Here is a 49,954-nt window from a genome sequence, read left to right as displayed (position 1 = left end):
GGCGTTAACCACTCAAGAATCCCACGGCTTTAGCCGTGTGGAGTGTCAAGTCGTGCTTTTCACTTCGATGGCCTATGGGATCTTCACCCGTCAAGACCGATTTCTATAGGGGGATGGATTCGTGAAAGATTTGATGGTATCCGAGATGGAACGCATTTGGAGCAGGAAAAAATCGTTGGTATCGTTTGTGATTCTTGGTTTGTTGCTGGTATTCATGACGTTTTGGTTGCACCGCGGCGGGATCGGATTTTATGATCCACTTCATACGACTCGGCTCAATTCCGTCAATTTTCCTGTGTTTTTGCTTAAAGAAATGTCGTTTATCTTGTCCTTGATTCTCATCCCGATGATGGTGGTGGACAACTTCAACGGAGAATGTACATCCGGCGCTTACCGGTTGGTGATGATCTGCCCGTTTTCGCGTTGGCAGTTGTTGACGGCCAAATGGGTCAGTCAGGCGATCGTGATCGGAGCGATGCTGGTCATGATTCTCCTGTATGGAGTAGTGGCGGGAGCGGTGTTGTTTCCCCATGAGCAAACCGTTACGTTTTTCCACCGCCCGGAGGCGGAAGGGTACGGATATGTACTGTTATTTTACGGCTGGCATTCGCTCATATTTCTGGCGTTGCTGGGGATCGTTGGATTGTTGAGCTCCGTTCTCCCCAATACGATTGTTGCTTTTTTCGGATCGATTGCATTTTTGGTCGGTACTGTGTACGCTTCCCGTCAGATGTTTTTTTCTGTAGACCGGGGAGTCGGTGTTCAAGCTGATGGGCGGCATGGGGACATCTTCGGTTTTGGCATTGCTGGCAACCTGTCTGATCTTCTCATACAGTATGACGTACGTACCGTGGGGGAGAAGGGATTGGGTGTATTGAGTTTGGTCTGTGCGATTTGGTTGAAATCCACCGACAAAAAGCCCTGTACTCCCTCATGCATTTCAGGCGGAGGGCCTGTACGACTGGGATAACGCTCATAACGATAAATAAAGCAACGCTGCACTATATCAGTTACCGCAATATTAATATTTTTGTATATAATAAGACGCAAACAGGGTGAAAGAAGGCAAAGCCATGTTCATCAAACAACCATTTGATGAATTCTTAGGTTTACAATACAAAAGAGTAAATGAGGATCAAATAAACGTTTACTTACCTTTACAACCTTTGTTTTTGAACAGTTTAGGTGTTGTTCATGGTGGGATCATCTCTTCACTTGCCGATGTTGCGATGTGTAATGTTCCAGAAGTAGATGCTCGCGGTGTTCAGACAGTAGTGACAGTCGATCTGAAAGTCTCTTTTTTGCGTCCTGCCAAAGGAGAATTTTTGCTGGCTGATGCGCGTGTAATCAAAAAAGGAAAGAGTCTGATCCATTCTGAGTGCCTGATTTATGATGACCAAAATACATTAGTTGCAAAAGCTGACGGGATTTTATATGTGATATAAGAACAAATTCAAGACATCGGTGAGAACACTGCAAATATCACGACTCTCGTTGATCACTTCCAAAGGGGGATGCCGAACAATGTCGCCTGCAAGCCCACGATTGCCCCAAGGGTACTCCCTTTGGGCCAGCTTTCAGGCGGCTTCATCTGTAAAGAAGAGCACAACGGATGTAGTGCTTCGAACAAACCATCACTTTACAGAGATCGTAATGCCTCTGCAATCGGCGTCTCCCCGGTCTGCAAATCAAAAGACCGCCGGTAAGTATGCTCGTTCTCCAGTGCTTCCACAATCGTTCGAGCTACGTCGCCCCGGGGAATTTCTCCACTTTCTTCGATGTGTTCGGCGATCCGGACCGTTCCTTTGGGCGGATCATTTGTCAAGTACCCCGGCCTAATGATGGTATAGTTCAGCTTGCTGGCACGCAGGCGGTCGTCCGACACACCTTTGGCGATGAAATAGTGCCGGATTCGCTCCGGTCCGAACTCAGGCCGGTCCGCATATATGCTGCTCACCATGATGAACCGTTCCACACCGAACGCTTCTGCTTTTTCAATCGTTTTGATCGCTCCCAGCTTGTCGACCAATTCCGTCTTGTCCGGTCCGGTATGCGAACCGGAACCGGCCGTGAACACGACGACGGAACACCCCTCTATTGCATGGTCAATTTCCTTCTCCAAGTCGGCCACCACGATTTCGTCAGCGCCCAATCGTTTCAACTCGGACGCTTGTTCCTCTTTTCGAATCATGGCCCGCACTTGGTGCTCTGTCCCGGCAAACAGTTGCACCAACTGCCTGCCGATTTTACCGTTCGCACCTACGATCACGATTTTCATGCCTATCCATCCCCTTGTATACCTGTGAGATTCGAATACTAAACTGAGGCGGCCACCGCAGCGGCAACCTCGGCTTCGATGAAGCTCCCAGAGGCTAGTTCATCTTGAGTCATCTCGCACCTACCCAATGATGAATAGTGTGCAAATGCTTTCCCAGCTCGCTTCACCTGCGCCCTGCAAGGAAGCGGGTTATGGCCGCTTCGACCCGGAGCGCAGGCCGCGGGTAAAGTACGCTTCGCTTAGAGGAAGTTGCCGGCGATTTCATTCCTGCGATTTCCGGATCTTCGCTCAGTCAGGGCTTGGTAAGTCGCTCACCTGGGAAAGCATTTGCTCCCTCACGGATTATCAGACACGCACTAGTCGCCATCTGTTAAAGCAGGAAACAACGGCAGAACCTCTTCACCTAACTCCTCTATCACTTCTGATGCGGGACGTTGTCCGTATTTTAAATTGAGCATCACATGGTTCACACCGGCGTTTCTCAAGCTTTCAAGAAATTGGATAAGAAACTTTCTTCCTGTCCGAAATCCCAAATGGATCGGTGTCGGATCCTCATCCGGATCCTCGGTTAAATCAATATATAGAGACTGACTAAACGGTTTGAAACCATCGGTGTGCGAACGCCAATTTCGGATCAGTTCCGTTTGAAAAGTCAAGTTGCGGGGGTAGTACATCCATCCATCGGCGTTTTTTGCGATCCACTCAATAGACTGCCCGCTATGGCCGGTCACTAACACTGGAATATCATATAAATCGGGTTTTGGTATAAGATCGCCATCTGACATATGAACCCTCAATGTATCGATTACAGGAAAGTTCTCTTTCCAAACGGTTTTGATGACCGAAAGAGCTTCCCGAAACAATTCCCCTCTTTGGTCAAAATCAACGGCAAAACTCGGGAATTCAATTGGCCGATCCCCCGTTGCCACACCAAGAACCAACCGGCCACCGGATATTTTGTCGACGGAAGCCGCAGCTTTTGCCACATGCAACGGGTGACGCAAGGTTAAAATAATGCTTCCGGTGACAAGCGCAATCTTTTGTGTATTTGCCGCAATATATCCGAGAAAAACCCATGGATCGTATATTTGACCTACATCCCCAAAGTTGGGATCATGAAGTGGAACATCTCGGACCACTAATGAAGCGAAATTCAATTGTTCCGCTCTCTTTGCAAGCTTTACTTGCTCTTCCATATTCACCAAAGGAATACTTCCGGTATAGGCTTCTATTGGGAAAAACAATCCCAGTGTCAAATGATTTTCTTTAAACATTCGCCTGTAACCAGGGTGTCGGCTGAAGTGATACAAGGTTTTGGGCATTGTTGTCATTCCTTCACTTTATTTAAATGTAGCTGTTACCGTATAGTCTCCACGATACTCTCGAGGATGCCCGCATTTCATTAATAAAATGCCACCTTCAATCAGAGACACGATGGCTTGCCGTTGCGGAGGTGTGGAATCAGGTAACCTCCCTTGTTGTTTTTAATTATTCTAGCGTCTATTTTAGGTTGTCAATCCAACGCTAAAACCACTTGTTGACTTTTCTGTGGAATTCTTCGTCATGTTCACTCATTTCTGAGTCGAGGTTTCCGAACGGACAACCACGCATTTCAGGCGTATCTCGGTGAAAACAGACTAACCAGTCTAACATGTCGTTCAAACGATCCGTTGGATCCTTGTCGCTTTGTAAAATTCCTTGAATCAGTTGTTGGTCCCAGGCTTCTAGCAGGTGATCCACCACCGCTCCCCAAGGTACGCTTGGAGGGGTAGTAGTGGTAAAACTGGCCTTTTCCGACCTGAGCCGCTTCCCAAAAATCGCTGAGTGTGGAGTATAATCCGACCACAGAATGCGGATCTTGATAGGAATCGAAATGTTAACAGAAAGCTGAATCCGCAAGGGGGGATGAAAAGTGAAAGTCACGAGTTATCGCGGTCGTAGCGGCAAACTGGGAGTAAACCCGGAAGGTGGGCCATACATTGAAGTATATCCCGAAACGAAACAAGAAGCCCTGATATTAGGAATACCGGTAGGAGAAAAGATAAGGATTTATGAAAGGATCAGCCAAGGCGTATCCTCCCATGGCGGACTCAATTATGAGTTTTTGCGTTTCAAAGAAATTGTGGAAGAGAATTTTGGAGAAGACGTTTGGGAATGGGCAAAAAAGGTTCATACCAACGCAACTCCAAATTAAAGTCGGGAGCAAAGTTGTCTTACTCTATCCCACCAACTCGTGGGCATTTTCCAAGGAACATGGGAAGGGCATCTCACCCTCTGCCTGTGTTCCTTTTCTAATCCGACGCAGAATGGAAAATACCACGAGACGTTGATCTGGTGGTGGAAGGAGAAGAGATCCGGGTATGAATCAGAGGAATGGTTCAAACAACCAGATTTTAGTATCCGGTATTTGTTTCTACATCAATGTTCACCCAGACCGGAAGCAGGTTATGACCGCTACGACCCGGGGCGCAGGACACGGACCGCTCAGACGAAGTTTCCTGCGATTTCATTCCTGCGCTTTCCGGGTCTTCACTCGGCAAGGCTTAGGTCTTTGCCCACCCTGGGAAAGATTGGCTCCCTCACGGATTTACCAGGAATGCCTTAAGAGCATCACATGTGACATTTGCTTGACACTCGAAAAAAACATGGACTTTTATCGGTAAGTATGTATAATAATACACTAAGATGAATTTTTATAAGGGAGAGGGACGAACGTGGCAAAGGAAAAGGTGATCCTGGCATATTCCGGGGGTTTAGATACATCGGTTGCCATCAAATGGTTGCAGGAGCATTATGGCTATGATGTCGTGGCTGTCGCTCTGGATGTGGGCGAGGGTAAGGATTTGGACTTTGTCAAAGCCAAAGCGCTGAAAGTGGGAGCGGTAAAGTCGCTGGTCGTCGATGCGCGGCAGTGGTTTGCCGAGAAATATCTGGCACCGGCGCTGAAGGCCAATGCAATGTATGAAGGCAAATATCCGTTGGTGTCCGCACTGTCCCGTCCGCTGATCTCGGAAGTGCTGGTGCAAGTGGCGGAAAAGGAAGGGGCCGTCGCCGTGGCGCACGGTTGCACTGGGAAAGGGAATGATCAAGTACGGTTCGAGGTGTCCGTCGCTGCATTGAATCCCCAGTTGAAAGTGATCGCACCGGTACGGGAATGGGCGATGTCCCGGAACGAAGAGATCGCATATGCAAAAAAACACGGTATTCCAATCCCGGTCGATTTGGATAATCCCTACAGCATCGACCAGAACTTGTGGGGAAGAAGCTGTGAGTGTGGCATTTTGGAAAATCCGTGGGCGGAGCCGCCGGAGGAAGCGTACGAATGGACGGCATCGCTGGCTGATACCCCTGATCAGCCTGATGAAGTGGAGATCAGTTTTGAAAAAGGGCTCCCTGTCGCATTGAACGGGAAAGCGATGCCGCTTCATGAGCTGATCACCGCTTTGAACCAGATCGCTGGGAAACACGGTGTCGGCCGGGTCGATCATGTGGAAAACCGGCTGGTCGGCATCAAATCGCGTGAGGTGTACGAGTGTCCGGGCGCGATTACGCTGATTACGGCCCACCGTGAGCTGGAGTTTCTGACGCAGCCCCGGGAGATTGCCCAGTTCAAGCCGATCGTGGAACAGCAGTGGGGCAAATTGACCTATGAAGGCTTGTGGTTCTCCCCGCTCAAAAAAGCGCTGGATGCCTTTATCGACGTGACGCAGGAAACCGTCAGTGGTACGGTACGCGTCAAGCTGTTCAAAGGGCATGCTGTGGTCACTGGCCGGAAGTCGGAACAGTCGCTGTACAATGAAAAGCTGGCCACCTACACGCCGGAGGACACCTTCGATCATCAAGCGGCCGTCGGTTTCATTCGTCTGTGGGGATTGCCGACGCAAGTATTCGCCACCGTCAACCCGAAGAAGGAGGATCACCATGAAGCTCTGGGGCGGGCGATTTACCAAGCCGACCAACCAGTTGGTTGAGGAATACACTGCATCCATCGGGTTTGATCAACGGCTTGCTGAAGAAGATATCCGAGGGAGCATGGCCCATGTACGCATGTTGGGTGCATGCGGCATTTTGACGGAGGAGGAGACGAAGACCATCCTCTCCGGTCTTGAAACGATCCGGGAGCGCATCCACCGCGGGGAAGTATCGTTTTCGGTCGAGAACGAAGACATACACATGAACATCGAGAAGTTGCTGATCGAGGAAATCGGTCCCGTTGGCGGCAAACTGCATACGGGTCGCAGCCGCAATGACCAGGTCGCGTTGGATATGCACCTGTACGTTCGTCATCAAACCGTTGAACTGGTCCGTTTGCTTGTCGGTGTACAGGAGGCGCTCATTGCCCAGGCGGAAGCGCACGTGGACACCATCTTGCCGGGATACACCCACCTGCAACGTGCCCAGCCGGTACGGCTGGCCCATCACCTGTTAGCATATGTTTCCATGTTTCAACGCGACATCGAGAGGCTAATAGACAGTTACAAACGGGTCAACATTTCGCCGTTGGGTGCCGGTGCGATCGCGGGGACAACCTTTCCGATCGACCGACACATGGTAGCCGAGGAGCTGGGCTTCGACGAGATCTACGACAACAGCATGGATGCTGTAAGCGATCGGGACTTTCTGGTGGAGTTTCTCTCCATCGCTTCTCTGATCATGGTCCACCTGTCCCGACTGTCCGAAGAGTTGATCCTGTGGTCCAGCGAAGAGTTCGGCTACATCGAGTTGGATGATGCCTTCTGTACGGGCAGCAGCATGATGCCGCAAAAGAAAAATCCGGATGTCCCCGAGCTGATCAGGGGGAAAACAGGGCGCGTGATCGGCCATCTGGTGGCGTTGCTCACTGCTTTGAAGGCCTTGCCGCTCACCTACAACAAGGATATGCAGGAGGACAAGGAAGGCGTGTTCGATACGGTGGACACGCTGACCGGGGCGCTCGCGCTGACAGCGCCAATGCTTTCCAGTATGAAAGTGAATGTGGAGAAAATGCGGGAAAATGCGCAAAGCGGGTTTGCCAACGCCACCGATCTGGCTGATTACCTAGTGAAGAAAGGATTGCCGTTCCGCGAAGCGCATGAAGTTGTCGGGCGTTTGGTACTGCATTGTCTGGAACAGGGTAAGACGTTGACGGATTGTGAATTGGCGGAATTCAAGGCTGCTTCTCCGCTGATTGAGGCGGACGTGTATGAAGCAATTCAACTGGAACGGGTGGTTGACGCTCGAAATATCTCCGGCGGTACGGGGCGTCAAGCCATTTTGGCCGCCATCGAAGATAAAAAATCGAAAATCGATGAAACCCATACGTGGTTAGATCACGTTATTAGTTAATGGGTTTCTATCAATTTAAAATAGAAACCCCTGCCTGTCGGCAGTCAGGTTGTTGACAAGATACGGACGACAGTTGTCCGAGAGAGGGAGCGAAGGTCGAAGATGGACCCGTTTCCCATTGTCAGCAGTCCACTGCGGGAAGGTAGTCGGGTTTCTTTCGTTTTGCTTTTGTCGATTTAGCGAACGACCAAGAAAGGCGGCTGGGATTGCAGGACAAAGATGCTATACTATAATAGATAAGAGATTGGATTAAGAGATTGGATGCGAGTGAAAGAGGGGAAATTCGTTACATAGTTTTATAGAATACCAGGTACACGAGGCTTGAGGTGATACTGTGATCGAAATGCATGATGTTTGGAAAAGATACCCGAACGGTGTTGAGGCATTGCGGGGAATTGACGTCAAGATCGAGCAGGGAGAATTCGTCTACGTCGTGGGACCGAGTGGTGCGGGTAAGAGCACCTTTATCAAGCTCATGTACCGGGAAGAGAAGCCGTCTAGCGGTGTCATCCTGATCAACGGTGTCAATGTCAAACGCGTTCGAGATTGGAAAATTCCGTATTTGCGTCGCAATATCGGTGTGGTATTCCAAGACTACAAATTGTTGCCCAACATGACGGCGTATGAGAACGTCGCTTTCGCTATGGAAGCGATCGAAGCGCCGAGGCGGCAGATTCGCCGGCGTGTGGAGGAAGTCTTGGAGCTGGTCGGTTTAGAGGATCGGATGCACGCCCTACCGTCCCAATTGTCCGGTGGAGAACAGCAACGTGTCTCCATCGCACGGGCGATCGTAAACAACCCCAGTTTCTTGATTGCGGACGAGCCTACTGGGAACCTGGATCCGGAAACCTCCTGGGATATTATGTATTTGCTGCAGGAGATCAACAACCGCGGAACGACCATCGTGATGGCGACGCACAACAAAGAGATTGTGAACACGATGCGCCAGCGCGTCATCGCCATCGAACAAGGCGTAATTGTGAGGGACGAGTTGCAGGGGGAATACGGTTATGAAGATTAGTACGATGTTCCGCCATATGCGAGAGGCGGTCAAAAGTTTACGCAGAAACTCGTGGATGACGTTCGCCGCGGTCAGTGCGGTGGCCGTCACCTTGCTCATTTTCGGATTCTTTCTCGTGTTTGCCTTCAACGTCAGCTATTGGGCCAGCGAGCTGGACAAGCAGATGGGTGTAACAGCGTTCGTCTCGCAGACGGCCACTACGTATGACGTGGATGCGTTGAAAAAACAGATTTCGCAGATGCCGGAAGTGAAAAGCGTAGAATTTGTCCCTAAATCCGCGGGACTGGAACAGATGAAAAAGCAATGGGGAAAAGATTCCTCATTCTTGGAAGGCTTGGAAGGGAACCAAAACCCGTTGCCGGACATGTTCCGCATCGTGCCCAAAGACCCTCAAAAAATCAAGGATTTAGAGGCCAAGGTCAAACAGCTCAACCAAATTGATGATGCTGACTCTGGTGACGGTGTCTCTGACAGACTGCTCAATCTTTCCTATTACGTCCGCATCGTCGTGTTTGTCTTCGGAACCGGTTTGGCTGTTCTGGCTGCGTTCCTGATCTCCAACACCATCAAGCTGACCATCTTCGCCCGCCGTCGTGAAATTGAGATTATGCGGTTGGTGGGGGCGAGTAACTGGTTTATTCGTTGGCCGTTTTTCATCGAAGGAGCCCTGATCGGGATTTTGGGATCGATTGTACCGGTGGCGATCGTGTTGGTGGTGTATAACGCGTTCCTCCACATTATGGATGCCGGTCAGGGGTACAACTTCTTCAAAGCATTGGATATGTGGCCCCTGTCCTTGTATGTTGCGCTGTTGACCATGGTGTTGGGTGTCGTGATCGGAGTCTGGGGAAGTATCATGTCGATTCGTCGCTTCCTGAAAGTCTGATCATGTAAAAACGAGTTGGAGGGGAATGGTGTGAAGCGCTTCTTTTTGTTGGCGGTAAGCCTTTGTCTGGCCTTTGGAGCCGTCTTGCCGCCTGCCGGCGCTTCGGCCCAATCAGGGCAGAGCGACATCGATCGGAAAAAGGAAGCCATCAAAGAACGGCACAAGCAGATTCAGCAAATCGAAAAAGAGAAAAAGGCAAAAGCTCAGGATTTGCAGTCGCTGGTGAAGCAAATCGACGAGATGAAGCAACGGCTGGCGGTGTTGAATGATCAGGTGTACCAAACCGAACAGCAATTGCAGCAATCGAAGACACGTCTGTCACAACTGGAAAAGCAACTGGAAAAGCGGCAGGTACTGTTTCGGAATCGGGTACGCCAGTTGTATATGCAGGGCAACCTTTTCTACTTCGAGGCGCTGATCAAATCCGACTCGTTCGCACAATTCCTCTCCCGTCTTTATTGGGTACGCGAAGTGGTCAAGGCCGACCGGCAATTGATTACGGGATTTCAGAAAGACCGGCAAGAAGTCGCGCGTCAAAAATCCCTCATCGAGCAGCAGTTGCAACAGAAGAGACAGCAGATGGCCGAAGCGGAGGGTTTGCATAAACAACTGATCGCCGAATACCGTCGGAACGAGGCGCAATTGGCCCAGTTGGAGCAACAACAGTCCCAGTTGGAAGACCTGAATGAGCAGGACACCCGGCAGGTTCAGCAGTGGATCGCGCAAAGGGAACGCGAATTGGAGAAGCGCGCGTCCCACGGTGAAAAAGGCGTTCAGGCATTACCTACCTATCGAGGCGGGAAATTTTACTGGCCTGTGGACGGAGGCCGCTTGACATCCAAATTCGGCCTTCGTTACCATCCGATCAAGCATCGGTGGCGTCTTCACGCGGGCATCGACATCGCCGCTCCTCTGGGAACACCCATCCACGCCGCGGCTGACGGTGTGGTGATGGAGTCACGTCCCGCCAGAGGTTACGGCTGGATCGTGGTCATCTATCACGGCAACAACTTGGCCACGTTGTACGCACATGTATATCCGCAGGATGTGCGGGTCAGCGTGGGACAGCACGTATCGCGCGGGCAAGTGATCGCGGCTGTTGGCAATAATGGGGTGTCCACGGGACCTCACGTCCATGTTGAAGTTCACAAAAACGGGGAACCCGTCGATCCCCTGCCTTTTTTCCGATGATCCGTCGACAACTGGAAGAACACAACATGGGGAGAGGGTTGGATGAAACGCAAGTTACTTGTGATGGCGCTGGCTGTCAGTTTGGTTTTTAGCGGACTGACGGTCAGTGGTGTGCACGCGGAGAGCAAATTGGACCAAACCAAAAAGGCATTGCAGGATATCAGGAGCCAGAAGTCGCGGGAACAAGCCAATCTGGAACAGGTGAAGAAACAGCTGGATGACAGAAAACAAAAAATGAATGAGCTGGAGAAACAGTTGGATGAACAAAACAAAAAAGTGGAGAAAGCGAAAAAAGATCTCCAGCAAGCGGAAAAAGACCTCAACCTGCATGCGGCTATTTTCAAACAACGAGTCCGTGAGATTTACATTAAAGGCGACATGGGATACATGAAGGCACTGTTTTCAGCCGACTCATTCAACGAATTCCTGGCCCGTTTTGAGACGATCCGCCTGATTGTCAAACAAGATCGAACGCTGCTGAATCATTATTTTGAGGCCAGGGAGCAAAAAGAGAAAGATCAGCAAACGTTGTTGGCAGAGCAAAACAAATTGAAAGAGGAAAAAGCCAAGGCGGATGAAGAATATCAAAAGATTGCCGACTTGGTGAAACAGCACGAAGCGGCTTTGAGCAAGTTGGATGACCAAGAAGAAGCCACGCAGGAAGAACTGGACAAGATCAAATCGGAGTTGGCTTTCAGCAGCGGGGTGTGGCAGGGTGGATATTTGAAATGGCCGTGCAATGGGCCGGTTACGTCCCCATTCGGTGTGCGGGTCAATCCGGTGACGGGGGAAACCAAAATGCATGAAGGTATAGACATCGGTTGTTCGATGGGAGCCCCCATTCGTGCCGCGGCCAGCGGAAGAGTGATCGAAAACCGTCCGTCCAACGGGTACGGCTGGATCGTCGTAATTGACCACGGTGGATTGGTCACCCTCTATGCCCACATGTACGGCAACACGGTGACGGTCAATGTGGGCGACCGTGTGTATGCGGGGCAAAAGATCGCGGAAGTGGGCAACAACGGACGTTCCACCGGCCCGCACCTCCACTTCGAAGTACACAAAAACGGCCAGCCAGTAAATCCGGAGAAGTATTTACCGCCAAGGTAATCCATCATCTCAACCATGCAACAAGTCGACCCACCCAATTGGCCCAATCAATCGCCGGGATGGATGCAGGAGAAAACGAACGGACCATCCGTCCTGATCCGGGAATGGGTCGACTTTTTTTATATAGAAATTGGTGAGAACAGGTGATCAAGCGAGATGCCGGGCAAGGCCGCCGTGGTTTCCGTTGACACCTGGAAGAACACAACATGGAGAGAGGGTTATATGAAGCGCACGTTGCTTGTAAAGGCACTGGCTGTTAGCTTGGTTTTCAGCGGACTGACGGTCAGCGATGTGTACGCGGAGGGCAAAGCGGATGAAACCAAGCAGCAATTGCAGAACATTCGCAACCAGAAGTCGCGGGAAGAAGCCAATCTGGATCAGGTAAAGAAACAGCTGAATGCCAGCAAACAAAAACTGAATGAGCTGGAGAAAAAATTGGACGAACAGAACAAAAAAGTGGAGAAAACGAAAAAAGATCTCCAGCAAGCGGAAAAAGACCTCAACCTGCATGCGGCCATCTTCAAACAACGAGTCCGCGAGATTTACGTTAAAGGCGACATGGGATACATGAAGGCCCTGTTTTCAGCCGACTCATTCAGCGAATTCCTGGTCCGCTTTGAGACCATCCGACTGATCGTCAAACAAGATCGCACGCTGCTGAATCATTATTTCGAGGCTAGGGAGAAAAAAGAGAAAGATCAGCAAACGTTGTTGGCAGAGCAAAACAAATTGAAAGAGGAAAAAGCCAAGGCGGATGAGGAATATCAAAAACTTGTCGCCTTGGTGAAACAGCACGAAGAAACTTTAAGCAAGCTGGAGAACGAAGAAGAAATCAAGCAGGAAGAGATGGACAAGATCAACGAAGAGCTGGCTTACAGCAGTGGGGTATGGAGTGGCGGAAAATTGTCATGGCCGTGCAATGGGCCGATCACGTCCCCCTTCGGTTATCGGCGCCACCCAGTGACTGGAGAACTCAAGCACCATGATGGCGTGGACATTGGTTGCCCGATGGGAGCGCCCATTCGTGCCGCTGCCAGCGGAGAAGTGGTCAAAAGCCGTCCGTCCAACGGGTACGGTTGGATTGTCGTAATTAACCACGGCGGATTAACCACCCTGTATGTCCATATGTACGGCAACACGGTCACGGTCAATGTAGGCGATCGCGTAGCTCGCGGTGACAAAATTGCGGAAGTGGGCAACAACGGTACTGGTACTGGCCCTCACTGTCACTTCGAAGTACGGAAAAACGGAGTGTTGCAGAATCCGAAGTATTATTTATCAAGATGAAATCGAACGTCGAACGCGGGAGGGCCTCATCCCTCTCGCAAGTCCACATTGTTCCAATGTCCTTCATGAAAAGAATATACCCATCGTTGATCATGCCGATATGTGTCAGACAGAGATGTGAAGGAATCCAAACTCACGAATGAGTCAGCGCCCCTAGAGGTCGTTTCCTTTTTGCCGGCAAATACCATTTAATGGGTTACTTCAGAAATAACGGTGATAAAGACAAAAGGATCACGCGCGGGGAGATGATGGTATGGAGCGGAGAGGGTGGATAGGGGTGATGGTGGTCAGCCTGGCGTTGGCGGGATGGCCGGCGGATGGTGTCGTGCACGGGGAGGCCAAGGCAGATCAGAAGAAAAAAGAGCTCGAACAAATCCAACGGCAAAAAAATGAGACCCAGATCGACATTCAAAATTTGAAGCCCCGATTGGCGGCTCATAAACAGAAGTTGACCGAATTGGACAAGCAGATGTATGAACTGGGCTTACAAGAGAAGCAAGCCAAAGCGGAATGGTCCCGCGCGGAGAAAGAGTGGCAGACACGTTCCGCCATTTTTAAACAGCGGGTACGTATGATCTACCAAAGCGGCAACATGGGATATATGAGCGCTTTGTTGCAGGCGGACTCTGTGGAAGAATTTCTTGTCCGTTTCGAAACATTGCGATTGATTGTCAAACAGGATCGGGATATCCTGAACCGTTATTTTGCCGCGAAGGCGCGGAAAGAGCAGGTGCACCAAAAACTGATCGCCGTCCAGCAACAGTTGACGAAAACGCGTGTGGAAGCCAAAACGGTATACGACCGACTGGCGGAACAGGTCAACAAGAACCAGACGAAGCTGGCCCATTTGGAAGATGAAGAGGAAATCAAGAAAGAAGAATTGCAGCAAATCGAAAAATGGGCATACAGTGACGGCGATTGGCAGGGTGGATTGTTGATGCGGCCGGTCAACGGGCTGATTACTTCGCCTTACGGTTGGCGTGTTCATCCCGTCACCGGAAGGAAAAGGTTTCATGCGGGAATCGATTTCGGCGGACCCATCGGCACACCGATCCATGCGGCTGCGGATGGTGTGGTGAAGGAAAGTCGTCCCGCAAGCGGCTACGGCTGGATTATCATTCTGGACCATGGCGGTTTAACCACATTGTATGGACATATGTACGGCAGTACGGTACGCGTGAGCGTGGGCGAGCGGATTCGCCGCGGCCAGGTGATCGCGGAAATCGGCAATGCTGGAACGTCTACCGGTCCTCACCTACATTTTGAGGTCAGTAAAAACGGGATCCTGCAAAATCCAATCCAATACCTACGATGACCCGCTCAATGATCAGAGTGGCCTTTTTCCGGCACGCGACCTTTGGCGGAGTGAGCGGGAAAAAGGCCATTCGCAGACGCGTCAATCAGCACAGCCGGGAGAGATGGAGGCTAAGAGAAAGATGCGGAAAGGAATCACATTGGCGGCCGCGGTTTGCTTGGGACTGTTCAATCCACGGAAACTACAACAATCCAGTGTATGCGGCAGCCAGTGGTGTGGTGGTGAGAAGCGGGACGTCACTCGGTTACGGTTGGATTGTCGTCATCTACCACGGGAAAAAAGAGGGACAAGACCTGTTTACCTGGTACGGTCACAGTTACGAAAATCAGATTATGTGCATGAAGGCGATGAAGTGAAACGAGGACAGCGTATCGCCGGGATTGGCAGCAACGGTTTTTCCACGGGCCCACATCTCCATTTCGAGGTACGGTTGGGAGAGAAAGCGGTCAACCCCATTGTATACCTTCCCCATTGAGGACGCACGGGGATGATTCCGGCGACACGTTGCGTTATAATAAATGGATGAGCGAACCAAATCGAAAAAAAAGCTGCACAGACCCACGGGCTGGACAGCCTTTCTTTTTTCGAGATGCCTGTTGGATTCCGGACTATTCCCGGCCTGTCTATCATATATTCTCTTCGACCTGGATCGGGGATGAATGGAGAATGCACAGGCTGACAAAGGTGGTGTCGACATGCAATTTCGCGCACGGACGGTGGCCTTGATAGTGGTTGTTTCCATCGTCCTCAGCAGTGTCACGACAGCCGCGGTGGTCAAAGACGGCGGCATTTGGGACCGGTTGACAGGAGCACCGGCCTTGTGGTTGGACGGTGATTTGGCTGCCGCAGTACAAGGGGATGAAGACGGATTTGAAAAATTAAAAGCGGCATATGCCGTGATCAAATCCCAATATGTACGGGGAGCAAACGACAAAAAACTGATCGACGGTGCCATCCAAGGGATGGTGGATTCGCTCGGAGATCCCTATTCCGTCTATATGGACCCGTCCACGGCCAAACAGTTTGAGACCAGTCTGGAATCGTCATTCCAGGGGATCGGGGCAGAGGTCACCATGAAAAATGGCAAGGTGACGATCGTCTCCCCGTTTAAGGATTCACCGGCGGAAAAAGCGGGATTACGCCCCAATGACCAAGTGATCAAGGTGAACGGCGTCAGCTTGGAAGGAATGTCCCTGAATGAAGCGGTGATGAAAATCCGCGGCCCCAAGGGGACCATCGCCAAGTTGGAAGTGATCCGTCCCGGTTACAGCGGCGTATTGCACATCAACGTCAAGCGGGACAACATTCCCATCAAGACGGTTGAATCCAAAATGATGCCGCAACAAATCGGCTACATCCAGATTACGCAGTTTTCCAATGACACGGCGAATGATTTCAGTAATCAGTTGAAACAGTTGGAAAACAAGGGGATGAAAGGGCTGGTTATCGACGTACGTGGCAATCCGGGCGGATTGTTGCCATCGGTACTCGATATTGCCGATCAGCTGGTACCTGGCGGGAAAAATGTGCTGATCACGCAGGACAAAGCCGGAAACAAAGTCGTTTACAAATCGAAGTTGCAAGGAAAAAAACCGTACCCGATCACCGTCCTGATCGATAAGGGCAGTGCCAGCGCATCGGAGATTCTGGCCGCCGCATTGAAGGAATCCGCCGGAGCGCAAGTGGTGGGCGAAAAGTCGTTCGGCAAGGGAACGGTACAGACAGTGAAGGAATTTGGCGACGGTAGTAACCTGAAGCTGACCGTTGCCAAATGGCTGACACCCAGCGGCACCTGGATTGACCAGCACGGCGGCACCGCGGGAATCCAACCGACGCTCCCGGTGAAGTCTCCGGAATATGAACAGGCAACTCCTCCGTCGCCTGGACAGGTGTTGAAGCGGGACATGAATTCACCGGCGGTACGCAATCTGCAGATGGTGTTGGACGGCCTGGGATTCAATCCAGGACGGAAAGACGGTTATTTTGATGAGAAAACGGAACTGGCCGTCAAATCCTTCCAAAAAACCAAAGGCTTGCCGATGACCGGAGTGGTGGATGACAAAACCGCTGCCAAGATGCAGGATGCGTTTATTGCGATGTTGCGCGATCCGGCCAATGACGTTCAATTGCAAGTGGCCATCGAAGCGACCAAGAAAAAGATCCGTTAAATAAAAAAAAGGAAAATCAAACCCGTTGTCGAAAATCAACCCCACGACGAGTTCGCCGTGGGGTTTTGATTGCAATTAGCCCAGGAGGGATCGGCTTGACTTCATGGTTGGCTTTTCCATTGTCGTCACCGAACACATGGAAAGCCTTGTTGGTTCATCCGTTGTGGTGGACGGCTTTGGTCTGCATGCTGATGCAATTTGTGTTCAAAGGCTTGCGGGAATGGCGAAAATACGGTCGGCGTTTGGATCCACCCACACCATTGTTGTTGCGCACGTTTTTTTGGGGAGCCGTGGGCGGTGGAGTGTGTTCAGTTCTCGTTTCATTTTGGCAGTGGGAAGTCCGTCCCATGGAGTTGTGGTGGATCTGGGGATGGACAGTGGTGCTTGGTTTGTTTCGACTACGTTGGGCATGTGTCGCTTTTGGAGGCGGATTGTTGGTCTTATTCGCACTGGTTGCGTCACATGTGTCGGCTGAGCAAGTGCCGCCGGAATGGCTGGATGTATGGCGGAGATTGTCCTTGGTCTCCGTGACGGACTGGCTATATTTAATTGGTTTGCTACATGTGCTGGAATGGTTGTTGATCCGGGTGGACGGGCTGGCCGGGTTTATTCCGGAAACGGTCCGACACCGGGACGGATACATAGTCGGCGGATTCCGACTGCAAAAGCTGTGGGCGGTTCCGCTCATAGTACCGACTGCGAGCGGATGGTTGCCGCTGCCTTTGTTGCTGGGCTTCTCTCGACTCAACTTGTCGATGATCCATCAGCAACAAAAACGACGAGCATCTACCTTTGCCCTGCTGTATGCGCTGATATTGGCCGGGTTGACTTGGGCTTCCACATGGTGGACCCCATTGATATGGGCGGCCGCTGTTTTTGCCGTGGTCGGTCATGAGGCAATCTATCTGGTTGGTAAATGGCGGGAAAAAAGGAGAGAACCGCGATTTGCCTCCCATTTTCGCGGGATGTCGGTGTTGGCCGTGTTGCCGGAAACGCCGGCGTCCCAGATGGGCATTCGTCCCGGTGAACGGATTACCCGCATGAACGGCGTTCACATTCGTACGATGGATGACATACGGTTGGCGATGCAAAAGTCGCCCGCTTATTGCAAGCTGGAAGTGGTGGATGAATTGGGGGAAACGAGAATGGTGCAGCGTGCGATATACGAGGGAGACCCTTCGGATCTCGGTGTGATCCCCTCACCAGGCCCAATCAATCGGATCTCCTCACCTGTTTCGGAGGTGGTTTCTCCCTAGGAATGAGGTATATCTCCCGCTCCACTAGAGAGAATAGAACGGGAAAACCTGAGATGGAGCGTGGAACCATGTCACATCGTCGGATCACACAACCTCATGTGGAACATCAAAAACAACTGGCCACTAGACAAGCCCGGAAAGGGATCAGCTCCGGGCAGTTATTGTTTATCGGAGTCGCTTCCATCATGGGAGCGGGCTTTTTTTTAGCAACGGCCACCGTCATGCGGGAAACGGGGCCTGCTATCCTGTGGGGATATCTCCTGGGCGGTGGGGTGGTCGGCACCGTCTTTGCCGCACTGGGGGAAATGTTGGCGAGTGATCCCGGGAAGGGCGGCTCGTTCAAGGTGTATGCCGAAGAATATATCGGTCGTGGTGTCGGATTTGTCGGCGGTTGGATGTATTTGTTCGCTGGCGTGTTGATCATGTCGAGCGAAGTGACGGCGTTGGGGATCTTTACCCAGCGTTGGTTGCCGCACCTGCCGCTGTGGATGTTGTCTGCGGTGTACGCCGTATTGGCATTGGGGATCAATTGGCTGGGTGTGCGCAATTTTGGGCGGATTGAATCTTTGTTTGCCGCCATTAAACTGGGAGCGGTGGTCGGATTCATCGTATTGGCGGTCATTTTCGGTTGGCGTCTGATCTTTTCTCCTCATCCGTGGGCGATGACGGTGACAGGTTGGGAGTCTGCCGGCTTGAAGGGCTTTTGGACCAGCTTGATCATGATTTTCTTCACTTACGGAGGCGTGGCGGCTACCGGATTGGCGTCCGCGGAACTGGAGGACCAGCGTTTGATCCCGTGGGCGTTTCGAAGGTTGGTCCACCTGCTCGTACTGTTGTATGTCGGATCGTTGGCATTGGTCGTCTGGCTTGTCCCTCAGCAACAGATCTCCCCTCAGCAGAGTCCGTTCGTGACGGTGTTGACCCTTTTGCACGTTCCGTTTGCGGATGAGGTGCTCAATGGTGTGATAATCACGGCGGCCTTTTCCACGATGGTCGCGGCGATGTTTTCCGTGACACGGATTTTGCTGTCGCTGGCGGAAGACGGAGAGGCACCTCAAAAACTGCTGAAGGTCAATCGACGCGGGGTCCCCACACGGGCGCTGTTGCTCAGCTCTGCCGGATTGTTGGCGGCGATCATAATGTCGTATGTGTTGCCCAAAACTGTGTACGAGCTGCTCACCACATCCGCTGGTATTATCCTCATCCTCAAATGGGGCGTCGTCTTGTGGACGCACCATCATTTCAGGAAAACCGTGCATGCCGGATTTGGCCGAATGCGGGGGTATCCCGTCCGCAGCGGGTTGACTGCGACGGTCATCGGTTTGGTGTTGCTGGGGTGCTGGTGGGACCCCAACCACCGCATCAGTCTGTACATCAGCTTGGGCATCGTCGCATGCATCGCGATTGTGTATGGGTGGGCGAGGAGACGTCTGACCCCGCGGTGGGATGCACCGGAATCGTCGTGATACCGCTGAGATGGTTTGAAAACGGTCTGATTGCGGCAACGATAAGGAAGAAGACCGGTTTGTATGCAGAACTTTATCAGTCGGATGAAAGTGTGTCTGGTCATTCCATCAGGGGGCATGTTTCCCAGATGAGCGACGCTCTAAGCTCGAACGAGTATGGTCTGGAAAGCTAAGGAAAGAATCGATGGCAATCTCGGCTAATGAGGCGTGCGATAAGATAATTACCAGACACGTCCTAGAACGGATGTTCCCTTGTCTGGTTTTTATTATGATATAATGAAAAAGATGATGAAGCGGAGCCGAGGTGATGGGCCTTGGAACAACTGTTTCAATTGGTGTCCGAATACGAACCGCGTGGCGATCAGCCGAAAGCGATCGAACAGCTGACGCAAGGCGTTCTTTCGGGGAAAAAGTTTCAGACCTTGCTGGGAGCTACCGGAACGGGAAAAACGTTTACGATCGCTCAAACGATTGCCCGTGTGAACAAACCGACGCTGGTGATTGCACCCAACAAAACGCTGGCCGCCCAGCTGTGCGGGGAGCTGAAGGAGTTTTTCCCTCACAATGCGGTGGAGTATTTCGTCAGTTATTACGATTATTATCAACCAGAAGCCTATGTGCCGCAAACGGACACATATATCGAGAAAGACGCGTCCATCAACGACGAGATCGACAAACTGCGCCACTCGGCCACAAGTGCATTGTTGGAGCGGCGGGATGTCATTATCGTGGCCAGTGTCTCCTGCATCTACGGTTTGGGTTCGCCGGATGAGTACCGCGACCAAGTGCTGTCCCTACGTGTCGGGATGGAGCGGGATCGGAATGAGGTCCTGCGCAAGCTGGTGGATATCCAATATCAGCGCAATGATCTCAATTTCATCCGTGGTACCTTCCGTGTACGGGGCGACGTGTTGGAGATCTTCCCCGTCTCACGGAGCGAGCAGGCGATACGGGTCGAATTTTTCGGTGACGAGATCGATCGGATTCGTGAGATCGACGTCATCACGGGCGAAATTATCGGGGATCGCGAACATGTAGCCATCTTCCCCGCATCCCACTATGTGACGCGGGAAGAAGTCATGCGCCGTGCTCTCCGCGATATCGAACAGGAGCTGCAGGAGCGGTTGGCGGAATTGCGTGATCAGGGCAAACTGCTGGAAGCCCAGCGGCTCGAACAGCGTACCCGCTACGACATGGAGATGATGCGGGAAATGGGATTCTGCTCAGGCATCGAAAACTACTCCCGCCACTTGGTGGGCAAAAAAGCGGGTGAACCGCCGTATACGCTGTTGGATTATTTCCCCGATGACTATCTGATGGTCATCGACGAATCGCATGTCACCGTGCCCCAGATCCGTGGGATGTACAACGGGGACATGTCACGCAAAGAGGTATTGGTGGAGCACGGTTTCCGCCTGCCCTCGGCCAAGGACAATCGGCCCCTTAAATTTGAGGAATTTGAGGAGCGGATCAATCAGGTCATCTTCGTTTCGGCGACACCGGGCCCATACGAACTGGAAAAAGCGCCCAACGTCGTGGAGCAGATTATCCGTCCCACCGGTCTGGTCGACCCCAAAGTGCATGTGCGGCCGATTGAGGGGCAGATCGACGATCTGATCGGTGAAATCCACAAGCGGATCGAACGGGACGAGCGGGTTCTGGTCACCACACTGACCAAAAAGATGGCCGAAGATTTGACGGACTATCTAAAAGATGTCGGTATCAAGGTGCGCTATTTGCATTCGGACATCAAAACGATTGAGCGGATGCAGATCCTGCGCGACTTGCGGTTGGGCGAATTTGACGTCTTGGTGGGGATCAACTTGCTCCGGGAAGGATTGGACCTGCCCGAGGTGTCGTTGGTGGCCATCTTGGATGCGGACAAGGAAGGTTTCCTGCGTGCGGAGCGTTCCCTGATCCAGACGATCGGCCGTGCGGCACGAAATGCCAACGGCGAAGTCATCATGTACGCCGACACGATCACCGAATCCATGCGAAAGGCGATCGACGAGACGGAACGTCGTCGCCGAATCCAGATCGCATACAACGAGCAGCATGGCATCACACCGCAGACGGTGCGCAAAAAAGTGCGTGATGTGATTGAAGCGACCAAGGTGGCCGAAGATGGGCCCACATACGAAACGGCCAACCGGGCTGGGAAGATGACCAAAAAAGAGCGTCAACGGTTGATCGCCCAACTGGAGAAAGAAATGAAAGCGGCGGCCAAGGAGTTGGAGTTCGAGCGGGCGGCGGAACTTCGGGACATGATCATCGAACTGAAAGCGGAGGGAGCATGAACACATGGCACAGGAACACATCGTGGTTCGCGGCGCGCGTGTGCACAACCTAAAAAATATCGACGTCACCATTCCGCGGGACAAGTTCGTCGTGTTGACGGGATTGAGCGGATCGGGCAAATCTTCGCTCGCCTTCGACACCATCTATGCGGAAGGACAACGCCGTTACGTGGAGTCTCTTTCTGCCTATGCCCGCCAGTTCCTCGGGCAGATGGACAAACCCGACGTCGATTCCATCGACGGCTTGTCTCCGGCCATTTCCATCGATCAGAAAACGACCAGCCGCAACCCGCGTTCAACGGTGGGGACTGTGACGGAGATTTACGATTACCTCCGCCTGTTGTTCGCCCGCATCGGTCGGCCCACCTGTCCCGAACACGGAATCGAGATCTCTTCGCAGACGGTGCAGCAAATGGTGGACCGGATCATGGAGCTGCCTGAGCGGACGCGGATTCAGGTCCTCGCCCCGATGGTGAAGGGGCGTAAAGGGGAACATGTCAAACTGTTGCAGGACATCAGCAAACAGGGGTTTGTCCGGGTGCGGATCGACGGGGAGATCCGGGACTTGTCCGAAGAGATCAAACTGGAAAAGAACAAAAAACACACCATCGAAGTCGTAGTAGACCGTCTCGTCGTCAAACCGGGCATCGAAACTCGGTTGACTGACTCGATCGAAACAGCGCTGGGGCTGACGGATGGCCAGGTATTGATTGATGTCGTGGATGGGGAGGAACTGTTGTTCAGCCAAAACCTGGCTTGTCCGGAATGCGGATTCAGCATTGACGAGCTTTCGCCCCGGATGTTCTCATTCAACAGCCCGTTCGGTGCGTGTCCGACCTGCGATGGTTTGGGCAGCCGGATGGAAATCGATCCCGATCTGGTGGTGCCGGACCCGGAGAAAACGATTCGGGAAGGGGCCTTGGAGCCGTGGGCCCACTCGTCCAGCAATTATTATGAACAACTGTTGGAAGCGGTCTGTGACCATTTCGGAATCGACATGGATCGCCCATTTGCCGAACTGTCGCAGGAAGAGCGGGATCTCTTGTTGTACGGCACGAAAGAGCGGATTCCGTTCCGTTACACCAACGATCTTGGGCATCGGCGCGAAACCCAGGTGCGATTCGAAGGCGTGGTCAACAACCTGCAACGGCGTTACCATGAGACCAGTTCCGATTCGGTTCGCGAAATGATCGAAAACTATATGAGCACCAAGGCGTGTCCGACCTGCAACGGGGCCCGTCTGCGCAAAGAAAGCCTGCATGTCTTTGTTGGCGGGAAAAACATCGACTATGTGACGCGATTGTCCATCCGCGACGCACTTGCATTCTTTGATAACCTTAAACTGGATGAAAAAGAGAAACAGATCGCCCGTCAAGTGCTGAAGGAAATCCGGGAACGGCTCGGTTTTCTGGTCAATGTGGGGCTGGATTACCTCACCCTGCACCGCTCGGCGGGCACGCTTTCCGGCGGGGAAGCCCAGCGCATCCGTTTGGCCACCCAGATCGGTTCTTCGTTGATGGGGGTCCTCTACATTTTGGACGAGCCGAGCATCGGATTGCACCAACGGGACAACAACCGTCTGATCGAGACGTTGGAGCGGATGCGCGATCTGGGCAACACGCTGATCGTTGTGGAGCACGATGAAGACACGATGCTGGCCGCTGATTATATCATTGACATCGGGCCAGGTGCAGGTGCGCACGGGGGGCGTGTCGTGGCGGCGGGCACACCGGAAGAAGTGATGCGCCATCCTGATTCTCTCACCGGGCAATATTTGAGCGGGCGCAAATTCATCCCGCTGCCCGAAGAGCGTCGCAAGCCCAATGGCAAGTGGCTGGAGGTACGCGGTGCCAGGGAGAACAACCTGAAAAACATCGACGTCCGCATCCCGCTCGGGGTGTTTACCTGTGTGACGGGTGTCTCCGGCTCCGGCAAAAGTACGCTGGTCAACGAAGTGCTGCACAAGGCATTGGCCCGCCAACTGAATAAAGCCAAAGTGATTCCCGGCGCCCACGACGAAATCGTCGGGATTGAGCATTTGGACAAAGTGATTGACATCGACCAGTCTCCGATCGGGCGTACACCGCGTTCCAACCCGGCCACCTACACTGGCGTGTTCGACGATATCCGTGATGTGTTTGCATCGACGCCGGAGGCCAAAGTCCGCGGATACAAGAAAGGACGTTTCAGCTTCAACGTCAAGGGAGGCCGTTGTGAAGCCTGCCGCGGGGACGGGATCATCAAGATCGAGATGCACTTTTTGCCGGATGTCTATGTACCGTGTGAAGAGTGCAAAGGCAAACGGTACAACCGCGACACGTTGGAGATCAAATACAAAGGAAAGAACGTGGCCGATGTGCTGGAGATGACCGTGGAGGAAGCGCTGGAGTTCTTCCAAAACATCCCGCGCATCAAGCGAAAACTCCAAACCTTGTACGATGTCGGTTTGGGGTATATGAAACTGGGGCAACCAGCGACTACGCTTTCCGGCGGGGAAGCCCAGCGCGTCAAGCTGGCTTCTGAGTTGTACAAACGGAGCAATGGTCGAACGCTTTACATCCTGGATGAACCGACCACTGGTTTGCATATCGACGATATCGCCCGTCTGCTCCAAGTCTTGCAACGGTTGGTGGACAACGGAGATACGGTACTGGTGATCGAACACAATCTGGATGTGATCAAAACAGCTGATTACATCATCGATCTCGGACCGGAGGGGGGAGACGGGGGAGGCACCATTGTTGCCGCGGGTACTCCCGAAGAAGTGGTGGAAGTCGAGACTTCCCACACTGGTCGTTACCTGAAGCCCATCCTGGAGCGGGATCGTCAACGGATGGAACAGTGGATGAAGGAATTGGAGCGCAAGGTGTCCGCATCATCTTAAGCCTTGGAGAAGTTGGTTCAAAGGCAAATGGAACAAGGCGCAACGCTTTCCCGGTAGAGCGACTGACTAAGCCCTATCGAGCGGAGAACCAGAAATCGCAGGAATTCATTCGCGGTCAATTTCCTTTAAGCGAAGTGTACTTTGACCGCATCCTGTGCTCCTCGGTTCGTAGAGGCCTTGCCCTGCTTCCATGCATAGCGCAGTTGGAGCGATCCGAGAAAACGAAGCTGACCCACTCATCAAACACAACCTCAACCACTTTGTCAGCAGTTTCGCCGCCGGTAGGCGGCGCTTTTTGTACGGGTACACCCGGAAAAGGGGGGAGAAAATGAACAGGAGATACATTCAGATATACGAAGATATCAAGGGGAAAATATTGGAGCATCATTATCTTCCCGGCGATAAGCTGCCGTCTGAAAATGATTTGTGTCGCCATTACGGGGTCAGTAGAGGAACCATTCGAAAAGCGTTGAATTTGTTGGCCGAGGAGGGGATGATCCACAGCCTGCATGGGAAAGGCGTTTTTGTGTTGGATAACAAACCGATCACTTTTTCAGTGGGGGGACTTGTCAGTTTCAAGGAAGCCAGTGAATACAGCGGCCAAGCTTTTGTCACCCATGTCCCTAAATTGGAAAGCATGGTCATCAATCCTTCTCTTCACAAAATAACCCAACTTCCGCTTGGGGCCGAGGCGTATCATTTGTATCGCGTTCGCGAGTTGGATGGGGAAAACATCATTTTGGACATCAACTATTTTTTAAAGGATGTTGTTACCGACCTGACAAAGGAGATCGCCGAAAATTCCATCTACGAATATATGGAACAAACGTTGCAACTCAAAATCGGCTTTGCCCGAAGAGTGATCCTGGTCGAACCGGCTACTTCGAAAGACAAGGAATATCTGGACCTTCAGCCGAACAGCCCTTTTGTTGTGGTAGTGAAAAATTTCGTCCATTTATATGATGGAATCCAGTTTGAGTACACCGAATCCCGGCACCGACCCGATCGATTTGTTTTTACGGATTTTGCTCGTCGCCGATAAGGCGACTTTTTTTTGAACATGTCTATACAAGTATTGACGAAACTTGTATAGACAAGTTATCATAATGTCGAAAAATGTAAGCGGTTACAGGAGGGGAAACAACATGGATGCGATGAAGCATTCGGTGGAACGGATCGTCCAAGCAGTTGGGGGCAAGGACAACATCGTCACCGCTACCCATTGTGTCACGCGGTTGAGACTGGTCTTGAAGGACGAGGGGAAAGTCGACAAAAATGAGCTGGAACGTGTGGATGTGGTCAAAGGTTCCTTTTCCGCTAACGGACAGTTTCAAATTGTCATCGGTGCGGGCGTTGAGAAAGCATACAAATATTTGCTTGAAATCACAGGGATGGAACACGCTACCAAGGAAAAGGTCAAAAGCGAAGCGGAGAAGAAACTGAATCCTCTTCAACGACTCGTTAAAACATTGGGAGATATCTTTATCCCGCTTCTGCCGGCGATCGTGAGTGCGGGTCTGTTGATGGGGATCAACAATGTATTGACGGGAAAGGGTATTTTCTATCCCAATCAGGCATTGATCGACGTCCATCCTGAATGGAAGGATTTAGCCGGGATTATCAATTTGATCGCCAATACTGCGTTTGTGTTCTTGCCGGGACTGATCGGATGGTCTGCCGTCAAACGTTTTGGGGGCAGTGAATTACTGGGCATCGTGCTGGGATTGATGTTGATCCACCCGGATTTGATGAATGCCTGGAGTTACGCTGAAGCCGTCTCCAAAGGAACCGTTCCTTACTGGCACGTATTTGGATTGAGCATCCAGAAGATCGGATACCAAGGCCAGGTTTTGCCGGTCCTTGTTTCCGCTTACGTGTTGACCAAGATTGAATTGTATCTGAGAAAACGGGTACCGGAAGGTTTTCAGCTGCTGTTGGTAGCGCCCATCGCGCTTTTGATTACCGGGTTTCTGTCTTTCATCGTAATCGGTCCTGTCACATTTGCAATCGGGAAAGCGATTACATCTGCATTTGTCTGGGTCTTCCATCAAGTCCCGTTGCTTGGTGGGCTGATTTATGGCGCATTCTACGCGCCTTTGGTGGTCACCGGCATGCACCATACATTCCTGGCCGTGGATCTGCAGTTGATTGCAAGCACGGGCGGCACCTTCCTGTGGCCGATTCTGGCGCTGTCCAATATCTCCCAAGGGTCTGCAGCGTTGGCCATGATGTTTGTTTCCAAAGACGAGAAAGTCAAGGGGATGTCTTTGGTCTCCACGATTTCCGCTTATCTCGGAATCACGGAACCGGCGATGTTTGGGATCAACATTCGCTACCGCTATCCTTTTTATTGCGGCATGATCGGGTCCGCCATCGCAGCGGTGGTGATCACGTCACAACATGTAAGAGCTTCTTCGATCGGCGTTGGAGGTCTCCCTGGCTTCCTGTCCATTTTCCCTCAGTATTGGAGTGTGTTCTTTGTCGGAATGGCCATTGCGTTGATCGTGCCTTTCGTCCTGACGATCGTATTGGGAAAGAAATCTGCATAACCACATTAAAAAGGTGATAGAAAATGACGCAACCTTGGTGGAAAAAAGCAGTCGTGTACCAAATCTACCCGAAGAGCTTCAAGGATACGACCGGGAACGGTGTGGGCGATTTACAGGGAGTGATCGAAAAGCTCGATTATCTGAAAACATTGGGGGTTGACGTGATTTGGTTGACGCCCATCTATGAATCCCCGCAAAGGGATAACGGTTATGACATCAGCGATTATTACCGGATCAATCCGGAATACGGCACGATGGAGACCTTTGAGCGCCTCCTGCAACAGGCGCATGCAAAAGGGATCAAAGTGATTATGGACATCGTGGTGAACCATACCTCCACCGAACATCCATGGTTCCGGGAGTCGGCCAAGTCGAGGGAAAATCCCTACCGTGACTTCTACATTTGGAAAGACGGGGTGAACGGAGGACCGCCAAACAACTGGAAATCCAAATTTGGCGGGAGTGCATGGCAGTATGATGAACGAACGGGGCAGTATTATCTGCATCTGTTTGATGTGACACAAGCTGACTTGAACTGGGAGAATCCGGAACTTCGCGAGCGAATCTACGAAATGATGCGGTTCTGGCTTGACAAGGGCGTGGATGGATTTCGGTTGGATGTGATTAACCTCATTTCTAAGGACCAGCGCTTTCCCAATGATACGCTGGAAACTCCAATGCATGACGGGCGCAGGTTTTATACCGACGGTCCGCGTATACACGAGTTTTTGAAGGAAATGAACCGACAGGTGTTTGCCAGGAACCCGGACCTTTTGACGGTGGGAGAGATGTCCTCGACAACGATTGAAAACTGTATTAAATACACGCATCCGGATGAAAGGGAACTGAACATGGTTTTCAGTTTCCATCATCTTAAGGTAGACTATCCGAATGGGGAAAAATGGGTCGCCGCCGACTTTGACTTTCTCCGATTAAAAAGGATTTTAAGCGATTGGCAATATGGAATGCAGCGGGGTGGGGGTTGGAATGCCCTGTTTTGGTGCAATCATGATCAACCGAGGGTAGTTTCCCGATTTGGAGATGACCGGAAGTACCATAAGGAATCAGCCAAAATGCTGGCGACCGCCATCCACCTGTTGCAGGGGACACCGTTTATCTATCAGGGAGAAGAGATCGGCATGACCAATCCCTACTTTGAGAATATCGAGGATTATCGGGATGTCGAGTCCATCAATGCCTATCATCTGCTGCGGGCACAAGGAAAAGATGAGAAAACCGTGATGGCCGCCTTAAAGCAAAAATCACGGGACAATGCGCGTACACCCATGCAATGGAGCAGTGAAAAGAATGCAGGCTTTTCGAGCGGAACCCCGTGGATTGGTCTCGCGCCCAACTATAAGGAAATCAATGTGGAACAGGCTTTAAAGGACCCGGATTCGATTTTTTATCACTACCAAAAACTGATCCAGTTACGCAAACAATACGATGTGATCGCTTATGGGGATTATGAATGGATTTTGGAGGACCATCCCCACATCTATGCGTATCTTCGTCGCTATCGTCAGGAAACGCTGTTGGTGATCAACAACTTTTACGGGGTGGAAACGACCTTTCATTTGCCTGAGAACATCAATCTTGGTGGGCGACATCGCATATTGATATCCAATTATCCGGATACGGTAAACCAATTGCATCATCTGAGATTGCGTCCATATGAATCTGTGGCCTTTTACATTGAGGGGTGATTTTTTCTGTGCCCGTACCGTGATGACTAAGGTACGGGCCATTTTGTGGGCATGATCGCTTGTGACTTGCTTCACACGGCTATAAATACTGGGGTTATTTCCTCATAGCGAAGCGAGCATGCGATATTGACAACTTCCCTAATTCCTATTAATGTGATAGGATTAATTGTATATAAAATCGCAAGGAGGTTGAAAGCATGTACATCACCTTGCGGGAACGCCTGTTTCTGGGAAAATTCGTCGCATCACTACAACGGACTGCCATGAACGGAGAACAGCGACTCAATCTCGCCATTCTCAATAAATTGGTGAACCCCCATTTGTCTTTTGACCAAAAAGAATACGGTTATTTGATCAAAAAATTGTCAGATCGCTTTGAAGAGGCGTGCGATTGCAGAAATGAACATGAAGTCAATCTTGTACAAAGTCTGATTGTGAAACTGGAAAACAGCATGAAAGCACACACTTGATCAAAACCGCAGTCGGACATCCCTCCTTTCGGGTAAAATGATAGTGGAAGGTAAGCTGTTTGGAAGAGGAGGGGTTAGAAATGTTCCACTATACTGTAGAGACAGAAAAAACGGTGGACGAGGCTGTTCATGCGGTGGAAGAGGCTTGCGCCAAGCGAAAATTCGGTGTGTTGTGGCAATTGGACATCCCGACCAAACTGTTAGAAAAAGGAATTCATTTTGATCAATCGTATCGCGTGTTGGAAGTGTGCAACCCGGATATAACCAAAAAAGCATTGATCCACAACCAGCAGGCAGGTCATTTTCTTCCTTGCAAGATCGTGGTATATACGGATGTGAAGACGGGCAAGACAAAAATCGGCCTGAGTCGACCGACTGCATTGTTCGCATTGATGGAGGACGAACATTTGCTGAGCATCGCCAAAGAGGTGGAATCGGCACTGATCCATGCGCTTGATGAGGCCAAGGATTAATCACTACAATATCGTGACCCCCGCCAAGTGCGGGGGTCGGATGTTTGTCGTCACTTTTTCTCCACTGCGTGTCCGCCGAATTCGTTGCGCAAAGCGGCAACGACTTTTCCGTGGAAGGTGTCGTCTTCCAACGAGCGGTAGCGCATGAACAGCGACATTGCGATGACCGGGGCACTGGCCTGGACATCCAAAGCCGTCTGTACCGTCCACAAACCCTCGCCGGAAGAATGCATGACGCCACGAATGCCTTCCAGCCGGGGGTCTTTGGCGAAAGCGTTTCGGGTCAGCTCCATCAGCCAACCCCGGATGACGGAACCGTTCGACCATACGCGGGCCACTTCTTCGTAATCGAAGTCAAAATTGGATTTGTCCAAAATCTCGAAGCCCTCGGCGATCGCCTGCATCATGCCGTATTCGATTCCATTATGCACCATTTTGAGGAAATGGCCGCTGCCGGTACGTCCCGCGTATAGATAACCGTTTTCCACGGCGAGATCACGGAACAATGGCTCCAAATGTTGCTCAAACGTCTCCTTGTCGCCGCCAATCATGAAGCAGGCGCCGTGACGTGCTCCTTCCATTCCGCCAGACGTGCCGACGTCGAAAAAGCGGAGTCCCCGATCGCCAAGACGCTCGGCCCGGGAGATGGAATCACGGTAGTGGGAGTTGCCGCCGTCAATGATGATGTCGCCTTCCTCCAGTACGGGAACTACCGATTCCAACACCTGATCCACGATGTCTCCTGCAGGCACCATCAACCACACGACACGTGGGCGTGACAGTTTCCGGGTCAAAGCTTCGATACTGTCAGCGGAAATGGCGCCCTTTTCCGCCAGGGCTTGTACAGGTTCGGGGTTGACGTCGTGGACGACCACTTCGTGTCCGTGGTCCAAGGCGTTCAGGACGAGGTTCATCCCCATTTTGCCGAGACCGATCATGCCGAACTTCATTATCTTCATCTCCTTCAGCTGTTACACTATCCCATTTAACAACAAAATCAACGGCAAGGCAACGACGGACAGAAGGGTTTCAGCAGCCGTCCAAGTCCAAAACGTCTCTTTGAGGCTCATGCCAAAATACTCCTTAATCATCCAGAACCCCGAGTCATTCACATGAGACAAAATGATCGAACCGGCCCCCGTGGACAACACGAGCAATTCGGGTGATGTTCCGGGCACGGCTTGGGCGATGGGAGCGACAATCCCGGCCGCCGTCAGCATCGAAACGGTGGCCGAACCGGTTGCCACACGGATGGCAGCGGCGATCACCCAAGCGAGCAAAATGGGTGATAAATGAGATTTTGCCGCCAATTGGCCCACGGCTTGACCGACCCCGGAGTCGAGCAGGACTTTGTTGAACGCACCACCTCCGCCGATCACCAACAGGATGGATGCAGTGGGAGCCAGGCAATCGTTTGCCCAGCGCTGAATCGTCTCGCGGGTCGTTCCCTGCAGGGTTCCCAAGCTGAAGAAGGCGTACAGGGTGGCGATCAGCAGGGAAACTATGGGATCACCGACAAACGACAACACGGAAGAGAGCACCCCGTTTTTCGGCAGGAAAATTTCAGCCAAAGTGGCGACCAACATCAGAATGACGGGCAACAAAATGGTAAACAGGGTGTTGGCGAAACCGGGTAGATTTCCTTCCCGGCGGCTAACGGAAAAAGAGTCGGACATTTTTTCAGGAACAGACTTATGAATCCGTTTACCAATCCATTTTCCGTACAGGGGGCCGGCTACTGCCGCGGCGGGCAGGCCAACCAGGAGGGCATAGAAAATGGTCTTACCCACATCGGCGTGATAGATGTCCACCGCTGCCATGGCGGCCGGATGGGGCGGAACCAATCCGTGCACGACGGACAACCCCGCCACCAGCGGAATACCGATCATGACCAAGGAAATGCCCGTTTCAGCTGCGATGGTAAATACCAGTGGGATGAGCAGCACAAACCCCACCTGAAAAAAGACGGGGATTCCCACGAGAAATGCCACCGTCATCATCGCCCAATGTACGCGGCGGCGTCCGAACCAGCGAATCAGCGTATTGGCAATTTGCTCCGCACCGCCCGATTCGGCCATCATTTTTCCCAACATGGTGCCCAACGCCAGCACGGTGGCGATGAAGCCAAGGGTATTTCCCATTCCTTCCTTGAGTGATTTGATGATGTCTGAGAGCGGCATACCGGCGACAAGCCCGAGACCGATGGCGGTGATGATCAGGCTGACGAAGGGGTGCCATTTTACCCAAGTGATGAGTATGAGCAACACCACAATGGACAGTGCGGCAATCAGCAATAAGCTCATCCGGATCTCCTCCTATCGTTGCCATTGAGATAATGTTTGAAAAGACGGTCGCAAACGACGGTAGGTTTCTTCAAACAACGGAAACCATTTGTGGTACAGTCGTACCCGTTCTGGATCCGGGTACATGCGCCGCGTGATGCGAATCCACTCATTCACACGGGACAAATCGTCCATCTCCCGGATGGCCGTTAAAGCCAATACGGCCGCTCCCATCGCTGAAGCTTCCTTGTTTTCCGGCACTTCGACAGTGGCATTCAATATATCTGCTGTCAGTTGCAACCAAAACGGGGATCGGACGAACCCACCCGAAGCACGGATCGATTCCGCTTGCGTGCCGCTCACGTCACGCACGGCATCGGTGATGGCCCGCAGGGTGAACGTCACACCTTCCAATGCCGCCCGTGCCAGATGGGCGGTTTGGTGATGTAAACGCAAACCCACCCAAGCTCCGCGGGCATCAGGGTCCCAATAGGGGGCGCGCTCTCCGGTCAGAAAAGGGAGAAACAGCAATCCATCAGCGCCGGGTGGAGATGATTCGGCAAGGGACAGCAGGCGGTCGACAGAGGGTGAAGCCGAGTCTGAGACGCCCTTGAACACGGATTCCGACAGCCAGCGCAAGATGTCTCCACCGCTGTTGGTAGCCCCGCCGATCACCCATCGATCATTTGTCAATGCATAACAAAACGTGCGAGCGTTTTCGTCGGTCGCTGGAGAGAAAGCAGCCGTCCGGACCGCACCACTCGTTCCCACAGTGACGGCCAATTGTCCCGATTGAATCGCTCCAACACCCACATTGGCCAAAACGCCGTCACTGGCACCGATGACGAACGGGGTGTCGGGAGAGAGGCCCATCCGTTGCGCACAATCCCGCTGCAATCCTGTAAAGACCTCCGCCGGAGGAACGACGGGTGAGAGGCGATCCGGTGCGATGCCGATGAAGTGCAGGATGTCCGGGTCCCAGTCGCGGGTAGAGAGATTGTACAGTCCCGTAGCGGAAGCGAGAGAGGCATCTACGGCCCAACATCCGAACATTCGATACCATAAGTACTCCTTGATCGAGACGAATTTGGAAGCTCGTCGAAATAAGTCCGGTTCTTGTTCCTTCATCCACAATAACTTAACCAGTGGGGACATCGGATGAACGGGCGTTCCTGATCGTCGGTAACATTCATGACCAAACGGAAGGGTTCGCAACTGATCCGCCTGTTCTGCCCCACGGTTGTCCGCCCAGATCCATGCACGGGTGAGTGGGTTTCCGTCCGTATCCACGGCGATCAAAGAGTGCATCGCCGCGCTGAATCCGACGGCGGTTACTTTTTCCGGGGAGATATCGGCCGCATCGACAGCCGTTCTCACACTGTTCAATACAGCTTGCACGATCTCATCAGGGTCTTGTTCCACCCAACCGGGATGTGGTTGAATCAGTGGATAGCCCGTGGTACCTAGTCCCAAAACGTTTCCGTAAAAGTCGAAAACAACTGCCTTGGTGCTAGTCGTGCCAATGTCTACACCGATGACGACAGATGGAGAAGTCATAACAAACCTCCTGTGGGTAGATCGAGCCTCTGGTTGCATGGAACAGAGGATGGCCTGTTTCTGTAATCAAAGGATAATGGAAACGTTATCATATTGGCAATACCCTTTCTTTCGAATCTTGGGTTAAGATGATTATAATTTAATATTATGAAATTAAACATAAATCAATCGCCAACCTGCGTTTCATCATTCGATTTCATAACCGCATCCTCTCACTCCCTATCCGTGTTTGTTTATCATTAAGCGTATTTTCCGAAAAATGTTCAACATTGGATCGTTCCGGGAATAAGGTAAAAAAACGTGTCCCCACAATCCCCGGAAGGGTAGAATATATACGGTAGCAATCCGAAAAAGGAGGACTCCGCGTGGGCTGGATTATCAAATGGTTGATCAATGGTTTGGCCGTTTTTTTGGCTGCGATGTGGGTACCCGGTATTGAGGTGAAGGGATATGGTACGGCGTTGCTCGTCGCACTGGTGTTGGGAATTGTGAATGCGTTGATCCGTCCGATTCTGGTGATCCTGACGTTGCCGCTCAACATCATGACACTGGGGTTGTTCACATTTATCATCAATGGATTTCTCTTTTGGCTGGTGGGACATGTCATCCAAGGATTTTACGTGACCAGCTTTCTCGGTGCGATTTTGGGTGCGATCTTCGTCAGCCTGGTCTCTTGGGTGCTGAACATCATTTGGAAAGGGATTGCCCGATGAATCAAAAGTGGGCGGCATGGGCGCTTCGCCTCCGGCAGATGCTGGGGGCGGAGGTTCGCATCGTGCGCACGGGAGAAGACCGAAACCCCCAACATGTATACATCCCCATTCCCGGAGACGAACGGTTGTCGCTGGAGGTCACTTCTCCGTTGACAGAACGCGAGCGGTTACTGATCTCCGCGTTGTTATCGGAATGGGCCCATAAAAATGAACCGATCGCCAAAAGAGAAGGATTTGCGGAAAAAGTTGCGCGGTGGTTGCGCGACGCAGAACGTGACCCGGATACGCCAGTGCCGGGCGAGCTGTTGGAGCGGGACTGGGAGGGGCGTGTTCCATTGTTGGTCGTGCATACGAAGGTGGCTTTCCCGTTGTCGGATCTGGCCGTCCTCGAATCCTATTTTGAACAGCAGGCTTGGCTGATACCGATGCGGGAGCGAGAGTTACTCGTAATGGTACCGGTTTCTCTCATTCAATCGGAAGAGGAAACCGCACTGACCGAGGAGTTGTACCGGGCCGGAGAAGGGTTGGTTGAGGTGGCTGCAGCCGAGATCGGAGAGACAGTGACGGTTGTGATCCATCCGCCGTTGTTCCATCCCGATCAATTGCCGGTTGCGCTGAAAGAATTGAGAACTGCTTGGCGGCTGGGGCGGCGATTCCACCCTCAACGGACGGTGATTGCCACCTGGAATGCCCGGCTGGAGCGGTTATTGACGGAAATCCCGGATGATGTCGTCCGTCGGTGGTTGATGCAGTCTCCGTCACCGTTTTGGGAGGACGGGGAGATCAGGGAGACATTGACAGCATTGTTTCGTCATAATTTGAATTTGAGTGAGACAGCCCGAGCACTGTATGTACACCGGAACACGCTTCTCTATCGGCTGGAGAGACTGAAGCAGGAAACCGGGCTGGATGCCCGACGATTCGAAGATGCGGTATATATGTATACGGTCTTGCTATTGACGCCGACAGAGGTACATGAGGAATGACCCTTTCGGCGGATTGTTCAAACAATAGCGACGAATTTTGTGCGGTTTGACCATGGCCTGTGATCAGTTCCTTTCGTTACAATCAAGTTAAGACAGCGCTTTCACTGGAGGGGACGAAGATGGCACAGGTCCGGTTGAATCATGTGTATAAACGTTACGGCGATGTGACGGCAGTGAAGGACTTCCATCTGGACATTCAGGACAAGGAATTTTTGGTATTGGTAGGTCCATCCGGTTGCGGGAAATCGACCACATTGCGGATGATCGCTGGGTTGGAGGAAATTTCCGAAGGAGAGCTTTACATAGGGGATCGCTTGGTCAACGATGTGCCGCCGAAGGATCGGGATATTGCGATGGTATTCCAAAGCTACGCCTTGTATCCGCACATGAATGTTTACCAAAACATGGCGTTCGGATTGAAACTGCGCAAGTTCAAAAAAGAGGAAATCGACAAACGGGTGCGCGAGGCGGCTCGGATTCTTGATATCGAACATTTGCTCGACCGGAAGCCCAAGGCACTCTCCGGCGGTCAGCGCCAGCGGGTGGCGTTGGGTCGGGCTATCGTTCGGGAACCTCAGGTATTCCTGATGGATGAGCCGTTGTCCAACTTGGATGCCAAATTGCGCGTGCAGATGCGCACGGAAATCAGCAAACTGCATCAACGTTTGGAAACCACTGTCATTTATGTCACCCACGACCAAACCGAAGCGATGACGATGGGCGACCGAATCGTCGTCATGAAGGACGGTGTGATCCAGCAAGCGGATACGCCCTCAGAAATCTACAGCAACCCTGCCAACATGTTTGTCGCGGGATTCATCGGATCGCCAGCGATGAACTTCATTGACGGAGCGTTGTTTGAAGAAGCTGGGGACGTCTATTTCCGCACTCAGGCATTGCAGGTGAAAGTACCACAGGGCAAAGCCAAGCTGTTGCGTGAAAAGGGATATGTCGGCAAAGAAGTGGTGTTCGGTATCCGTCCGGAAAACATTCATGATGAGCCGCTGTTTGTAGAGTCTTCCACGGACAGCACCTTCCGGGCCAAAGTGGAAGTGGCCGAGAACATGGGGGCGGAAATGTACCTCTATCTGAGTGGCATTGCCGACAAGTGGGTCACCGCCCGCGTCAGCCCGCGAACCAACTTTGCGCCGGGAGCCGAAGTGGAATTGGCCTTCGATATGAACAAAATGCACATCTTTGACAAAGAAACGGAACAGACGGTGTTGTAATCTGGCGGTGTGAAGTGCAGGTTCTAAAGAGTATGCGGGAACAACCAGCTTTCAGGGTTGGGATGAAAGCGAGCATCGGACACGGGGGCGGAGCGGCCATCACCTGCTTCCTTGCGGGCGAAGGTGATGCGAGCCGGGAGAGCAATTGGACATTATCACCATATATGCTCTAGCCGTGTGGAACAAGTCTCTCGCCCGATCTGCAAGAAGTTTTTCTCGCAAGCTTGCTTCCACTAGTGTATTAGCCGTTTCCCATATTGGCTTGGGAAACGGCTTGTTATTTCGAGAAGGCATTTGGAAAATATTCGGATCACGGCTGGTGGCGTCCACCTTGGGAACATGCTACACTGTTGACAAAACGGTGGCGGGAAATGGATGGAACATCCCGCCGTTGCTGTTCGTGGAATGAGGAAAAGAGGGGAAAGTCATGGGCAAAACGATTACGGTGAAAGAGCTGGTCCAGCAATTCAACTTGGACGTCATCTGCGGTTGGGAAGGGTTGGAGCGCCCGCTAACGGTGAGCGATTTATACCGACCCGGAATGGAATTGGCGGGTTTTTTCACCTATTATCCCGCTGAGCGGCTGATGCTGTTGGGGAAAACCGAATTGACGTTTATCAACGGCCTCACCGAGAAAGAACGGAAGGATCGGTTATGGCGATTGTGCCACGAATCGACTCCATGCTTTTGCATCACCCGGGATATGAGTGCCCCCAAAGAATTAGTGGAGGCGGCTAAAGAGAAAAGGATTCCGGTGTTGCGCACATCCATGGCTACCACCAAATTTGGAAGCAAAGTGACCAACTATCTAGAGAAGCGTCTGGCACCCACCACCACCGTCCACGGCGTATTGGTCGACGTATATGGTGTGGGTGTCCTGATCATGGGCAACAGCGGGATCGGCAAAAGCGAAACCGCACTGGAGCTGGTCAAACGGGGACACCGGCTGGTGGCTGATGATGCGGTGGAAATCATGCAGACCGAAGAGGATGAGTTGGTTGGGCATGCGCCGGAGTTGATCCGTCACCTGCTGGAAATCCGCGGGTTGGGCATCATCAACGTAATGACGTTGTTCGGAGCGGGGGCTGTTCGGGAATACAAGAAAATCTCTCTCGCGATTAAGCTGGAAAACTGGCAGGAAAACCGGCAATATGACCGCCTCGGACTGGATGAAGAACGAATCCGCATCATCGACACCGAGCTTCCGCAGCTGACTGTGCCGGTCCGACCCGGGCGGAACCTGGCGGTCATCGTCGAAGTGGCCGCAATGAATTTCCGGCTGAAGCGGATGGGATACAACGCCGCTCAACAATTTGCGCAAAAATTGGGTCAAGCAATTGAAGATGCCGATGAATTGGATTAGACGTTTGATTATCCCTGTATAGGGAAAAGAGACCCTGAGAGACAGGCGCCCGGAATTTTGGTGGATGGGGGTTTCACACCATGGAAACACGAATCCGGGAAGCTGATTTCATCAAGGGGATTGCCATCCTCGGGGTCATTTTGATTCATGTGACAGCATTCAGTTTGCGGGATACAGTGCCGACTACCGACGGCGGTATCTACCTGGCGATCAACCAGATCAGCCGGTTTAGCGTACCCGTTTTCTTCATGCTGTCGGGATTGTTTTTGTTTCACCGGTATTATGGCTCCGGATTTTCAATGACACGATTTATGAAAAAGCGCGCCCGTTTCATCCTGGTTCCCTATCTCATTTGGTCCGTATTTTATGTTGCGTACGCGTGGACATTTCATCCCGAGACGGCGCCGCATACAGCGGAGGACTTCGTGATGGCGCTGTTGACGGGGCGCGCTTACTATCATCTCTATTTCGTGTTTGTGATGGTGCAGTTTTACCTGATTCTGCCCGTCCTGTTCTGGGGCTTTCGCCGGTTCGGCGGTCTCACCATGGTGGCTTTGGCACTGATGGTGTATGCACTATCGGAAGCGATGACATGGTGGGACGGCGCTGGTCGTCCAGAATGGAGCGAGGAATACACGGAAAACGCGATTTCTCTGTTTCCGACGTGGCTTTTTTATTTTTGTCTGGGCGGGTGGTTGGGCCAACGAGTAGATCGGCTGAAACGGATGATCGATCGATTGTCGACGACGGGCGTCTCTCTCATCTTTGGATCAATGGTCATCCTGACGTTGGCCGAGAGCTTTTTTCGCAGGCGGTTCGGTTTTTACAACTTCACTGTCTCGATTTATTCCATCACTTCATTGATCTTGTGGTTTCAGCTGGGGGAACGGTGGAAACGGTCGTGGGTCGCGGTACTGGGGCGATACTCCTACGGGTTGTATCTCGTCCACCCATTTTTGCTCAACCTGTTGAGCCGCGTTACGCCGCATTTGTTTCCTGAAGCTTCCTGGCAGGAGTTTTCGTTTATGCTGGTGGCGGTGACGGGACTGTCTTGGATGATGGTGTGGGTGATCAGCCAGATGCCGTACGGTGAGTTGCTGAAAGGGAAGTGACGGTGAAAGCGTAGCCGGAATATATGCCCACTCGGTGGGCGCTTTTTTTAATCACCCGTTCATTTTCATTTGCCGTAGAAGTACGGTAAAATGGTAAAAGCGAACATAGCGGATGACGAGACGATCATTGCATCGTCATCGAGATCCAAATGAGAACGGATACGTTACTGAGAAGGGAGCGCGACACACACATGCACTTGGCCATGGTCATCGATCCTGTCGCCTTTTCCCTCGGCCCTTTGCAAGTCCATTGGTACGGCATCATCATGGGCACAGCTGCCCTGATCGGACTCTGGTTGGCCATTCGAGAGGGAAGACGGCATGGATTGGACAGCGAACTGTTCCTGGATATGATGATCTGGGTGATTCCTTCCGCGATCGTCGGCGCGCGTCTGTATTACGTGCTGTTTGAATGGGATTATTACGCCCTGCACCCGGCCGACATCATCGCTGTGTGGAAAGGCGGGTTGGCCATCCATGGCGGATTGATCGGCGCATTGATTGCCGGTTATTTCTTCGTGAAAAAAAAGGCGGTACGCTATCTCCATCTTGCCGACATCGTGGCACCCAGTATTATTTTGGGACAAGCGATCGGCCGGTGGGGCAATTTCATCAACCAGGAGGCGCACGGCTCGCCGGTCAGTCTCGCATTTTTGCAGAGCCTGCACTTGCCTGACTGGATCATCCAGCAGATGAACATTCAAGGCGTCTATTACCATCCGACATTCTTATATGAATCCATCTGGGATTTTGTCGGCTTTCTCCTGCTGTTTCTCCTTCAGAGATGGAATCCGCGGCGGGGTGAAGTCTTTTTCAGCTATCTGATCTGGTATTCGATGGGCCGTTTCTTCATCGAGGGACTGCGTACGGACAGCCTGACGTTCAATGGACCGGACTGGCTCGCTCACCTGCTCAATCTGCTTTGGACTCCGATGACGGTGAAGTTCACACCGGGCATGATGATGGACGGCAACATTCGCATCGCCCAGTTGGTCAGTGTCACGTTGGTGTTGGCCGGTATCCTGTTGATCGTCGTTCGGCGGATGCGAGGAAATACGGAACCGTATCTTTCGAAGGCGGAGATCACCGACGCATCTGTCAGCCGGGCGGAGTAATCTGCGCGATACGGGACCCGGTTATTAGCGACGATGAACCTGTCAATTGGACCCACAATCTTGAACTTGGGTGTGTCTGGTGAATACTGCCCGCATCGTTTTCCCGGCTCGCTCCACCTATGCCATGCAGGGAAGCAGATGATGACCGCTCCGACCCGATCAGCGCAGGTCGTGGGCAAAGTACGCTTCGCTTTGAGGAAATTGGCCGCGATTTCAATCCTGTGCTTCCCGAGTATTCGCTCATTCAGGGCTTGGTCAGTCGCTCTCCTGGGAAACCATTGCTCCCTTACGGAATGACCAGACACGCCCTAGATTCATGCCGCGGGGAACTCGATCAGGGATATGGCTCATCCGCAGGGTTTTTGGCAACAGTCTCGCTCGCTCCAAGCGGAGCGAGTCTTTTTTACAAAGGGGGATGAACCAGGTGACCAAACGGTATACCGTCATGCTGTTTGACTTGGATGGCACGTTGATCAACACACACGAACTGATTCTCGCATCGTTCATGCACACGTTGGAACGGCATTGTCCGGGGAAATACACTCGCGAAGACGTCATCCGGTACATGGGGGAACCACTTATCGATCAGATGCGTCGGTTTGACCCGGATCAAGCCGAGGTGATGGTACATACCTATCGGGAGCACAATATCCAACACCACGACGAGTATGCGAGTGCATTTCCTGGTGTGGTGGAGGTTCTGCATCTTCTGGCGGACGCGGGTGTGAAAATGGGGGTCGTCACCAACAAACAGCGCAAGACGGCCGAGATGGGATTGCGGTTGCTGGGAGTGGAGAAACTGATGCAGACCGTGATTTGTTTTGGCGAAACGGAGAAGGCCAAGCCGCACCCCGATCCTGTATTGACAGCGATGAAACGGCTTCACGGGAAACCTGATCGAACATTGATGGTCGGAGACAGCAAATACGACCTGATGGCGGGCAAGCGAGCCGGAGTGGCTTCTGCGCTGGTGGGTTGGAGTATGCATGATCCGGTGGAATTGAAAGCGTTGGAACCGGATTACGTGCTGGATTCGCCGGAGGATTTGTTGCCTTTGGCCGGAATCGGTTCGAAAGGGACATCCTGATCTTGTGTAAAAGACTGACTTCCAGAAGAAGGGACAGAGTGTATCCGTTCATCTGCAGATGCGAGTAAGGGGGATCCGGTTTCGGCATGAGTGCCTTTTGAATGCAGTGATTAAGAGAGAGGAAACCGGCCACCCGAAGCAATTGGAAATATGCGGGTGTTGGGGGAAAAGGACACCGAGATCGTAAGGAAAGCGGGAGACAGCGGCTATCCGTAGGACTTGGGCAAAGGGGGAGCGAATTTGCGGCGTACGGAACGTTTTCCCGTCAAGGGCAGCAATGCTCTGTGGCAACTATACCGGACGGTTTCCTTTTGGAAGGTATTGCGCAATGTGGTCATTGGTGAATTGAATCGATACAATCCGCACCTCGGCTTTAAAAACTGGGTATACCGAACATTCTTGGGGATGCGGATTGGCGATAAAACCGCCCTAGCACTCAAAGTGGTGGTAGATGTCTTGTTCCCTGAACGGATTCGTATCGGTAACAACACGATCATCGGCTACAACACGACCCTGTTAACACATGAATATCTGGTAGAGGAGTATCGGATCGGCGATGTGGAGATCGGTGATCATGTGATGATCGGCGCCAACACCACCATCCTGCCGGGGGTACGGATCGGAGATCGGGCGGTGGTCGGCGCCGGCTCGGTCGTGACGAAGGATGTCCCGGCGGGAGCGTTTGTCGCGGGCAATCCGGCGCGTTTCATCCGATGGCGGGAGGGAGAGCATTCCCTGAGCGATCCGCCCGGTACCTGTTAAACATGGGGCTCATACACATCAACATCGACATCGAGACTACCAAGATATAACTCTATTAACTTTCACTTCACGCCAGTCTAAACCGCCCAACCCATACCTGTGGCAAAAATGGTTCCCCCTTTTTTCAAATTGATCACAATGCATTTCCTTGAATTCCGGGTAGTGTTTCATCGTTTTCTCTAAGCTGGTTACGAACTGGAATACACTATCAATCGGCGCTTCCATCTCTATTGTCTGTTTGATCTCCATCGGGTTCACCCGCCAATATCGAGAAATATATTCCATACAACGTTAGCTTAGGCGATTGTGTTTCACATTTCCGTGGGGCTGCTGAGTGGATCAGCGGCCTCTTTTTTCGTTTATCGGACTAAGCCACAAACTGTTGGCGACACAAAATACTCACAGTTGTTTTAATTGACTCACTGGTGTAAACGGAAATAAAATTAAATTGACATATGTGTCAGTCTATAAGAAAGAGGTGGAGCCATGTCGCCACGAAGGCCCGAGCAAAACGCGGCCATACGGGAAAAGCGCATTCAGCAGATACTGGATGCCGCATTGAAAGTATATCGCGCACGGGGGTACCACGGAGCCGAGATTGGGGAGATTGCCCGCGTGGCAGGCCTGGGACGCGGACTGATCTATTATTACTTCCGCAACAAGAAGGATTTGTTTTTGACACTCATCCGTCGTACGTTGGAGGCATGGCAGGAGCGGGCGAAGGGTATTTTGGACGCCGATTTGTCCGTTGCCGAACGGCTGGCGCGATATTTGAAAGAAATGTGTGTACTGGCACTGCAACATCCAGAAATCACCTATTTCCACACTACCATCTCTCGTAATCTGCGTGTTGTATTTCCAAATGAAGCCGAAGAAGTGATGTCTCTCTACGAGCAATACATGTTTATGCCTTTTCGCTGTCTGATCGAAGAGGGGGTTCGCAAGGGGGAACTGCGCGATGTGGAACCTCGGGTGGCTGAACGGATGTTTTTCAGTGTATTGTTCGGCGCACTCGATAACGAAAACATGATTACACCGGAGCATATTGAGCCGTTGATGGAGATTACGTTGTTCGGCCTGGTGAAAACGGATGGAAGAACAGACAGTGTTTGACTGGCACATGAGGGTGTGTCTGGTCTTTCCGTGAGGCCGGGTGAGCAAATACCTTAGCCCGGCCGAGCGAAGACCCGGAAAGCGCATCGCGGGCAATTTTCTCTAAGCGAAACGCGCTTTGCCCGCTTCCTGCACTCCGGGTTGGAGCGGCCATGACCTGCTTCCTAGAGGGCGCAGATGGAGTGAGCAGGGAAAGTAATTGGACATCATCACCAAACACGCTCTAGTCAAAGGAGGGGCACGTGTGAGCGTATTGACGCGGTTCTCCCTGCGAAACACGGCTGCCGTGCTGATCCTGGTCCTGCTGGTCACCTTCGGCGGACTGTATACGGCAACTCAGCTGAAAATGGAGGCGATGCCCGACATCACGTTCCCGGTCATTGTGGTGATCACGCCGTATCCGGGAGCGTCGCCGCAGGATGTGGACCAAAAGGTGACACAGCCGATCGAGCAATCGTTGCAGGGGATTACCGGAGCCAAGAAGATCAGTTCGGTGTCGGCGGACAGTACGTCAGTTGTGGTCGTGGAGTATGATTTCGACACGGATCTGGACAAGGCGAAGCAGGAGATGCAGGAAGCGGTTGACCGCGTCTCCCTGCCGGACGGGGCGATGAAACCGTCGTTCAGCCGGTTCGGATTCAATACTTTTCCGTTCATGATCCTAGGGGTGACAAGCCAAACCAAAAACCCGGAAGAACTGGAAAAATGGGTGAAGGAAACGGCCGAGCCCATCCTGAAAACAGCTGACGGCGTGGGTCAGGTGCAGATCAAGGGACAGGGACCCAAAGCTGTGTATGTCCGACTGAAACAGGATCAGCTGAAAAAGTACAATCTAACGGTGCAACAGGTCCAGCAAGCGCTCCAGGCGAGCAATGTTTCCATCCCGGTGGGCGAATTGCCGTCCGGGCTGTTGGATTTGCCAATACGGGTGGATCAGAAGATTACGTCCGTTGATCAATTGAAAAATCTACGCCTCACCATCCAACCCAATCCACAGGAAGGGATGGAGGAGGCCTTCAATCAGATCGGCCAAGGCATGCAGGGATTGGGGCAGGCTGTCGGCGGTCTGGGTCAGTCAGTCGGTCAACTGGGCCAGGGATTGGGTGAAGTGGGCCAAGGTGTGGGGCTGTTGCAGGCTCAAGTGCGGATCTTACAAGCAGCACAGCAATTGCAGGCGCAGCTGCTGGGGGATCAAATCGCACTCAACGCCGCGGAAATGCGACTCAAACAAAACCCGCAGGATCAGGAAGCGGCTGCGCAGGTAGCGCTTTTGAAACCGAAAGTGGCCGCCGAGATGCAATCGTTGAAACAGCTCAATGCACAGCTGAGTCAAATGCAAAAGCAGATGCCGCAATCCAAGGGAGCGCCCGCAGGCGGAGTTCCGCGCGGAATGGGCGAACAAGTGAAAACAAGCGGCAAACCAAAGATCAAGGAAGCAAAAATTCAGACGGTGAAATTGTCCGAGATCGCCGACATCAGCGAATCGCGACAAGACAGCACCATGATTACGCGCATGAACGGAAAACCGTCGGTCAACATCGAGTTGATAAAGGACCCCGACGGCAATATCGTGGAAGCGGCTGAAGCGGTCTCGGCCAAGCTGGAGACGCTGAAAAAGCAGGATCCCAATGTACAGTTCACATTGCTGTTTGATCAGTCGCGAGCGGTGAAAGCGTCGATTCGAAGCATGGTGCGGGAAGGCTTGTTGGGCGCACTGTTTGCAGCCGTTGTGATTCTGTTGTTCCTGCGCAATTTCCGTACAACATTGATTGCCGTCGTCTCGATTCCGCTTTCGGTGTTGGCCACACTGATACTGCTCAAACAGGCGGACATCACATTGAATGTGATGACCCTCGGCGGTTTGGCTGTCGCCATCGGGCGGGTGGTGGATGACAGCATCGTTGTAATTGAAAACATTTACCGTCACCTGATGAAAAACCGCGATCGGACCGTGGATTTAATCATCTATGCCACCAAGGAAGTGGGGGCGGCCATTACATCTTCCACCCTGACGACGGTGGCAGTATTCGTACCGTTGGGATTGGTCAGTGGTATTGTAGGCAAAGTGTTTTTGCCATTTGCGCTGACGGTGGTGTTTGCCCTTCTTTGTTCACTGATCGTCGCTGTCACGGTCGTTCCGCTGATGGCGAAACTGATGCTGTTGAACAAAGGAAAACGGCAACGCTTCAAGGAGAAGGAAAGTGGAATGGCTGCCGGGTACCGACGGGCATTGGCATGGGCTTTGGATCACAGAGGAGTGGTCCTGTCTGTATCCGCCTTGGCACTTTTTGCCAGCCTGTTCCTCATCCCGTTGGTTGGAACCAGTTTTCTCCCGTCCAACAAGGACAAAGCTGTGCAAGTGAAACTGGAATTGCCGCCCGGTACCGATTTGAGTACCACTGATGCCCAGGCCCGGAAGCTGGAAGCAAAGCTGCGGACCTATCCTCAAGTTAAGCAAGTGTCCACGACCGTAGGCAACTTGCGCGGACAACTGGCAGGGGACGGTACGATCGGCAGCACCAACAAGGTGTCTCTGTTTGCCAACCTCGATCCGGATACGGACATGGATCGTTTCTTGTCCCAAGTGCGGACTGACTTGGGGAAAATCAAGGGAAACGGTGAACTGCAGGTATTGGAAGTGAAAAGCATCGGACCGCCTTCCAGCCAGATCGTTGCGATCATCAAAGGGGAACGAATGGAGGACATCCGAAAAACGGCCGACATCTTGACGAACAAAATGAAGAAAGTGAGTGGCCTCACCAACGTGACCAACAACCTGAGCGAACAAAAAGAACTGGTTTCCGTCCATGTCGATCAGGCCAAAGCGGCCCAACACGGTTTGGTGCCGATGCAGGTGGCGATGTCGATTCGCGGGTTGTTGCAGGCGGACAAAATAGGTGAGCTGGAGAAAGGGAACCAGACTGAGGAGATCAAACTGGGGTTGGAAAACAAGGACCTGTACTCTGTTGAGCGATTGAAAGCCATTCAATTATTGACCCCGACAGGCAAGATGGTCAAATTGGGAGATATAGCTTCTGTCCGGGTTGAGCAGGGGCCCGTCACCATTCAAAAAGAGAACGGCTCCCAGTATGCCCAGGTATCCGGTGACGTGATTGACAAGGACACGGGGGCACTGTCACGGCAAGTACAGCAAATCATTAACGGGATGAAATTGCCGTCTGGCGTGAAGGTAACGCTGGGGGGCGACACGGAGGAGATGCAAAAAAGCTTTGCCCAGCTGGGTGTGGCCATGGTAGTGGCTGTGGCCGCCGTCTACTTGGTGATGATCGTTACCTTTGGCGAAGCGACTGCCCCGTTCACAATCCTGTTTTCCCTGCCGTTTGCTGTGATCGGCGGATTGGTCGGTTTGTATTTGTCGGATCAACCGATCAGTGTATCCGCTATGATTGGGGCGCTGATGCTGATCGGGATCGTTGTCACCAATGCGATCGTGCTGATCGATCGGGTGCAGCAACAACGCGCACGCGGGCTGGACATCAGTTCAGCGCTCCTGGAAGCGGCCGGTACCCGGTTGCGACCGATTCTGATGACGGCACTGGCCACCGTGTTCGCCCTGTTGCCGCTGGGTCTGGGTTATGGTGAAGGGTCACTCATTTCACAGGGATTGGCCGTTGTGGTGATCGGAGGGTTGACTTCCTCCACCCTGCTGACCCTCTTTATCGTTCCGATTATGTACAGCATTCTTACACGGGTGAGAGACCGGTTGACGCGAAATCGGCGTCCGGAAGCGAAGACGGGGTAGGAATACACAAATCGACTAGCATAATAAACAGGAGCGGCTAATGATTGCCGCTCCCCGCTATCCTAACGGCCGCCGCTTCATCGTATGGATGACGTGTCGGTTTGATCGAGGGCGTAATATCCCCCGGTCATGATCAGAAAACTAGGGATGAACCAGTGGCAAGGGTCGACACAAAGAGCGAAAATGCCGGTGGCGAATGCCCCGCTGAGAGCCAACGGTTGAATCGATGGGCGTCGGACGAGAAGTGGCGGGAGCGTCAGCACGACTTGCAACAATGTGCATTCCGTGAGGAAGATGGGAAGGAATCGGGGGACACGCGGATCCAGGTCACTCCATGTTCCCCACAATCCCAACACGACCCCCGTGACGGTCACGAAACAAGCGTAACCGAATCGGGCGGATCGTTTCCTGTCCTCCATCATGGGTTCGCCTCTCTTTAGTAAGGTGTCATGATACCGGATTTCGACAGAAAGACGGGATATTCCCTCTTTTATATTGACAAATTTGGGGGGTGGCTGTCGATTTGTTGGGTTGGATTAGTTGGGTTGGCCGTCTGTTCTTTTTCTTTTATGGCTGACCACATTATAATCAATGCCAGCATACATCACAATATGACCACAACACCGATGATGAGGCTAATCGCAACGTCCCGCTTGGGATTTTTGAACTCTTTTGCTGTGAGGAGTTCTGCAACGGAATTTATCTTAGAGTGGGAAAGCGATCCTTTTTGCTTTATGTCTTTGCTTACGGCCAGCGTGATACGGAAGCTGAAGACGGAAAATCGTCAACAACCTGCCCACCATTGCAAGTGGGTTATTTTTTTGTACTCGAAGCGCGATTGATAATTAAGCTTCGAGTGAATCGGTGCTTCGCAGCCTCTGACGGTTTTTCACAACAAAGCGGGTTAGTAGGGGTGATCCTTCCCTTCCATTCCGTCCTAGCCACTTAACACTAGGTGGAGGGAAAGTGGCTATCTTCAACAGCTTCATCCATTTTCCTTTAAAAAAAGGAACCAAAAATGATTTTGTCCTTTCGAAATAGGTGACTCACACGTCCACTCCGACGGCAGATTCAATAGAATCCAATCCGTCGCGTTCCAAAAGGCGGATCAGTGTTTGATTGATCTCCCGCGCGATACCGGGACCGCGGTAGATCATGCCGGTATACACCTGAACCAGCCGGGCGCCAGCCCGGATTTTTTCATAGGCATCCTCACCGGTAAAGATACCACCAACCCCGATGATAGGGACACTACCCTCGGTTTCCCGATAGATGTGTCGGATAAATTCAGTGGATTTGCGACGGAGTGGTTTTCCGCTCAAGCCGCCTGTTTCTCCGGCATGTGCGTTTTTCAATTCCTCCCGGGCCAACGTGGTGTTGGTGGCGATGAATCCGTTGATTCTGTGTTGCAACCCAATCCGTACCATGTCGGACAACATATCCAGCGGCATGTCGGGGGCCACCTTGAGCAGAATGGGACGCTCTTCGCCCGTTTTTTGTTGCAGTTGCCGTTTTTCCTCCATCACCTTGTCCAACAGTCGGTCCAGAGCATTCACCTGCTGGAGATCACGCAATCCTTGGGTATTGGGTGAACTGATGTTGATGACGAAATAATCGCCGTACCTGTATAGCGTACGCAAGCCGATTCGGTAGTCATTGGCTGCCTGTTCATTGGGAATGTCCTTGTTTTTACCCAAATTGATGCCGATGGGAACGGCGGGACGGGGAAGACTGACAAATGATCGGGCCGCATGTTCGATACCGCTGTTATTGAAGCCCATCCGATTGATGATGGCCTCGTCTTCCGGCAGTCGGAACAGGCGTGGCTTCGGATTGCCCGGTTGGGGTCGCGGGGTGAGTGTCCCTACCTCGATCGATCCAAAGCCGAAAGCGGCCAGTGCCGGGTATACGCCTGCGTGTTTGTCGAACCCGGCCGCCAGACCGACGGGATTGGGAAATACGCGATTCCAGCAACGGACGGCGAGCCGATCATCCTTTACGCACATGCGGCGTTCGACAGCGGTAAGAATTGCAGGGACGGACTGTAAGGCCTGCAAACTGCGTATTGTCCACTCGTGTGCAGTTTCCGGATCCAATCGAAACAGCCATTTTCTCCATGTTGCATACAAGGCACTCGCGTCCTTTCCGGTCAGGGTTTCGTATGGTAGGATACCACATTTTCAGGAGGAGAAGCACTCAAAACGGAAGCGTAAAGGACGGCTCAGACAAAGTGGCCTTTTTTCAGGCAACCAGGGTATAGCTATGGAGAACCGAATCGCGAAGCGGGTTAAGTGGAATTCTACATACCTTATCCAAAGGGACGAGTGGAAAAAGATCCAATCGGTGACTTTGTCGATTCGTCAACGGGCCAGAAAGCCGACCAGCAAGCAGAGCAGCCCCAGAACTACCGCTTCCCATCCGGCGCTGTTTCTTCGGAGCAGGAAAAACGCACCGGCCAGTTCTAAGATGATGCCGATCAGGATGAAGAGATGGGCCAATGAGCTCATGTTCTCCCTCCTCCGTTTCAATGGTTTTTAAGTGATGGACATGAAAAATGCCGAGCCGGGGATGGTAACCGTGATTTCCCTCTCAAGTATAAAAAAAGTATCGTCCTTTGGGTATGACGGTTTTTTGCCCATACACCGACCGCCATCCTTTATAATGGTACGGGAACGGAGGAATGGGAAGTGAAGTTGCAATTCGCCACACAAAATGAAGGGAAATTGGCAGAAGCAAAACGGGTGCTGTCTCGGTTTGGGATCGAAGTGATCGGATTACCGGTCGATTTGTGGGAGCCTTCCAGTGGGGAAATTGAAACAGTGACACTGGAAAAGCTGCGACAAATTCGCCGGATGGGATATGACCGTGTCATGGTAGATGACGCCGGGATCTTTTTCGCTGCGTACGACCATTTCCCCGGTGTGTTGACCAAAAGGGTGTTTGACCGGATTGGTTACCGCGGAGTGAGAAAACTATTGGAAGGGGAAGATCGGACGGCTTGGTTTGAAGGTTGTATCGCTGTTTCTTGGGACGGGGAAACCGGTGTGTTTGCCGCAAGGACATCCGGACGCATTCTCGATCCGATTCCCGACGATATCCGACCGGAACCGGGCTTGCCTTTCAATCCCATCTTTATTCCCGACGGCGAAACGCGGGTGTTGGGAGCGATGACACCCGAAGAACAAATGAA

Annotated in this window: 40 protein-coding genes and 1 pseudogene (1 of these 41 running past the window's edge); 33 read left to right on the top strand and 8 right to left on the bottom strand. The window is 52.2% G+C overall.

The features are described from left to right. Positions 1 to 121 precede the first annotated feature (121 nt). Together NWF35_RS10865 and NWF35_RS10860 are read left to right on the top strand one after the other, a co-directional pair. Positions 122 to 970: an ABC transporter permease gene (locus NWF35_RS10865; RefSeq protein ID WP_301239070.1), complete on the top strand. Its 849-nt coding sequence runs from the start codon at positions 122 to 124 to the stop codon at positions 968 to 970. An 85-nt stretch (positions 971 to 1,055) separates the two neighbouring features. After that, positions 1,056 to 1,445, top strand: coding sequence for a PaaI family thioesterase (locus NWF35_RS10860; RefSeq protein ID WP_301239069.1), 390 nt, complete (start codon positions 1,056 to 1,058; stop codon positions 1,443 to 1,445). Between the two features lie 194 nt (positions 1,446 to 1,639). Here NWF35_RS10860 and NWF35_RS10855 read toward each other — a convergent pair whose 3' ends face one another. Continuing rightward, on the bottom strand, positions 1,640 to 2,278 hold the full coding sequence (locus NWF35_RS10855; protein WP_301239068.1) for an SDR family oxidoreductase: 639 nt from the start codon (positions 2,276 to 2,278) through the stop codon (positions 1,640 to 1,642). Between the two features lie 356 nt (positions 2,279 to 2,634). Next, positions 2,635 to 3,600: an LLM class oxidoreductase gene (locus tag NWF35_RS10850; RefSeq protein ID WP_301239067.1), complete on the bottom strand. Its 966-nt coding sequence runs from the start codon at positions 3,598 to 3,600 to the stop codon at positions 2,635 to 2,637. Between the two features lie 590 nt (positions 3,601 to 4,190). On the opposite strand from NWF35_RS10850, the gene NWF35_RS10845 reads away from it, so the two are divergent. From NWF35_RS10845 to NWF35_RS10750, 20 genes and pseudogenes are all read left to right on the top strand, one after another. Next, on the top strand, positions 4,191 to 4,472 hold the full coding sequence (locus NWF35_RS10845; RefSeq protein ID WP_301239066.1) for a hypothetical protein: 282 nt from the start codon (positions 4,191 to 4,193) through the stop codon (positions 4,470 to 4,472). A 520-nt stretch (positions 4,473 to 4,992) separates the two neighbouring features. After that, positions 4,993 to 6,249 carry an argininosuccinate synthase gene (locus tag NWF35_RS10840; RefSeq protein ID WP_301239065.1) on the top strand — a complete coding sequence of 419 codons (1,257 nt, stop codon included), beginning with the start codon at positions 4,993 to 4,995 and terminating at the stop codon, positions 6,247 to 6,249. Next, positions 6,200 to 7,603: an argininosuccinate lyase gene (gene argH / locus NWF35_RS10835; RefSeq protein WP_301239064.1), complete on the top strand. Its 1,404-nt coding sequence runs from the start codon at positions 6,200 to 6,202 to the stop codon at positions 7,601 to 7,603. Before NWF35_RS10840 ends, argH begins: the two co-directional genes overlap by 50 nt. Before the next feature lie 334 nt (positions 7,604 to 7,937). After that, complete coding sequence (gene ftsE, locus NWF35_RS10830; protein WP_212773420.1) at positions 7,938 to 8,624, top strand: cell division ATP-binding protein FtsE; 687 nt, start codon at positions 7,938 to 7,940, stop codon at positions 8,622 to 8,624. After that, positions 8,614 to 9,510 (top strand): permease-like cell division protein FtsX, encoded by an 897-nt coding sequence (ftsX, locus tag NWF35_RS10825; protein WP_301239063.1) that lies wholly within the window; start codon positions 8,614 to 8,616, stop codon positions 9,508 to 9,510. Before ftsE ends, ftsX begins: the two co-directional genes overlap by 11 nt. Before the next feature lie 30 nt (positions 9,511 to 9,540). Further along, on the top strand, positions 9,541 to 10,701 hold the full coding sequence (locus tag NWF35_RS10820; protein ID WP_301239062.1) for a murein hydrolase activator EnvC family protein: 1,161 nt from the start codon (positions 9,541 to 9,543) through the stop codon (positions 10,699 to 10,701). Between the two features lie 42 nt (positions 10,702 to 10,743). Next, positions 10,744 to 11,811 (top strand): murein hydrolase activator EnvC family protein, encoded by a 1,068-nt coding sequence (locus NWF35_RS10815; protein ID WP_301239061.1) that lies wholly within the window; start codon positions 10,744 to 10,746, stop codon positions 11,809 to 11,811. 222 nt (positions 11,812 to 12,033) lie between these two features. Continuing rightward, the gene (locus tag NWF35_RS10810; RefSeq protein WP_301239060.1) at positions 12,034 to 13,098 is read left to right on the top strand and encodes a murein hydrolase activator EnvC family protein; all 1,065 of its coding nucleotides are present in this window, start codon (positions 12,034 to 12,036) and stop codon (positions 13,096 to 13,098) included. A 253-nt stretch (positions 13,099 to 13,351) separates the two neighbouring features. Further along, complete coding sequence (locus NWF35_RS10805; protein WP_301239059.1) at positions 13,352 to 14,413, top strand: M23 family metallopeptidase; 1,062 nt, start codon at positions 13,352 to 13,354, stop codon at positions 14,411 to 14,413. Then, positions 14,410 to 14,888: pseudogene (locus tag NWF35_RS10800) on the top strand (M23 family metallopeptidase). The gene NWF35_RS10805 and the pseudogene NWF35_RS10800 overlap by 4 nt, the downstream one beginning before the upstream one ends. A 220-nt stretch (positions 14,889 to 15,108) precedes the next feature. Next, a complete protein-coding gene (locus NWF35_RS10795) occupies positions 15,109 to 16,581 on the top strand; it encodes a S41 family peptidase (RefSeq protein ID WP_301239057.1) in 1,473 nt (490 codons plus the stop codon). A 95-nt stretch (positions 16,582 to 16,676) separates the two neighbouring features. Next, positions 16,677 to 17,837, top strand: coding sequence for a PDZ domain-containing protein (locus NWF35_RS10790; protein WP_301239056.1), 1,161 nt, complete (start codon positions 16,677 to 16,679; stop codon positions 17,835 to 17,837). Between the two features lie 68 nt (positions 17,838 to 17,905). Continuing rightward, complete coding sequence (locus NWF35_RS10785; RefSeq protein WP_301239055.1) at positions 17,906 to 19,303, top strand: amino acid permease; 1,398 nt, start codon at positions 17,906 to 17,908, stop codon at positions 19,301 to 19,303. Between the two features lie 314 nt (positions 19,304 to 19,617). Further along, positions 19,618 to 21,600, top strand: coding sequence for an excinuclease ABC subunit UvrB (gene uvrB, locus NWF35_RS10780; protein ID WP_301239054.1), 1,983 nt, complete (start codon positions 19,618 to 19,620; stop codon positions 21,598 to 21,600). 4 nt (positions 21,601 to 21,604) lie between these two features. Continuing rightward, the gene (gene uvrA, locus NWF35_RS10775; protein ID WP_301239053.1) at positions 21,605 to 24,484 is read left to right on the top strand and encodes an excinuclease ABC subunit UvrA; all 2,880 of its coding nucleotides are present in this window, start codon (positions 21,605 to 21,607) and stop codon (positions 24,482 to 24,484) included. Between the two features lie 328 nt (positions 24,485 to 24,812). Continuing rightward, a complete protein-coding gene (gene treR / locus NWF35_RS10770) occupies positions 24,813 to 25,526 on the top strand; it encodes a trehalose operon repressor (protein WP_301239052.1) in 714 nt (237 codons plus the stop codon). Between the two features lie 103 nt (positions 25,527 to 25,629). Next, entirely contained in the window at positions 25,630 to 27,033 is a 1,404-nt protein-coding gene (treP, locus tag NWF35_RS10765) for a PTS system trehalose-specific EIIBC component (RefSeq protein WP_301239051.1), read from the top strand. A 23-nt stretch (positions 27,034 to 27,056) separates the two neighbouring features. After that, positions 27,057 to 28,739: an alpha,alpha-phosphotrehalase gene (treC, locus tag NWF35_RS10760; protein WP_301239050.1), complete on the top strand. Its 1,683-nt coding sequence runs from the start codon at positions 27,057 to 27,059 to the stop codon at positions 28,737 to 28,739. A gap of 197 nt (positions 28,740 to 28,936) precedes the next feature. After that, positions 28,937 to 29,209 carry a hypothetical protein gene (locus NWF35_RS10755; RefSeq protein ID WP_301239049.1) on the top strand — a complete coding sequence of 91 codons (273 nt, stop codon included), beginning with the start codon at positions 28,937 to 28,939 and terminating at the stop codon, positions 29,207 to 29,209. An 80-nt stretch (positions 29,210 to 29,289) separates the two neighbouring features. Further along, positions 29,290 to 29,682 carry a DUF302 domain-containing protein gene (locus tag NWF35_RS10750; protein WP_301239048.1) on the top strand — a complete coding sequence of 131 codons (393 nt, stop codon included), beginning with the start codon at positions 29,290 to 29,292 and terminating at the stop codon, positions 29,680 to 29,682. Between the two features lie 50 nt (positions 29,683 to 29,732). Here the strand turns inward: NWF35_RS10750 and gnd are convergent, their stop codons facing one another. The 3 genes from gnd to NWF35_RS10735 are packed head-to-tail and all read right to left on the bottom strand — an operon-like array spanning position 29,733 to position 33,521. Continuing rightward, positions 29,733 to 30,632: a phosphogluconate dehydrogenase (NAD(+)-dependent, decarboxylating) gene (gnd, locus tag NWF35_RS10745; RefSeq protein WP_301239047.1), complete on the bottom strand. Its 900-nt coding sequence runs from the start codon at positions 30,630 to 30,632 to the stop codon at positions 29,733 to 29,735. A gap of 21 nt (positions 30,633 to 30,653) precedes the next feature. Further along, on the bottom strand, positions 30,654 to 31,985 hold the full coding sequence (locus NWF35_RS10740; RefSeq protein ID WP_301239046.1) for a GntP family permease: 1,332 nt from the start codon (positions 31,983 to 31,985) through the stop codon (positions 30,654 to 30,656). A 12-nt stretch (positions 31,986 to 31,997) separates the two neighbouring features. Beyond that, a complete protein-coding gene (locus NWF35_RS10735) occupies positions 31,998 to 33,521 on the bottom strand; it encodes a gluconokinase (RefSeq protein ID WP_301239045.1) in 1,524 nt (507 codons plus the stop codon). A 365-nt stretch (positions 33,522 to 33,886) separates the two neighbouring features. On the opposite strand from NWF35_RS10735, the gene NWF35_RS10730 reads away from it, so the two are divergent. From NWF35_RS10730 to NWF35_RS10685, 10 genes are all read left to right on the top strand, one after another. Beyond that, positions 33,887 to 34,234, top strand: coding sequence for a phage holin family protein (locus tag NWF35_RS10730; RefSeq protein ID WP_301239044.1), 348 nt, complete (start codon positions 33,887 to 33,889; stop codon positions 34,232 to 34,234). Beyond that, positions 34,231 to 35,220 (top strand): PucR family transcriptional regulator, encoded by a 990-nt coding sequence (locus NWF35_RS10725; protein WP_301239043.1) that lies wholly within the window; start codon positions 34,231 to 34,233, stop codon positions 35,218 to 35,220. Before NWF35_RS10730 ends, NWF35_RS10725 begins: the two co-directional genes overlap by 4 nt. A gap of 119 nt (positions 35,221 to 35,339) precedes the next feature. Next, entirely contained in the window at positions 35,340 to 36,449 is a 1,110-nt protein-coding gene (locus NWF35_RS10720; RefSeq protein WP_301239042.1) for an ABC transporter ATP-binding protein, read from the top strand. A gap of 427 nt (positions 36,450 to 36,876) precedes the next feature. Continuing rightward, positions 36,877 to 37,812 carry an HPr(Ser) kinase/phosphatase gene (gene hprK / locus NWF35_RS10715; RefSeq protein WP_301239041.1) on the top strand — a complete coding sequence of 312 codons (936 nt, stop codon included), beginning with the start codon at positions 36,877 to 36,879 and terminating at the stop codon, positions 37,810 to 37,812. A gap of 80 nt (positions 37,813 to 37,892) precedes the next feature. Continuing rightward, positions 37,893 to 38,924: an acyltransferase gene (locus tag NWF35_RS10710; protein ID WP_301239040.1), complete on the top strand. Its 1,032-nt coding sequence runs from the start codon at positions 37,893 to 37,895 to the stop codon at positions 38,922 to 38,924. A 191-nt stretch (positions 38,925 to 39,115) separates the two neighbouring features. Next, a complete protein-coding gene (lgt, locus tag NWF35_RS10705) occupies positions 39,116 to 40,039 on the top strand; it encodes a prolipoprotein diacylglyceryl transferase (RefSeq protein WP_301239039.1) in 924 nt (307 codons plus the stop codon). 424 nt (positions 40,040 to 40,463) lie between these two features. Next, a complete protein-coding gene (gene ppaX / locus NWF35_RS10700; protein WP_301239038.1) occupies positions 40,464 to 41,126 on the top strand; it encodes a pyrophosphatase PpaX in 663 nt (220 codons plus the stop codon). A gap of 240 nt (positions 41,127 to 41,366) precedes the next feature. Further along, positions 41,367 to 41,888, top strand: a complete 522-nt coding sequence (locus NWF35_RS10695; protein ID WP_301239037.1) for an acyltransferase — start codon at positions 41,367 to 41,369, stop codon at positions 41,886 to 41,888. 486 nt (positions 41,889 to 42,374) lie between these two features. Beyond that, complete coding sequence (locus NWF35_RS10690) at positions 42,375 to 43,001, top strand: TetR/AcrR family transcriptional regulator (RefSeq protein WP_301239036.1); 627 nt, start codon at positions 42,375 to 42,377, stop codon at positions 42,999 to 43,001. Between the two features lie 244 nt (positions 43,002 to 43,245). Then, positions 43,246 to 46,764: an efflux RND transporter permease subunit gene (locus NWF35_RS10685; RefSeq protein ID WP_301239035.1), complete on the top strand. Its 3,519-nt coding sequence runs from the start codon at positions 43,246 to 43,248 to the stop codon at positions 46,762 to 46,764. Between the two features lie 77 nt (positions 46,765 to 46,841). On the opposite strand, the gene NWF35_RS10680 is transcribed toward NWF35_RS10685, so the two are convergent. The 3 genes from NWF35_RS10680 to NWF35_RS10670 form a co-directional block, all read right to left on the bottom strand. Continuing rightward, entirely contained in the window at positions 46,842 to 47,186 is a 345-nt protein-coding gene (locus tag NWF35_RS10680; protein WP_301239034.1) for a hypothetical protein, read from the bottom strand. Positions 47,187 to 47,810: 624 nt separating this feature from the next. Then, on the bottom strand, positions 47,811 to 48,893 hold the full coding sequence (locus tag NWF35_RS10675) for a quinone-dependent dihydroorotate dehydrogenase (RefSeq protein WP_301239033.1): 1,083 nt from the start codon (positions 48,891 to 48,893) through the stop codon (positions 47,811 to 47,813). Between the two features lie 231 nt (positions 48,894 to 49,124). After that, entirely contained in the window at positions 49,125 to 49,271 is a 147-nt protein-coding gene (locus NWF35_RS10670) for a hypothetical protein (protein WP_301239032.1), read from the bottom strand. A gap of 180 nt (positions 49,272 to 49,451) precedes the next feature. Between NWF35_RS10670 and NWF35_RS10665 the strand changes: the two genes are divergently transcribed. After that, on the top strand, positions 49,452 to 49,954 hold the 5' portion of the coding sequence (locus tag NWF35_RS10665; RefSeq protein ID WP_301239031.1) for a non-canonical purine NTP pyrophosphatase. 61 nt of this gene lie beyond the right edge of the window; 503 of the gene's 564 nt are visible here — the first part of the coding sequence; the start codon lies at positions 49,452 to 49,454; its stop codon lies off the right edge, out of view.

It is taken from the genome of Polycladomyces subterraneus (assembly GCF_030433435.1).
Lineage (GTDB): Bacteria > Bacillota > Bacilli > Thermoactinomycetales > JIR-001 > Polycladomyces > Polycladomyces subterraneus.
The sequence above is the reverse complement of the archived record's forward strand: the minus strand, read 5'-3'. Positions and strand labels throughout refer to the sequence as shown.

Excerpts from the sequence above, each read along its gene's own strand:
- NWF35_RS10810 (WP_301239060.1), top strand. The coding sequence starts at position 12,034 with ATGAAGCGCACGTTGCTTGTAAAGGCACTGGCTGTTAGCTTGGTTTTC.
- NWF35_RS10670 (WP_301239032.1), bottom strand. The coding sequence starts at position 49,271 with ATGAGCTCATTGGCCCATCTCTTCATCCTGATCGGCATCATCTTAGAA.
- NWF35_RS10750 (WP_301239048.1), top strand. The coding sequence starts at position 29,290 with ATGTTCCACTATACTGTAGAGACAGAAAAAACGGTGGACGAGGCTGTT.
- NWF35_RS10680 (WP_301239034.1), bottom strand. The coding sequence starts at position 47,186 with ATGATGGAGGACAGGAAACGATCCGCCCGATTCGGTTACGCTTGTTTC.
- NWF35_RS10710 (WP_301239040.1), top strand. The coding sequence starts at position 37,893 with ATGGAAACACGAATCCGGGAAGCTGATTTCATCAAGGGGATTGCCATC.
- NWF35_RS10815 (WP_301239061.1), top strand. The coding sequence starts at position 10,744 with ATGAAACGCAAGTTACTTGTGATGGCGCTGGCTGTCAGTTTGGTTTTT.
- ftsX (WP_301239063.1), top strand. The coding sequence starts at position 8,614 with ATGAAGATTAGTACGATGTTCCGCCATATGCGAGAGGCGGTCAAAAGT.
- gnd (WP_301239047.1), bottom strand. The coding sequence starts at position 30,632 with ATGAAGTTCGGCATGATCGGTCTCGGCAAAATGGGGATGAACCTCGTC.
- NWF35_RS10855 (WP_301239068.1), bottom strand. The coding sequence starts at position 2,278 with ATGAAAATCGTGATCGTAGGTGCGAACGGTAAAATCGGCAGGCAGTTG.
- treC (WP_301239050.1), top strand. The coding sequence starts at position 27,057 with ATGACGCAACCTTGGTGGAAAAAAGCAGTCGTGTACCAAATCTACCCG.
- NWF35_RS10795 (WP_301239057.1), top strand. The coding sequence starts at position 15,109 with ATGCAATTTCGCGCACGGACGGTGGCCTTGATAGTGGTTGTTTCCATC.
- NWF35_RS10690 (WP_301239036.1), top strand. The coding sequence starts at position 42,375 with ATGTCGCCACGAAGGCCCGAGCAAAACGCGGCCATACGGGAAAAGCGC.
- lgt (WP_301239039.1), top strand. The coding sequence starts at position 39,116 with ATGCACTTGGCCATGGTCATCGATCCTGTCGCCTTTTCCCTCGGCCCT.
- uvrA (WP_301239053.1), top strand. The coding sequence starts at position 21,605 with ATGGCACAGGAACACATCGTGGTTCGCGGCGCGCGTGTGCACAACCTA.
- NWF35_RS10740 (WP_301239046.1), bottom strand. The coding sequence starts at position 31,985 with ATGAGCTTATTGCTGATTGCCGCACTGTCCATTGTGGTGTTGCTCATA.
- NWF35_RS10725 (WP_301239043.1), top strand. The coding sequence starts at position 34,231 with ATGAATCAAAAGTGGGCGGCATGGGCGCTTCGCCTCCGGCAGATGCTG.
- treR (WP_301239052.1), top strand. The coding sequence starts at position 24,813 with ATGAACAGGAGATACATTCAGATATACGAAGATATCAAGGGGAAAATA.
- NWF35_RS10735 (WP_301239045.1), bottom strand. The coding sequence starts at position 33,521 with ATGACTTCTCCATCTGTCGTCATCGGTGTAGACATTGGCACGACTAGC.
- argH (WP_301239064.1), top strand. The coding sequence starts at position 6,200 with ATGAAGCTCTGGGGCGGGCGATTTACCAAGCCGACCAACCAGTTGGTT.
- NWF35_RS10850 (WP_301239067.1), bottom strand. The coding sequence starts at position 3,600 with ATGCCCAAAACCTTGTATCACTTCAGCCGACACCCTGGTTACAGGCGA.
- NWF35_RS10805 (WP_301239059.1), top strand. The coding sequence starts at position 13,352 with ATGGAGCGGAGAGGGTGGATAGGGGTGATGGTGGTCAGCCTGGCGTTG.
- NWF35_RS10720 (WP_301239042.1), top strand. The coding sequence starts at position 35,340 with ATGGCACAGGTCCGGTTGAATCATGTGTATAAACGTTACGGCGATGTG.
- treP (WP_301239051.1), top strand. The coding sequence starts at position 25,630 with ATGGATGCGATGAAGCATTCGGTGGAACGGATCGTCCAAGCAGTTGGG.
- NWF35_RS10755 (WP_301239049.1), top strand. The coding sequence starts at position 28,937 with ATGTACATCACCTTGCGGGAACGCCTGTTTCTGGGAAAATTCGTCGCA.
- NWF35_RS10785 (WP_301239055.1), top strand. The coding sequence starts at position 17,906 with ATGTCACATCGTCGGATCACACAACCTCATGTGGAACATCAAAAACAA.
- hprK (WP_301239041.1), top strand. The coding sequence starts at position 36,877 with ATGGGCAAAACGATTACGGTGAAAGAGCTGGTCCAGCAATTCAACTTG.